Source organism: Amycolatopsis echigonensis (assembly GCF_014174495.1).
GTDB classification, from domain to species: domain Bacteria; phylum Actinomycetota; class Actinomycetes; order Mycobacteriales; family Pseudonocardiaceae; genus Amycolatopsis; species Amycolatopsis echigonensis.
The window spans coordinates 1-55,691 of the sequence record NZ_JACJHR010000057.1; the positions used below are offsets into that span (position 1 = coordinate 1).

At 69.6% G+C, this 55,691-nt stretch carries 53 protein-coding genes and 1 pseudogene; 24 read left to right on the top strand and 30 right to left on the bottom strand.

The features are described from left to right. Positions 1-144 precede the first annotated feature (144 nt). Positions 145-438: a PQQ-binding-like beta-propeller repeat protein gene (locus H5411_RS31275; RefSeq protein ID WP_143271339.1), complete on the top strand. Its 294-nt coding sequence runs from the start codon at positions 145-147 to the stop codon at positions 436-438. Between the two features lie 23 nt (positions 439-461). On the opposite strand, the gene H5411_RS31280 is transcribed toward H5411_RS31275, so the two are convergent. From H5411_RS31280 to H5411_RS31300, 5 genes are all read right to left on the bottom strand, one after another. Then, complete coding sequence (locus H5411_RS31280; protein ID WP_183125897.1) at positions 462-1,262, bottom strand: nitrilase-related carbon-nitrogen hydrolase; 801 nt, start codon at positions 1,260-1,262, stop codon at positions 462-464. Next, a complete protein-coding gene (locus H5411_RS31285; protein WP_158242436.1) occupies positions 1,259-2,710 on the bottom strand; it encodes an APC family permease in 1,452 nt (483 codons plus the stop codon). The genes H5411_RS31280 and H5411_RS31285 overlap by 4 nt, the downstream gene beginning before the upstream one ends. A 73-nt stretch (positions 2,711-2,783) precedes the next feature. Continuing rightward, on the bottom strand, positions 2,784-4,139 hold the full coding sequence (hisD, locus tag H5411_RS31290; protein ID WP_101434051.1) for a histidinol dehydrogenase: 1,356 nt from the start codon (positions 4,137-4,139) through the stop codon (positions 2,784-2,786). A gap of 123 nt (positions 4,140-4,262) precedes the next feature. Beyond that, positions 4,263-5,222, bottom strand: a complete 960-nt coding sequence (locus H5411_RS31295) for a LysR family transcriptional regulator (protein WP_101434052.1) — start codon at positions 5,220-5,222, stop codon at positions 4,263-4,265. Positions 5,223-5,270: 48 nt separating this feature from the next. After that, a complete protein-coding gene (locus H5411_RS31300) occupies positions 5,271-6,263 on the bottom strand; it encodes a nuclear transport factor 2 family protein (RefSeq protein ID WP_101434053.1) in 993 nt (330 codons plus the stop codon). Positions 6,264-6,500: 237 nt separating this feature from the next. On the opposite strand from H5411_RS31300, the gene H5411_RS31305 reads away from it, so the two are divergent. Then, complete coding sequence (locus H5411_RS31305; RefSeq protein WP_101434054.1) at positions 6,501-7,838, top strand: MFS transporter; 1,338 nt, start codon at positions 6,501-6,503, stop codon at positions 7,836-7,838. 33 nt (positions 7,839-7,871) lie between these two features. Here the strand turns inward: H5411_RS31305 and H5411_RS31310 are convergent, their stop codons facing one another. After that, a complete protein-coding gene (locus H5411_RS31310; protein ID WP_183125898.1) occupies positions 7,872-8,864 on the bottom strand; it encodes a LacI family DNA-binding transcriptional regulator in 993 nt (330 codons plus the stop codon). A gap of 163 nt (positions 8,865-9,027) precedes the next feature. On the opposite strand from H5411_RS31310, the gene H5411_RS31315 reads away from it, so the two are divergent. Genes H5411_RS31315 through H5411_RS31335 form a run of 5 tightly spaced genes read left to right on the top strand, consistent with a single transcriptional unit; the run spans position 9,028 to position 13,674 of the window. Beyond that, positions 9,028-10,170 (top strand): cupin domain-containing protein, encoded by a 1,143-nt coding sequence (locus H5411_RS31315; protein WP_183125899.1) that lies wholly within the window; start codon positions 9,028-9,030, stop codon positions 10,168-10,170. Beyond that, complete coding sequence (locus tag H5411_RS31320) at positions 10,167-10,874, top strand: alpha/beta fold hydrolase (protein WP_312878656.1); 708 nt, start codon at positions 10,167-10,169, stop codon at positions 10,872-10,874. Before H5411_RS31315 ends, H5411_RS31320 begins: the two co-directional genes overlap by 4 nt. Next, entirely contained in the window at positions 10,875-12,176 is a 1,302-nt protein-coding gene (hisD, locus tag H5411_RS31325; protein ID WP_183125900.1) for a histidinol dehydrogenase, read from the top strand. Further along, entirely contained in the window at positions 12,173-12,937 is a 765-nt protein-coding gene (locus tag H5411_RS31330; RefSeq protein ID WP_312878657.1) for an SDR family NAD(P)-dependent oxidoreductase, read from the top strand. The genes hisD (H5411_RS31325) and H5411_RS31330 overlap by 4 nt, the downstream gene beginning before the upstream one ends. Next, positions 12,934-13,674: an HpcH/HpaI aldolase family protein gene (locus tag H5411_RS31335; protein WP_208637242.1), complete on the top strand. Its 741-nt coding sequence runs from the start codon at positions 12,934-12,936 to the stop codon at positions 13,672-13,674. Before H5411_RS31330 ends, H5411_RS31335 begins: the two co-directional genes overlap by 4 nt. 185 nt (positions 13,675-13,859) lie before the next feature. Here the strand turns inward: H5411_RS31335 and H5411_RS31340 are convergent, their stop codons facing one another. Next, positions 13,860-15,305, bottom strand: coding sequence for an amidohydrolase family protein (locus H5411_RS31340; protein ID WP_101434061.1), 1,446 nt, complete (start codon positions 15,303-15,305; stop codon positions 13,860-13,862). A gap of 55 nt (positions 15,306-15,360) precedes the next feature. Beyond that, a complete protein-coding gene (locus tag H5411_RS31345; protein WP_101434062.1) occupies positions 15,361-15,762 on the bottom strand; it encodes a hypothetical protein in 402 nt (133 codons plus the stop codon). Positions 15,763-16,102: 340 nt separating this feature from the next. Between H5411_RS31345 and H5411_RS31350 the strand changes: the two genes are divergently transcribed. Together H5411_RS31350 and H5411_RS31355 are read left to right on the top strand one after the other, a co-directional pair. Beyond that, positions 16,103-17,413, top strand: coding sequence for an NAD(P)/FAD-dependent oxidoreductase (locus tag H5411_RS31350; protein WP_244194477.1), 1,311 nt, complete (start codon positions 16,103-16,105; stop codon positions 17,411-17,413). Between the two features lie 67 nt (positions 17,414-17,480). Beyond that, positions 17,481-18,692: a PucR family transcriptional regulator gene (locus H5411_RS31355; protein ID WP_101434064.1), complete on the top strand. Its 1,212-nt coding sequence runs from the start codon at positions 17,481-17,483 to the stop codon at positions 18,690-18,692. A gap of 4 nt (positions 18,693-18,696) precedes the next feature. Here H5411_RS31355 and H5411_RS31360 read toward each other — a convergent pair whose 3' ends face one another. Further along, the gene (locus H5411_RS31360) at positions 18,697-19,371 is read right to left on the bottom strand and encodes a TetR/AcrR family transcriptional regulator (protein ID WP_143271340.1); all 675 of its coding nucleotides are present in this window, start codon (positions 19,369-19,371) and stop codon (positions 18,697-18,699) included. A 66-nt stretch (positions 19,372-19,437) separates the two neighbouring features. Here H5411_RS31360 and H5411_RS31365 point away from each other — a divergent pair, with 66 nt between their 5' ends. From H5411_RS31365 to H5411_RS31375, 3 genes are all read left to right on the top strand, one after another. Continuing rightward, positions 19,438-21,489, top strand: a complete 2,052-nt coding sequence (locus H5411_RS31365) for a prolyl oligopeptidase family serine peptidase (protein WP_158242437.1) — start codon at positions 19,438-19,440, stop codon at positions 21,487-21,489. A gap of 86 nt (positions 21,490-21,575) precedes the next feature. Continuing rightward, positions 21,576-23,246, top strand: coding sequence for a DUF885 domain-containing protein (locus H5411_RS31370; protein ID WP_183125903.1), 1,671 nt, complete (start codon positions 21,576-21,578; stop codon positions 23,244-23,246). 89 nt (positions 23,247-23,335) lie between these two features. Next, positions 23,336-24,742: an MFS transporter gene (locus H5411_RS31375; protein ID WP_220817752.1), complete on the top strand. Its 1,407-nt coding sequence runs from the start codon at positions 23,336-23,338 to the stop codon at positions 24,740-24,742. Positions 24,743-25,108: 366 nt separating this feature from the next. Here the strand turns inward: H5411_RS31375 and H5411_RS31380 are convergent, their stop codons facing one another. The 11 genes and pseudogenes from H5411_RS31380 to H5411_RS49400 form a co-directional block, all read right to left on the bottom strand. Beyond that, a complete protein-coding gene (locus H5411_RS31380; protein WP_101434067.1) occupies positions 25,109-26,539 on the bottom strand; it encodes an aldehyde dehydrogenase family protein in 1,431 nt (476 codons plus the stop codon). Positions 26,540-26,558: 19 nt separating this feature from the next. Continuing rightward, positions 26,559-27,332 (bottom strand): SDR family oxidoreductase, encoded by a 774-nt coding sequence (locus tag H5411_RS31385; RefSeq protein ID WP_101434068.1) that lies wholly within the window; start codon positions 27,330-27,332, stop codon positions 26,559-26,561. Beyond that, positions 27,332-28,222: a dihydrodipicolinate synthase family protein gene (locus H5411_RS31390; protein WP_220817753.1), complete on the bottom strand. Its 891-nt coding sequence runs from the start codon at positions 28,220-28,222 to the stop codon at positions 27,332-27,334. Before H5411_RS31390 ends, H5411_RS31385 begins: the two co-directional genes overlap by 1 nt. Before the next feature lie 5 nt (positions 28,223-28,227). Next, positions 28,228-29,013, bottom strand: a complete 786-nt coding sequence (locus H5411_RS31395) for an enoyl-CoA hydratase-related protein (RefSeq protein WP_101434070.1) — start codon at positions 29,011-29,013, stop codon at positions 28,228-28,230. Then, the gene (locus H5411_RS31400; protein ID WP_101434071.1) at positions 29,010-30,197 is read right to left on the bottom strand and encodes a CaiB/BaiF CoA transferase family protein; all 1,188 of its coding nucleotides are present in this window, start codon (positions 30,195-30,197) and stop codon (positions 29,010-29,012) included. Before H5411_RS31400 ends, H5411_RS31395 begins: the two co-directional genes overlap by 4 nt. Then, positions 30,194-31,540 (bottom strand): FAD-dependent oxidoreductase, encoded by a 1,347-nt coding sequence (locus H5411_RS31405; protein ID WP_101434072.1) that lies wholly within the window; start codon positions 31,538-31,540, stop codon positions 30,194-30,196. Before H5411_RS31405 ends, H5411_RS31400 begins: the two co-directional genes overlap by 4 nt. Before the next feature lie 9 nt (positions 31,541-31,549). Beyond that, positions 31,550-32,848: an MFS transporter gene (locus tag H5411_RS31410; protein WP_101434073.1), complete on the bottom strand. Its 1,299-nt coding sequence runs from the start codon at positions 32,846-32,848 to the stop codon at positions 31,550-31,552. 133 nt (positions 32,849-32,981) lie between these two features. Then, complete coding sequence (locus tag H5411_RS31415) at positions 32,982-33,581, bottom strand: helix-turn-helix domain-containing protein (RefSeq protein WP_101434074.1); 600 nt, start codon at positions 33,579-33,581, stop codon at positions 32,982-32,984. After that, entirely contained in the window at positions 33,578-34,534 is a 957-nt protein-coding gene (locus H5411_RS47900) for an IclR family transcriptional regulator (protein ID WP_312878658.1), read from the bottom strand. Before H5411_RS47900 ends, H5411_RS31415 begins: the two co-directional genes overlap by 4 nt. Before the next feature lie 383 nt (positions 34,535-34,917). Then, entirely contained in the window at positions 34,918-35,214 is a 297-nt protein-coding gene (locus H5411_RS49060) for a Rossmann-fold NAD(P)-binding domain-containing protein (RefSeq protein WP_312878659.1), read from the bottom strand. Between the two features lie 80 nt (positions 35,215-35,294). Next, positions 35,295-35,813, bottom strand: a pseudogene (locus tag H5411_RS49400) (NAD-dependent epimerase/dehydratase family protein); the annotation flags it as partial. A gap of 80 nt (positions 35,814-35,893) precedes the next feature. Between H5411_RS49400 and H5411_RS31430 the strand changes: the two are divergent. From H5411_RS31430 to H5411_RS31440, 3 genes are all read left to right on the top strand, one after another. Then, positions 35,894-36,472 (top strand): TetR/AcrR family transcriptional regulator, encoded by a 579-nt coding sequence (locus tag H5411_RS31430; RefSeq protein ID WP_158242439.1) that lies wholly within the window; start codon positions 35,894-35,896, stop codon positions 36,470-36,472. 261 nt (positions 36,473-36,733) lie between these two features. Beyond that, positions 36,734-36,961, top strand: a complete 228-nt coding sequence (locus H5411_RS31435) for a hypothetical protein (RefSeq protein ID WP_183125904.1) — start codon at positions 36,734-36,736, stop codon at positions 36,959-36,961. A 4-nt stretch (positions 36,962-36,965) separates the two neighbouring features. Then, positions 36,966-37,346 carry a hypothetical protein gene (locus H5411_RS31440; protein ID WP_143271342.1) on the top strand — a complete coding sequence of 127 codons (381 nt, stop codon included), beginning with the start codon at positions 36,966-36,968 and terminating at the stop codon, positions 37,344-37,346. A gap of 385 nt (positions 37,347-37,731) precedes the next feature. Here the strand turns inward: H5411_RS31440 and H5411_RS31445 are convergent, their stop codons facing one another. Then, complete coding sequence (locus H5411_RS31445; RefSeq protein WP_183125905.1) at positions 37,732-38,433, bottom strand: FadR/GntR family transcriptional regulator; 702 nt, start codon at positions 38,431-38,433, stop codon at positions 37,732-37,734. 87 nt (positions 38,434-38,520) lie between these two features. On the opposite strand from H5411_RS31445, the gene H5411_RS31450 reads away from it, so the two are divergent. The 3 genes from H5411_RS31450 to H5411_RS31460 all read left to right on the top strand — a co-directional run bounded on the left by H5411_RS31450 (position 38,521) and on the right by H5411_RS31460 (position 41,915). Then, complete coding sequence (locus H5411_RS31450) at positions 38,521-39,840, top strand: MFS transporter (protein ID WP_183125906.1); 1,320 nt, start codon at positions 38,521-38,523, stop codon at positions 39,838-39,840. Between the two features lie 93 nt (positions 39,841-39,933). Then, on the top strand, positions 39,934-41,142 hold the full coding sequence (locus H5411_RS31455) for a CaiB/BaiF CoA transferase family protein (RefSeq protein WP_183125907.1): 1,209 nt from the start codon (positions 39,934-39,936) through the stop codon (positions 41,140-41,142). Beyond that, positions 41,139-41,915 (top strand): enoyl-CoA hydratase/isomerase family protein, encoded by a 777-nt coding sequence (locus H5411_RS31460; protein WP_183125908.1) that lies wholly within the window; start codon positions 41,139-41,141, stop codon positions 41,913-41,915. Before H5411_RS31455 ends, H5411_RS31460 begins: the two co-directional genes overlap by 4 nt. Before the next feature lie 369 nt (positions 41,916-42,284). On the opposite strand, the gene H5411_RS31465 is transcribed toward H5411_RS31460, so the two are convergent. Further along, positions 42,285-42,578, bottom strand: coding sequence for a hypothetical protein (locus H5411_RS31465; protein WP_208637244.1), 294 nt, complete (start codon positions 42,576-42,578; stop codon positions 42,285-42,287). Here H5411_RS31465 and H5411_RS31470 point away from each other — a divergent pair. Continuing rightward, positions 42,571-42,867 (top strand): hypothetical protein, encoded by a 297-nt coding sequence (locus tag H5411_RS31470; protein WP_167441801.1) that lies wholly within the window; start codon positions 42,571-42,573, stop codon positions 42,865-42,867. The two genes, H5411_RS31465 and H5411_RS31470, sit on opposite strands and share 8 nt — an antisense overlap. Here the strand turns inward: H5411_RS31470 and H5411_RS31475 are convergent, their stop codons facing one another. Then, a complete protein-coding gene (locus H5411_RS31475; RefSeq protein ID WP_101434082.1) occupies positions 42,868-43,617 on the bottom strand; it encodes an LLM class flavin-dependent oxidoreductase in 750 nt (249 codons plus the stop codon). A gap of 23 nt (positions 43,618-43,640) precedes the next feature. Further along, entirely contained in the window at positions 43,641-45,590 is a 1,950-nt protein-coding gene (locus H5411_RS31480; RefSeq protein ID WP_101434083.1) for an acetoacetate--CoA ligase, read from the bottom strand. A gap of 131 nt (positions 45,591-45,721) precedes the next feature. On the opposite strand from H5411_RS31480, the gene H5411_RS31485 reads away from it, so the two are divergent. The 5 genes from H5411_RS31485 (at position 45,722) to H5411_RS31505 (ending at position 52,396) form a co-directional block, all read left to right on the top strand. Further along, the gene (locus tag H5411_RS31485) at positions 45,722-46,708 is read left to right on the top strand and encodes an LLM class flavin-dependent oxidoreductase (RefSeq protein WP_101434084.1); all 987 of its coding nucleotides are present in this window, start codon (positions 45,722-45,724) and stop codon (positions 46,706-46,708) included. Between the two features lie 134 nt (positions 46,709-46,842). Then, entirely contained in the window at positions 46,843-47,529 is a 687-nt protein-coding gene (locus H5411_RS31490; protein ID WP_101434085.1) for a response regulator, read from the top strand. Beyond that, a complete protein-coding gene (locus tag H5411_RS31495; RefSeq protein ID WP_183125909.1) occupies positions 47,526-49,097 on the top strand; it encodes a sensor histidine kinase in 1,572 nt (523 codons plus the stop codon). Before H5411_RS31490 ends, H5411_RS31495 begins: the two co-directional genes overlap by 4 nt. Positions 49,098-50,284: 1,187 nt before the next feature. Further along, positions 50,285-51,013 carry an MATE family efflux transporter gene (locus H5411_RS31500; RefSeq protein ID WP_220817761.1) on the top strand — a complete coding sequence of 243 codons (729 nt, stop codon included), beginning with the start codon at positions 50,285-50,287 and terminating at the stop codon, positions 51,011-51,013. Between the two features lie 492 nt (positions 51,014-51,505). After that, positions 51,506-52,396, top strand: coding sequence for a DivIVA domain-containing protein (locus H5411_RS31505; protein ID WP_246369485.1), 891 nt, complete (start codon positions 51,506-51,508; stop codon positions 52,394-52,396). 95 nt (positions 52,397-52,491) lie between these two features. On the opposite strand, the gene H5411_RS31510 is transcribed toward H5411_RS31505, so the two are convergent. The 6 genes from H5411_RS31510 to H5411_RS31535 all read right to left on the bottom strand — a co-directional run bounded on the left by H5411_RS31510 (position 52,492) and on the right by H5411_RS31535 (position 55,366). After that, entirely contained in the window at positions 52,492-53,220 is a 729-nt protein-coding gene (locus H5411_RS31510) for a GAF and ANTAR domain-containing protein (RefSeq protein ID WP_183125911.1), read from the bottom strand. Positions 53,221-53,429: 209 nt separating this feature from the next. After that, positions 53,430-53,759, bottom strand: a complete 330-nt coding sequence (locus H5411_RS31515; protein WP_220817754.1) for a J domain-containing protein — start codon at positions 53,757-53,759, stop codon at positions 53,430-53,432. 14 nt (positions 53,760-53,773) lie between these two features. Continuing rightward, positions 53,774-54,196 carry a hypothetical protein gene (locus H5411_RS31520; RefSeq protein WP_220817755.1) on the bottom strand — a complete coding sequence of 141 codons (423 nt, stop codon included), beginning with the start codon at positions 54,194-54,196 and terminating at the stop codon, positions 53,774-53,776. 19 nt (positions 54,197-54,215) lie between these two features. After that, on the bottom strand, positions 54,216-54,410 hold the full coding sequence (locus H5411_RS31525) for a hypothetical protein (RefSeq protein WP_183125914.1): 195 nt from the start codon (positions 54,408-54,410) through the stop codon (positions 54,216-54,218). Further along, on the bottom strand, positions 54,407-54,838 hold the full coding sequence (locus tag H5411_RS31530; RefSeq protein ID WP_183125915.1) for a hypothetical protein: 432 nt from the start codon (positions 54,836-54,838) through the stop codon (positions 54,407-54,409). Before H5411_RS31530 ends, H5411_RS31525 begins: the two co-directional genes overlap by 4 nt. A gap of 96 nt (positions 54,839-54,934) precedes the next feature. Continuing rightward, a complete protein-coding gene (locus H5411_RS31535; RefSeq protein ID WP_183125916.1) occupies positions 54,935-55,366 on the bottom strand; it encodes an Hsp20/alpha crystallin family protein in 432 nt (143 codons plus the stop codon). Positions 55,367-55,691 lie beyond the last annotated feature (325 nt).

A 55,691-nucleotide genomic window follows, 5' to 3' on the forward strand; every position in this document is an offset into this window, starting at 1 on the left:
CCGACCCCCGAGCCAGGCCCCGTCGCGGAGAACACTCACCGCCGTAGCCGATGTTGGGCCCCCTCCGATCCGCGGCTCGGAGGGGGCGTTGCCGGTTAGCCTGGACGGCCCGCGCCGCTCGGCGCTGTCGCGCGGGATACTGCGGTGCCAGTGGAGTCATCGGCCACCGGCGACGCGGTCGATCTCGCACCGCTGGGCACGCTCGGGACGGCCTGGCAGACCACTTTGGACGGTGCGATGTACGGGCAGCCGCTGGTGGTTGGCGGGCAGATCCTGGCCGCCACGGAGAACGTCCTGTACGCCCTGGCACCCGCCGACGGCTCGGTGCGGGGCCAGCTGAATCTAGGCACCGTCCCGCATTTCACCTCTCCCACCCTGTCCGGGGACCACGCCTATGTCGGCACCATGACCGGCGTGGTCGCTGTTTCCGGTGCCTGACACGACGAAATCCCCGTCAGGCTTCAGCGAGACAGCCCGTACAGATCGGTTCTCCGATCGCCAAAGAGGTGGTTGCGGGTACTGATGTTCTTGTCCCGGGCCGAAACGAGGTCTGCGTCCCACTCTGCGCGGCCGTCCGGTCCCGCGGTGGCCGCGATCCAGCCGTCGTCGCTGACGATCGTCGTTCCCTCCGTCCACCGTTGGCCGCGTTCGGTTCCGGAGCGGTCGCAGCAGGCGATGGCGACCCGGTTGACGCGGGCGGCGGCTTGGGCGATGAGGACTTCCGGCGGCCGTTCTCCCTCGGGCCGGGCGACTTCGGGCCAGTTGGTCGGGACGGCGATCAGGTCGGCGCCGTCGAGGGCGACGCGCCGGGTGTATTCCGGGAATTCCAGGTCGTAGCAGACCATGACCGCGATCCGGCCGAACCGGGTGGCGACGACCGGCGGAGGCTGGCTTCCCGGGGCGAAGAACAGCTTCTCCCGGTCCCACAGGTGGGTTTTCCGGTAGCTGGCCAGGACTCCAGTGGAATCAAGCAGAACCGCGCTGTTGTACAGAACGCCCCCGGGTCCGCGTTCGGCGTATCCGCAGACGACCACCGAGTCGCCGTTGATCGCTGCTGCCCACTCGCCGATCTTCGGGTCGTCCGGCGGAATCGCGCACTCCGCGGCCTCGGCCGCCGACTCGAAGACGTATCCGCTCGTGGCCAGTTCCGGCAGGACGAGAATGTCGGCCCTCGTTTCGGCGATCGTGCTGACGATCTGGCGGTGGTTCGCGTCCAGCTCGCCGACGCGCGGAGCGAGCTGGACGCAGACGATCCGGGTCATTCGCTGTCTCCCTGATCGGCGATCCGCGTCCGGACCCGGTCGGCGAGGCCGGGCACCGCGGCCACGACGACGGTGGCTACGAGGAGAACCGCGAGAATGATGTACGGGAAGAACCGGTACGGGCCGGACACGCCCACCACGTTCTTGAAGATCGTGTACGCGATGAAGGCGAGTGCGAGCACCGGGACGACTGCCTGCCAGCGCGGCGCGTTCGGCCGGCCGCTGAGGAAAAGGAACCGGAACGCGCCGACGGTGGCCATGGCGTAGGCGACGAGCAGGGAGATGGTTCCGATGGTGAGCCAGTAGAAAGTGGCGTCCAGGACTCCGGTCCCGGCCAGTCGTTGCCCGACGGCGAAGCAGAGGATCAGGAGACTGGTCACGACGATCGTGCCGACCGGCGCTCCGCGTTTGGTCAGCCGCACGACCGGACCGGGGACCCCGGCGTCGCGAATCAGCGCGTAGCCGACCCGGGCCGCGCCGTTGACGGTGCCGAGGGTGATCGCGAACAGGCTCACGCTGGCGACCAGGTTCAGCAGGACGCCCATCGCGCTGCCGAGGTACTGCCCGGCCAGGTCGCCGTACGGATCTTCGGCCGCGGAGAAGGCTTTCACCCCGGCCGGTCCGGTGCCGTAGCCGAGGGCCTGCCCGACGATGGCGAGCAGGAAGAACGCGCCGACCACCACGATGGTGATCTTCAGGGCGCGGGGGATCTCCCGCTTGGGGTTCATCGTCTCCTCGCCGAGCGACGCGGCGCCTTCGAACCCGGCGAACGCGAGGAACCCGAACACCGCGGCGCCGGCGATCGTGCCGACTCCGGTGCCGGCGGGCAGATGCAGGAAATTCCAGCTGAAGGTCTGCCCGTGCGGACCGTGGCCGGCCGCGACCCGCACGATGATCACGATGCTGAGCAAGCCGACCAGCGCGGCCCCGGCCAGTTCGCAGATCAGCAGAATCCGCGTGATGACGCGGATTTCGCTCAGCGACAGCGCGACCACCAGCACCAGCGCGACCAAGGCGGTCCAGATCCATTCGGACGCCCCGGCCCCGGCCAGGCCTAGCTGCCCGAGGACTTTGTTGAAGAACAACGCGATTTCAATGGTCGAGCCGGTGCCGATGGTCGCGTACGCGGTGAACAGCGCGGCCCCGGCGACGAATCCGGCGCGCGGGCCGAGGGTGCGGCCGACCAGCGCGTAGACGGATCCGGTGTGCGAGATGTGCTGCGAGAGCTTGACGAAGCCGTAGCCGACCAGCGAGACGCCGAGGATGGCGAAAACGAAGGCCCAGGTGGCGCCTTCGCCGAGCAGGCCGGCCGCGCCCACGCCGAGCAGCGCCATGGCGCCGACCGGGCCGATGAGACCGACGGAGAACGCGGCCGCGTCCGTGACTTTGAGTTCTCGTCGCAGTCTTTCCGGTGCGGCGGCTTGGTTTCCGTTGGCGGGTGCGGACATGTCCATCAGCCTCTGTCTGGTTTCGGTGCCGGGGCGCGGCACATGGCGGCGGGGACGGGCCGGGTGATCGTGGTCAGTTCCGGTCGACGGCGGGAGTGCCGTCGAACGCGCCGGAGTGGCGGCCGATGTGTTCGATGCGGACGGTGGCGGTGGCCTCGTGCGCGGCCAGGCCCTCGAACGCGGAAATCCGTTCGACCGCTGGCGCCAGCGCGGCGGTGCCTTCCTTGGCGGCGCGCTGGTACGTGAGCGGCTTGAGGAAGCGCGAGACCGACAGACCGGCGTTGTAGCGGGAGGTCTTGCCGGTCGGCAGGACGTGGTTGGTGCCCGCGATCCCCTTGTCGGAGTAGGCGACGGTGCTCCACCGGCCCAGGAACAGCGAGCCGTAGTTGGCGAGGTTCTTGAGGTAGTAGTCGTCGTCCGCGGTCTGGATTTCGAGGTGCTCGGGGCCCCAGACGTCGCTGACCGCGGCGGCCTGGGCCGCGTCGCGGGCGACGACGACCGAGCCGAAGTCGCGCCACGCCGGACCGGCCACCTCGCTGGTGGCGAGCGTCGCCAGGCGGCGGTCGATGGCGGCGATGACCTGGCGGCCGAACTCCTCGGACGTGGTCACCAGCGCGGCCGGCGAGTTGGGTCCGTGCTCGGCCTGTCCGAGCAGATCGGCCGCGACCCAGTCGGGGTCGGCGGTCTCGTCGGCGATCACGGCCACTTCGGACGGTCCGGCGAGCAGGTCGATGCCGACCTGGCCGAACAGCTGCCGCTTCGCTTCGGTGACGTAGGCGTTGCCCGCGCCGACGAGCATGTCCACCGGGGCCTCGTCCAGGAGCCCGAACGCCATCGCGCCGAGCGCCTGGACGCCGCCGAGGGCGAACACGCGATCCGCGCCGGAAAGGTAGGCGCCGTAAAGCACCGCCGGATGCGCGCCGTGCTCGCCGGACGGGGGAGTGCACGCGAGAACGGACGGCACGCCCGCGGCCTTGGCGACGCCGACCGTCATGAACGCGCTGGCCAGCAACGGGAATCGGCCGGCGGGCAGGTAGGCGCCGACCCGGCGGACCGGTACGTAGCGCTGCCCGCAGACGACCGAATCGGCCAGTTCGATCTCGAAGTCGGTCAGGTGTTCGCGCTGGGCGGCGGCGAACCGGCTGGTGCGCTCGTAGCCGAGTTCGAGGGCCGCGCGCAGGTCGGCGGGCAGCTGGTCGCCGGAACGGCGCAGCTCGTCCTGGCCGAGTTCGAGCGAGCCGGTCCAGCCGTCGAGGTCTTCGGAGTACTGGCGGACCGCGGCGAGGCCGCGGCGCTCGATGTCGCGCAGCATTTCGCTGACGCGTTCGACGACGCGCGGGTCGCGCTGGGCCGGAGGCCCGTCCACAGCGGGCTTCTTGAGCCAGGTCAACGGGCCGAGCTGGGCTGCCTCGGAGGGGGTGATCTGCATGGCACGAGACGGTAAGCGCGATTCAGCCAACGGACCAGAGGGTGCGATCCTGACCGAGCCATCGGATTGCCCGATGCCTCCGGGTGCGGTGCCCGGACGCGAAACTGTCCAAACCGGACACTGCTAGCCGCGGGTGCGCTTGGGGCGGGCGGCCGGGCCGCGGGCGTCGCTGACCGCGTCCTCAGCCAGCCGGGCCAATTCCCGCGTGGCGCGCGACAACGGGCGGCCGCGCTTGCGCGCGATGGCGATGGTGTCGAAAAGCGGCTCTTCGAACGGCGCCGTGTGCAGTCCTGGGGGGAACGCGGCGCTGCGGACCACGGCGGTGCTGGCGATGGTGTCGCCGGCCCCGTCCGCGACCAGCTTCAGCGCGGCTTCCACGTGCTCGATCTCGAAGATCGGCTCGATCCGCACGCCGGCGAGCTGAGCCCGGTCGGCGAGCTGCCGGCGGGTGGGGTCCCGCCAGCCGTAGCGGGCGTCGTAGAGGACCAGCCGCGCGGCCGCGAATTGCCGGATGCTGACCGGTTTCGCGGCCGCGGCCGGGTCGGCGCTCACGTAGCGGACCTCGTCCCGCATCAGCGGCGTGATGTCCAGGCCCTCGTCGTCGACCGGAAGCACGATGAGCCCGGCCTCGATGTCGCCGGCCCGGATGGCGTCCGCGGTCTCCGCGGAATTCTGCCCGACCAGCCGGACCTTGACCGACGGATACCGGCGGTGGAAGGTCTGCGCGAGATTGCCGAGCAGGTAGTAGTCCGCGTTGCGGAGGACCCCGAAGGTCGCGGTCCCGCCGCCCAGCGAACCAAGCGACTGCACCGCGCGGACGCCCTCGTCGGTCGCGTGGACCGCGCGGCGGGCGAACGGCAGCAGTTCCTCGCCGGCCGCGGTGAGCGTCAGCCGGCGCGCGCCGCGATGGAAGAGGACCGCGTTGAGCTCTTCCTCGAGCCGGCGGATCAATTCCGACATCGAGGCCTGGGAAATCTCCAGCTGGACGGCGCCCCGGGTGAACGAGCCCCGGCTTTCCGCCGCGACGAACGCCCGCAGCTGGTTCAAGGTCACCCGGTCGCCGTCCCGGGACTCCTGCTCCATCGGCCGATCCTAAGCGGGCGCCGCCCGGCGGGGTCAGTAGATGCGGGGTCAGTAGATGTTGGTTTCGGCGAACGAGCTCTCGTGGCCGTTGATCTGCGCCCGGAGCGAGATCTGGTCGAACACCCGGACCTCGCGCACGATCCGCCCGTTCTGCACGAGGAATTGCGATACGCCGAGCAGTTCGACCGGCTTGCCGGTCAGCGGCCCGAAATCGGCGACCCCGCGATAGCTGCCCCGCATCACCCAGAGCACGGCGATGCGCAGCCCGGCGTAGCGCGCGGCGTTGTTGGCCTGGATGTCGCGGATCTCGAACCGGGCGTCCGGGAACGGCGCGATCTGGGTGAGCAGATCCTTCTGGTACCCGTCGGGCCGGAGCACCGTCCGGTCGCCGACGGTGTGCAGGAACAGGTCTCGCTGCATGTATTCGCCGACCTTGTGCAGCCGGCGTGCGTTCCAGACCTCTTCGACGAACTCCAGCACCATTTCGCATTCGGGCCGGTAGTCGTCCGCGCGCGGCCCGCTGTCGCCCGCGGCGAGGACGTCGGCGGGCGCGGGTTTCGTCATCGAGCCTTCGTAGCCGCGGAAGCGCAGCCCGCGCGCCACTTCGGCCGGGTCGAGCCCGAGCTGCAGGCAGTCCGCGAGGTCGTCCCGGACGACCCATTCCTCGACCATCCGTCCGCGCCGGTACAGGCAGTTGGCGATGGTGCGCTTGCGGACCGGCACCGGCCGGCCGTCCACGAGGTGGGTGTCGCTGGAGAAAACGAGGTGCGAGCTGAGGAAGGCGTCGTCGCCCCGGGCCTCCCAGACGACGTCCTCGGCCTGGCCCACGTGCTGCGGCACCTGCGCGATCCGCATCAGGCTGCCTTCGATGACGCCTTCCCGGCCGGTCACGGTGCCGAGGCCGCCGTGCACAATCGAGTCGGGTTCGTAGTTGTCGACGATGTAGGAGATGTCGCGCTGCACCCAGATCCGGTCGGTGACCTCGCGGATGAAGTCGTCCGGGTCCTCGTAGGGCTGGTAGGCGACCGGATCGAGCGGCATGGTGGTTCCTTTCTCGGCGGGGAGCTGACGGCGGGCACTCTGGCGATGGGCACTGTATCCGTATGCATTCCCGGCGGCAAGGGAAGCGACCGAGAGCGCCGTCCGAATGATCACGCGGGCACCACCTTGGGAAAATTCGTGGTCGCGGTGGCCTTGACCCGGTGACCCGGGCCACTTAAGTTGCCATCCATACGTATGCAAACGGCTGAGCCGTTGTGAGACGCCACTGGAGGTGTCATGTCCACCGTCGCGCCCACCGCAGCCGCGTCCGCCGAGGCGACCGGACGTCGAAAGGTGATCCGCCGGGTGATCCTCGCCGGCAGTATCGGCAACTTCGTCGAACAGTTCGATTACGGGCTCTACGGCTACATGGCGCCGGTCCTCGCGGCGTCCTTCTTCCCGGCGAGCGACCACACCGCGAGCGTGCTGAGCGCGTACGCGGTGATCGCGATCGCCTGCCTGGTCCGTCCGCTGGGCGGGACTCTGCTCGGCCGGTGGGGCGATCGGCTGGGGCGCAAGAAGGTGCTGCTGTGGACGGTGCTGTTCATGGGCGTGTCCACGGCGGCGATCGGCGTGCTGCCCACCTACGGCCAGATCGGGCTGGCGGCTCCGCTGATCCTGCTGGTGCTGCGCGTGCTGCAAGGCATGGTCGCGGGCGGCGAGTATGTCGGCGCGGTCGCGTTCGTGGTCGAGTGGGCCGAGCCGCGCCGGCGTGGGTTCTACACGTCGTTCGCGTCGAACAGCTGCTTCTTCGGCATCCTCGCCGGAGCCGGCACGGCCGCGCTGATGAGTGCCTTGTTCAGCGACGCGGCGCTGCACAGCTGGGGCTGGCGGATCCCGTTCCTGGCGGTGCTGCCGTTGTGCGCGATCGGGGTGTGGCTGCGCAGCCGGCTCGACGAGACGCCGGAATTCGTCGCCGCCACCGAGCACGGGACGAATGTCGTCGAAGCGCCCCTCCGCGAAGCGCTGCGTTCGCAGTGGCGGCCGATCCTGGTGTTCTGCGGCGCGTCGATCATGCTCGCGATCCTGTCCTACGCCTGGGTCACCTTCTATCCCGAATACCTGTCGGAAACGCTGCACCTGTCGAAGTCCGCGGCCTGGCTGTCGAACGCGATCTCGGTCGCGGTGCTGATCCCGCTGCTGCCGCTGGCGGGCGCGATCTCCGACCGCATCGGGCGCAAGCCGATGCTCGTCACCGGGGCGGTGTGCTGCATCGTGCTGGTGCCGCTGGCGTTCCGGGTCGGCCAGGCAGGCACCTTCGGGGCCGCGGTGGCGAGCCAGCTGATCTATCTCGTCCCGGAGTTCTTCCTGACCGGCATCGTCACGGTGTGCGCGGCGGAGATGTTCGCGACCCGGACCCGGTTCAGCGCGAGCTCGATCGCCTACAACTGTTCGTTCTCGATCTTCATGGGCATCACGCCGTTCGTCGCGACCCTGCTCGTGGCGGAGTTCGGCACGATCTACGCGGTGTGGGCGTACCTCGCGGCCGCGGCCGTGCTGGCGCTGGTAGTGATCACGGTCTTCATGAAGGAGACCTACCGCAGCGACCTCTCCGCGGACAAATACGCGCGATGAGCCGTCGGACTCCCGCTGCCGCGGCAGCGGGAGTCATCGCGGCGCGTGCGTTCCCCGGGACACGAGAGAGGGCGCGAACACCGTGCGCCGCGGGGGTTCGGCGTTTCCGGAGAGGCGTTCGACCAGGAGTTCCGCCGCGGCCTTGGCCATCCCGTCGAGGTCGTGGCGGACCGTCGTCAGGTCGAACGTCTCCCAGGCGGCCATCGGCAGGTCGTCGAAGCCGATGACGGTGAGGTCGCCCGGGATGTCCAGGCCGAGCCGGCGGGCGGCGTTGATCGCGCCGATCGCGATGACGTCGTTGCCGCAGAAGACCGCGGTGGGACGCGGGCCGTCGGACATCAAGTCAAGCAGGCCCTCGTACCCGGTGCCGTAGTCGAACGGGCCCTGGCGGACCCAGCGGCGCGGCAGGCCGACGCCCGCCTCGGAAAGGCTGATCCGGAAGCCGTGCTCCCGATCGCGTCCGGTGGTCGTGTCGCCCGGGCCGCCGATCAGGGCGATGTCCGAATGGCCCAGCCGCAGCAGCTCCTCGGCGACCAGCCGCCCGCCCGCCTCGTTGTCGACGACCGCCGCGTCGGCGTCGCCGGCGCCGGTTTCCCGGTTGAGGAAGACGAACGGGAGGCCGCGGCGGGCGAGTTCGGCGGGCAGGGCCGAGCCGATCACCGCGGTGGTGAGCACGACCCCGTCGATCGACCGGTCCAGCAGCCGCTCGGTCTCCAGCGCGGCCTCGCTGCGTTCGGCGAAGAGCATTATCCGGTAGCCGTGCTGTTCGAGCGTGTCGTGCAGCGGGCCGATCAGGTGCGGGTAGAACGGGTTGGCCAGATCCGTGACGACCACTCCGACGCAGTGCGTCGACCGGGTGGCCAGGCTCCGTCCGGCTTCGCTCGGCACGTAGCCCAGCGCGTCCGCGGCCTCGCGCACGCGGACGCGGGTGGCCTCCGAAACCCGGTGGTCCCCGCGCAGCGCCCGGGACACGGTCGGCTGCGACACCCCGGCGAGCCGGGCCACGTCGTGGCTCGTGATCGGCATCGGCTCCTCTTCCGCGCAACGGCTTGTGCATACGGATCCTAGCGGAAATTCCGGACCGGCCTCGCGCGGCTCGCCAGAAAGCCGGACGCTGGAGTGCCTTGACAGACCGCCGCGCCGATGGTCGTATGCATACGTATAAACAATCAGCTTTCGGAGGGGTGCCATGCGTACCGACGACGGGCCGGTGCCGGCCGGCGAACTGGCCCGCCGGACGATCCGGCGGGCAGATTTCGTGTCCTGCGACCAGGCGTTCATCGACTGCCGGACGCCGGGGTCGGACCGCAAGGAGAACTACTCGATGATCGGCCCGGGGGTGACCCAGAACGCGGACCAGGTGGTGAACCTGCGCGAGCCGCACGGGTTCAACATCGGCGCCGCCGCGATGCCGCACGGGATCACGAACAACCTGCACCTGCACTTCACCGCGGAAGTGTTCCTGTGCTTCCGCGGCGAGTTCCTGCTCCGCTGGGGCGCGGACGGCGACGAAGGCGAGCTGGTGCTGCGCGAGGGCGACATCGCGTCGATCCCGACGTGGATTTTCCGCGGGTTCACCAACATCGGCCCGGACGACGGCTGGCTGTTCACCGTCCTCGGCCACGACGACACCGGCGGCATCATCTGGGGTCCCTCGGTGCTGCGCGAGGCCGCGGGCCACGGCTTGTATCTGACCGCGGACAACCAGCTGGTCGACACTCTCGCGGGGGACGAGGTTCCCGACCCGGCGGAGCTGATCCAGCCGATGGCCCCGGCGGACATCGCGGCCCTGCCGTCCTACGACGCCGCGAAGCTGCGCCGCCGGGTCGCCACGAGCGACGATTTGCAGTGGTCGAGCCGAGCTCTGCTGGGCACCGCGGTTTCCGGCGGGCGCGTGGAATTGGCCCCGGTGATCGGCTTCGGCATGACCGAGGATCGAGACCAGGAGCCGCGGGTCTACCACCCGCACGGGCACAACGTCGCGTGGCTGCGCGCCGAGCCGGGAGAGGGCATTCCGCTGCACCGGCACGACGAAACGCAGGTGCTGCTGGTCAAGGACGGCGAATGGGAGGTGACGCTCAACCGGCACGACGAGGTGAGCGTGCGCCTCGGCCCCTGGGACATGGTCTCCGTGCCGCGTGGTGCGTGGCGCAGCATCCGCAACGTCTCCGGCGAACAGGCGACGCTGCTGGTCGTCAACAGCGGAGACGGCCGCGTTCGGCTCGACTGGGACGACGAGGTCGTCAAGGCGGCGGCCGACGCCGGGGTGGGACGGGACCACAACGGTTACCTCGCGCCCTGGCATTTGCTGCCTCGCGCGGCCGGCCGGTGACCGCTCTGCCCGTGGTGCTGGTCCCGGGAATGCTGTGCGACGCCGACGTCTGGGCGGACGTGCGGCCACAGCTGCCGGGGCCGGTCGTCGACGCGGAGATCACCGCGCCGGACATCGGCGGGATGGCCGAGCAGATCCTGGCCGCGGTCGAGGGCCCGTTCGTGCTCGGGGGGCTCAGTCTCGGTGCGATCGCCGGCTTCGAGGTCGCCCGCCGGGCACCGGAACGGCTCGCCGGATTCTGCGCCGTCTCGACCAACGCCGCCGCGCCGACCGCTGAGCAGCTCGCTGCCTGGGCCGGGTTCGACCGCCGCACGCGCGACGGCGAGTTCGATTCGGTGGTCGCGGAGGAGATCCTGCCGACGATGTTCTCCGGCCCGGATCCCGTTCTGCACCGGCGTTTCCTCGCCATGGCGAAGCGGGTCGGCCCCAGCACGTTCCGCGCCCAGCTCGCCGCCCAGGCGACCCGGCAGGACGCGCACGCGGCCGTCGCGGGCCTGTCCTGTCCGATGCTCGTGGTTTCCGGAGCCCGGGACCGATTGTGCCCGCCCGAATTCCACCGCTCGATCGCCGCGCGAGCGCGAAACGCCTCGTTGCGGGTGCTTCCGGAAGCCGGGCACCTGCTGACGTTCGAGGCACCCGGTGCCGCGGCGGCGGTGCTGGCCGACTGGCTGTGCAGTCTTTCCCCCCTCTCGAAGGAGTCCTGAATGCCCAAGACCTTGAAATCCGCCGTCCCGGCCGAGCAGGTCGCGGCCGAGCGCACCGACGTCAGCGACCGGGTCCGCGCCCTCATCGCCGACATTCGCGAACGCGGGGACGCCGCGGTCCGCGACTGCTCGGCGAAGTTCGACGCGTGGTCGCCCGAGTCGTTCCGGCTTTCCGCCGAGGAGATCGAGAAGATCGTCGCCCGCGTTCCCGGCCAGGTGCTCGACGACATCCGGTTCGTCCAGGACCAGGTGCGCACCTTCGCGCAGTGGCAGCGGGATTCGTTGCAGGAGTTCGAGATCGAGACTCTCCCCGGTGTCCACTTGGGACAGAAGCATGTTCCGGTCGCCGCCGCGGGCGCCTACGTGCCCGGCGGCCGCTATCCGCTGACCGCTTCGGCGCACATGACGATCGTGACCGCGAAGGTGGCCGGGGTGCCGCGGGTTGCCGCCTGTACGCCGCCGATCCGCGGGGAAGTGCCGGAGGCGACCGTCGCCGCCATGCATCTGGCCGGAGCGGACGAGATCTACCTCCTCGGCGGAGTGCAGGCGGTGGCCGCGATGGCGGTCGGGACCGAGACCGTCGGGCGCGTCGACCTCATCGCCGGGCCGGGCAACGCTTATGTCGCGGAAGCGAAGCGCCAGTTGTTCGGCGAGGTGGGGATCGACCTGTTCGCCGGTCCGACCGAGGTGCTGATCGTCGCCGACCACACCGCCGATCCGTTCGTCGTCGCGGTGGACCTGTTGTCCCAGGCCGAACACGGCCCGGACTCCCCGGCAGTGCTGATCACCACGTCCGAGGACGTCGCTCGCGAGGTGCTGGAGCACGTCGAGGCGCTGCTGCCCGGGATGCCGACTCGCGATTTCGCCGGTCCGGCCTGGCGCGACCACGGGGAGATCCACGTCGTGGACGACCTCGACGAAGCCTTCGCGCTGGCGGACACCTACGCGTTCGAACACGTCCAGGTGCTGACCGAGGAACCGCGGCAGGCGTTGGAGAAGATGCGGGACTACGGCGCGCTTTTCCTCGGCCCGGGCACCTGCGTGTCCTACGGCGACAAGGTGATCGGCACCAACCACGTCCTGCCCACGCGCGGCGCCGCTCGGTACACCGGCGGGCTTTGGGTGGGGAAGTACCTCAAGACCGTGACCTATCAGGAAGTCACGAGCAGCGAGTCGAGCGTGCTGCTGGGCGAGGTTTGCGGGCGCGCGGCGCGCGTGGAGCTTTTCGAGGGGCACGCCCGTTCCGGCGACGTGCGCGCGGTCGAGTTCCGGCGGCGGGAGCTTTCGTGGAACCCGGCGTGACGGGCCAGCTCGCCGGGCGCACGGCGCTGGTCACCGGCGGCGGAAACGGTTTGGGCCGGGCGATCGCCTGTGCGCTGTCGGACGCCGGTGCGCGAGTGGTCGTGGCCGGACGGCGAAAGGACAATCTCGAGGAAACGGTGGCGGCGCTGCCCGGACCGGGCCGGGCAGCCGTGTGCGATGTGGCGGATCCGGATTCGGTGCGCGCTCTCGCCGACGAACTCGCCGACGAGGAGATCTCGGTGCTGGTGAACAACGCCGGGGTCGCCGGGCCGGTCAAGCCGCTCGTCGACGTCGAACCGGAGGAGTGGGACGAGGTCTTCGGGGTCAACGTGCGCGGGGTTTACCTGGTGTGCCGGGCGTTCCTGCCGCCCATGGCGGCGCGGGGCACGGGCGACGTCGTCAACATCGCCTCGGTGAGCGGAAAACGTCCGCTGCTGCGCCGCACTCCGTACTGCGCGTCCAAAATGGCCGTACTCGGCCTGACGGCCACGCTCGCCGGCGAGGTCGGGCCGCAAGGGGTGACGGTGAACTCGCTGTCGCCCGGGCCCGTCGAAGGTCCGCGGATGGAACGCAATTTCCGGCTGGAGGCCGAGCGCACCGGCGTCAGCTACGACGAGGCCGAGCGAGCGTTCACGAGCCGTGCGGCGTTGGGCCGGATGGTCACCGAGGAAGAGGTGGCTTCCGCGGTGCTCGCGATGTTGGCGATGCCGGGCCTGTGCGCGGCCGACATCGACCTTTCGGCGGGGATGGTGGCGCGGTGAGCACGCTGAAACAACGGCTCCGGTCCGGGGAACGACTGCTCGGCGGCCTGCTGCGGCTGCCCGCGGAGACGCTGGTCGAGATGGCCGGAGTGGCCGGGCTCGACTTCGTCGTGCTCGACTGCGAGCACGGGCCCGCGGACCTGGTGCCGCTGCAGCAGCACGTCGTGGCCGCCCAAGCGCACGGGCTCGGCGTCCTGGTCCGGGTCGGAGCGGCCGAACCCGCGCTCGTGCTGCGGGTGCTCGACCTCGGCGCGGACGGGGTGATCGTGCCGCACGTCGACACCGCAGAACAGGCCCGCGCCGCGGTCGCGGCCGCGCACTATCCACCGCTCGGGAAGCGGGGTTTCGCGACCTACAGCCGGGCCGGCCGGTTCGGTGCCCGCGGCATCGCCGAGCACCTGGAACAGGCGGCGGAAACGACCGTCGTGGTGCCCATGCTGGAGACACCGGAAGCCTGCGCGGCCGCCCCCGAGATCCTCGCGATCCCAGGCGTCGACTCGGTTCTGGTGGGGCCAGCGGACTTGGCGGTGGCGCTCGGCGGTGCCGCCGAACCCGCGGTCGCGCAGGCGCTCGACGCTGTCTCGGCAGCGGCGGAGTCCGCCGGCAAGCCGATGACGAGCATCGTCGGCACTCGGGAACAGGCTCGGCAAGCACCGCATGGGCTGGTGATCTACAACATCACGCACGTGCTGCTCCACACTCTGGCGGAGCTCGCCGAGAGGTCGCCGTTCGGCTGATCGGCGTCCGCGCGATGGTCGGACGGCGCCCTGGTGCGGACGGGTGAATCGCCAACGACGGTGCGCTGCACCCAGCCGAGGCGGTGCACCAGGCGAAACACCCGTCGCGCAACCGACTTCTCCGGCTCGGCCGCCGATGACCGGGGCGGCCGAGACCTTGAATTCACCAGATTCGTGAAGGCGGGTCAGTGCGCTCCGTCCAAACAGGACGGGCAACCCGGCAGGCGTGCACCATGATGGAGGAACCTTTCGTAGCGGGCTTCTTCCTCGAGCGGTGCGGGAAGGTCTGCGGTCAACAGCGGCCGCTCCGGGAGCGCGTCGAGATCTACCAGCGCGCCGTCCTTGATGACCGCGTGGATGCTCTCGTAGTTCTTGGCCCCCTGCAACGGATCCGCGTCGAGCACCACCATGTCGGCGATCTTGCCCGCTTCGAGTGTACCGAGATCGTGGTCGACCTTGTAGGCTTCGGCGACGTTGCGGGTCGCCGCGTGCAGCAAGTCCATCGGCGACATGCCCTTTTCCTCCATGGCCCGCAGCCAGAGGAAGTGACCTGTCGCCAGTCTCCCGAGAGCTTCGTCCTCGGGCAAGCCGTTCCAGGTGCCCTTGATGAGCGGCTCCCGCATGACCTCCGGCGCGAAAACGCCTCCGTCGTTGGCGAGCAGGATCTTCGCGCCGGAGCTCACGAGATTGCGGGTATTGGCATCCGCGGCCTTCCACATCGTCCATTCGGGGTCCGAAATGGACTGCTTGAGGATGGAAAGGCCGTTGTCCGTCAAGGGAAAAATGACGGCACAGCAGTTTCGCCGCGTGAACAGGTCGAGAGTCTCCTCCGGGATCTCAGTGGGCCCGGTCATGTTGCAATGCTGGATGAGGTCGCAACCGGCCTCGATCGACATTCGCAGGCCCTCGACCGTGGAAGTGTGCGATTGCGCGGTCAACCCGGCGCGATGGGCTTCTTCGACGATGACGCGCTGCGTGCGCTCCGAGAACTGGATGAAGGCGCCGGCAGCCGTCGCGCCGTGTTCGTTCGACGCGTATTTGACGAAATCGACACCGCGTTCGAGGTACTTGCGAACCTCTTCGCCCACCGCCTCGGGGGTCAGCCACATCAGATGCCGGCCGGTGTTTTCCACCCACGTCGCGTTCACCCGGTCGACGAGGTGAGAGGTCCCGATCCCCGGGACCCTGCCGTCGAAATCGCCGGAGAACGGGCCGTCGAGCCCGATGATGTTGCCGGCGCAGCGAATCCGGCTGCCCGCGACCTCGCCCCGGTCGATCTTGTCGCGAACCGCGATGAGCGCGCGCCGGGGCCCCCAGGAGTCGAACACCGTCGTCATTCCGCTTTTCAGGGCGACCTGGGCGGCCTCGGTGATCAAATCCTCGTAACGTCCTTCGTAACGGACGAGTATTTCCAGGAAGATGCTGATGAGGAGGTGCACGTTGGCGTTCATCAGCCCGGGGATGACGAACTTTCCGCTGAAATCCACGGTTTCGGCGTCTGCCGGGACCGGGAGCTCGGCAGGCCTGCCGATAGCCGCGATGCGATTGTTCTCGATCAGGATCGCCTGGCCGTCGAGGGCCTTGTCGGAAACACCGTCGATGACGGTCGCACCGGTCAGCAGGAGTGCCATCGTCTTCCTTTCCTGACTTCGTTGTCTGGCAATGTCATGACCCGGCAGGCACCGTTCAGACTTCCGGAAATACGGTCGGAAGCGTCGCGGTGCTCTGCGCGACCGAGTATGCCTCGGCGACGCGCTCGGTCACCGACGGATCGCCGCGCGTCTCGAGCACCGGTTCGGCGGCCTGAGCACCTTCGCGAGCCGCGCGACTGAAGCGAATCGCTTCGGCCCAATCCGACAGATAGGTCACGTCGGCGTGGACTGGCGGCTCCAGCGAGAACGACGCGCCCGCCTCCCGGTCGAAGCGCAACGTCCAGTACACGGTGCCACCCGGTCCGTCGCTCAGCTCGTAGGCGATCGCGTAGTCGCGGTCCAGCCGTGCGCACGCGGCAGCGACCTCGGCCGAGTCGCCGAGCAACTCGTTCATCCGGTCGATGTGTTCCTGGGACATGAAGATCAGGTCGGCCAACGTTGCTCCCAATCATCGGCGATGAGAGCCGTAGCGTATGACTGCGAGTCCCGCGCGGCTCTGTACAAAAGTCGCGAGAACACGGCGGTGCCCTCGACATTTGTCGATACGACGCGCTGTCGTCGCGACGGGTGCGCCGTCCGCATGCACGCGTAGTCGCCCTTCCTGGTCGGGAGTCGCTGCTGTCGTGCCGATGACCACCGTCATTCGTTGTCGGCGGACCGGTTCGGCCGCGACAGTTGTCTATCGCGGAAGGAGGTGTTCGCCGAGCACGATCGGCAGGACCGCGAATGCGAGGAAACGGCCCCGTGAGGCAGCGGGCACCGTCAGGGAGGACATGATGAGCGCGGAAATCGGCGCGGATGCCGTGGTGGTGGGCGCGGGGGTGATCGGCTCGGCCGTCGCGCTGGAGCTGGCCAGGGCGGGACGCCGGGTGGTCGTGGCCGACCGGGCGAGCGGGGCGGGCCAGGGCTCGACCAGTGCGTCGAGCGCGGTGATCCGGTACAACTTCTCCACCCTGGCCGGGGTGTCGGCGGCCTGGGAGGCGCAGTTCTGCTGGTCGGACTGGGCCGATCATCTCGGTCACGACGTCGGGGACCTGGCCCGGTTCGAGCGCAGCGGCCTGGTCGTGCTCGACGTGGACGTGGTGCCGCGGTCGGGGTGGGTCCCGCTGCTCGACGAGGTCGGCGTTCCGTACGAGGAGTGGGACGGCGCGACGCTGGCGCGGCGGGTGCCGGGCATCGACACCGGGCGCTACTGGCCGCCCAAGCGCATCGACGACGAGGAGTTCTGGTCCGACGCCACCGAAACGCTGGGCGGCGTGTACACCCCGGATGCCGGTTACGTCACCGATCCGCAGCTGGCCGCGCGGAACCTGGCGGCCGCCGCGGCGAAGGAGGGCGCGGAGTTCCGGTTCCGGGCCGCGGTGACCGGGATCGAGTCGGCGGACGGCCGGGTGCGCGCGGTCGTGCTGGCCGACGGGACGCGGATCGCGGCGCCGGTGGTGGTGAACGCGGCCGGGCCGTGGTCGGGGAAGCTCAACGAGCTGGCCGGGGTGGGGGAGGACTTCACCGTCGGCGTGCGGCCGATGCGGCAGGAGGTGGCGCACGTGCTCGCGCCCGAGGGCTACCACCCGGCCGGCGGCGTGGGGCCGGCGGTGGCCGACATGGATCTGGGCACCTACTTCCGCGGCGAGGTCGGCGGCGGGCTGCTGGTCGGCGGAACCGAACCGGAATGCGATCCGTTGCAGTGGCTCGACGATCCGGACGAGGCGAACCCGAATCCGACCATGGCCGTGTTCGAGGCGCAGGTGACGCGCGCGGCCCGGCGGCTGCCGGGAATGCGCGTGCCGAACCGCGCGCGCGGCGTGGTCGGGGTCTACGACGTGGCCGACGACTGGACGCCGATCTACGACCGGACGGGCCTGCCGGGGTTCTACGTGGCGATGGGCACCAGCGGCAACCAGTTCAAGAACGCGCCGGTGGTGGGCCGCATGATGAGCACCCTGATCGAGCAGGTAGAGGCGGGAGCCGACCACGACGCGAACCCGGTGCAGTACAAGGGCGTGCACACCGGGCTGCGGGTCGACCTCGGCGCGTTCTCGCGCAAGCGGGAGCGCAACGCGGGCAGCTCCGGAACCGTGATGGGCTGACCTCCGTCCATCGTGGACGGTGGTAGCGTCGGTGTCCGGCGCGCGGCCCGGGAAGCGATGGGTGCTTATGTTCGACGGTGATCTTCAGTCCATTGTGGACGATCTGGCCGAGCGCCTGCACCGCTCGGTGGCCATCGACGACCCCTCGATCCGGCTCCTCGCGGCCAGCCGCCACTTCGGCGACGAGGACCCGGTGCGGGTCAGTTCGGTGCTCAACCGGGCCGTGGAGTCCCCGATGGTCGACCGCCTCCTCGCGCTGGGCATCGCCCGCTGGACCGCGCCCGGCGTCGTCCACGTCGAGGGCACCCGGCCGAGACTGTGCGCGCCGGTGCGATGCAGCGGGATGCTGCTGGGTTACCTGTGGCTCATCGACGAGCACGGAGTGTTCAGCGAGGCCGAGCTGACGGCGGCTGCCGAGGCCGCGGCCGCCGCGGGCACCGTGCTCTACCGCGGGCTGCTGCTGCGCGAACGGACCAAGGCCCGGCACGAAGGCATCCTGCGGGAACTCGTCTCGCCCGACACCGCCGTGCGCGCGCAGGCGATCGAGGACCTGCGCGCCGAGCAGCTGTTCGACGAGGACCGTGCCCACTTCACCGTCCTCGCCGTGCAGTGCCGCACGGCCGCGCCGCCGCAACAGGTCGCCTTCGAGGCGGCCATCGAGGACGGCGTACGCGCGGTCACCGACGACGTGGCGCTGATGGTGGCCAACCCGTCCCGCGGCTGGATCCTGCTCGTCCAACGGCAACCCCCGGCCCGCACGCTGGTCGAGTCGGTGGCCGAGCGGATCACCAGCCGGTTTCAGCGGCTCACCGACCGCGACTCGCGTCCGGTCTTCGGTCTCGGCGGCACGGTCACGAGGCTCGACGCCGTGCTCACTTCGCATCAGCAGGCGTTCCTGGCCGCGCGGGCCGCGCTGCTCCTGCCCGGCATCGGTGCCGTGGCCCGCTGGGGCGAGCTGGGACCCTACGAGCTGTTGCTGAAGCTGCCGATGGACGACCTGCTCAGTACGGCTCAAGTGCCGGCGCTGGCGGCGATCGAGCGAGAGGACGGCCATCACGTCCTGCTCGACACCCTGACCGAGTTTTTCGATCGCGGCGGCAACATCCGGCGCACCGCCGACTCCCTGCACATCCACCGGGCCACGCTGTACCAGCGGCTCAAACGGGTCGAGCAGATCACCGGATACAGCCTCGACAACGGCGACGACCGGCTCGCGCTGCACCTGGGCCTCAAGCTGCGCGCCATCGCCGCCGCGTACCGCCGCCAGCTCGGCGACTGACGCGTCAGCGCGCGGCGCGACCCGGTGCGAGGCGGGTCTTGAGCCCCTCGATCACCGTGGTGACACATCGGCGGAAGGCCTCGTCGAGGTCATCCTCGGCTACGTCCGCGGCGAGCGCCCGCAGCGGGGAGTCGTGGGGCACCCGCAGGTCGTCCGCGACCGCGGTGAGATCTGCCTTGCCGAGGCGCCCTCGTCTCGCGGATATCGCGCCGCCGATGGCACAGGAACCAATGAGCTGCCCGGCGTCGGCTGCCTGGTTGATGGTGAACCCCGCATCCAGCAGAACCGCCAGCAACGCCTCGCTGAGGGGCGCGAACATCAACGACGCCCCGATCGAGAGCACGTCGAGCGTGTTCGCGTAGTCGATGAAGTGCCCCCGCAGGACGAACGCGGCCTCGACGACCCATTCCTCCCAGGAACAGGCGTCGCGCGGCGGGACGTCGAGCCGGCGCGACGCACGGCCGACGAGCTCCGACACCAGCTCGGCGCGGGACGAGAAGTAATGGTAGATCCCCGCGTGCGTGACGCCGAGCGACGACGCCAGCGCCGGTATCGAGAGATCTTCCGGAGCGAACTTCTCCGCGGTGGCAAGGATCTGTTCCCTGCTGATCGTCGGTTTGCGGCCGCCGCGGCGCCGACGAACAGACGGGGGGCCGTTCTCGATGTCTTGACTCGCCATAGCACCCAAGGGTACATAACCTTCATCTGTAAGTTACAGATGAAGGTTGAAGCGGGAGGGCTGGAAATGGCTCAGGACTACCCTTTGACGCGTCAGGTCGACGAGGTCGCCGGTGTGCCGGGCGCGCAGGTGGACGATCCCTACCAGTGGCTGGAGGAAGACTCGCCCGAGGTCGCGGCCTGGCAGGAGGAGCAGAACGCCGTCAGCCGAGCGCATCTCCACGCGTGGCCGCATTTCTCCGAGGTCCGCCGCGCGGCGCTCGAATACTCCGGACCCGACTTTCAGTCGATCGAGAACGGTGCGCCGATTTACGCGGGCGGTTTGTGGTTCAGCATGGGCACGTCCGACGGCGGGGCACACGCGGTTGTCGTCGTGGCGGAAGCACCCGGTGAACCGGTCCGGTGTGTCCTGGATCCGCGATCGGTCACCGGTGACGACACCGCGCTGCTGGCCGGATTCAGTCCCTCTCCGGACGGCAGACTGCTGGCGTTCTGGGTCTCGAGCCGCGGGAGCGAGCACGTCACGCTGCACGTCGTGGAGGTCGAGACCGGCCGCGAGCTCTCCCTGGGGCCGAGCCTGGTGTACGACGGGAGCGTCGCCTCGGCGGCCTGGCTGCCGGACAGCTCTGGGTTCTTCTGCAATCCGCTGACGGACGATCCCGGCCAGTTCGTGTTCCGGGTGGTGCTGCAGCGGATGGACGGCACCAGGCAGGTGGAGATTCCTTCGGTCGACGGGACATTCGTCAATCTCGCGGTCTCGGCCGACGGTTCGCGCGTGATCGTCAACGACCCGGTGGCCCGTAAACCACTCTTCGTCCGGGACATGGAGTCCGGTGCCTGGACGCCTCTGCTGCGGGGGATCGAGGGAGTCTTCAGCGGAGTCGTCGTCGGCGAGCACTTCTACGCGGTGACGAGTGTCGGCGCGCCGCGCGGCAGGCTCGTGAAAATCCCGCTGGCGTCCGCTGATGACACGAGCACCTGGGCGGAGCTGATCGCGCCGTCGGACGCGGTCCTCATCACCTGCCTGTACCGGGGCGACGCGCTCATCGTGCACGAGCTGGTCGACACCTACGCCCGAGTGCGGCTGCTCGCGCTCGACGGGACCGACCGCGGCGAGATCGGCCTGCCCGCGCCCGGATCGGCGGGATCGATTTTGCAGCTCGCGATGGGCGATCGGCGGCCCACGGGTTCGACCTACGTGTTCCCGTTCGAAACCTTCGATTCCTCACGCGCCTGGTACGCCTACGACGTAGCGGCCCGGGAGTTGCGGCAGCTGACCGTGCCGCAGCGGCGGATAGCCGGTACCACGACACGGATTGAGCGGTGCCTCGCCGCCGACGGCACGCCGCTGACCTACCATCTCGTCCACCGTTCGGATCTCGACACCTCGCTTCCGCATCCGGTCCTCGCGCACGGTTACGGCGACGGGCGGGCACCCTGGCTGCCGACGTTCGCCGGCATTTTCCAGCCCTTCATCGACGCGGGCGGCATCTACGTGCACCTGAATCTGCGTGGTGGCGGCGAGTACGGCGAGGACTTCTTCCGCGCCGGCACCATCCCGAACAAGGCCAACACCTTCCGCGACGCGCACGCGATCGCCGAAGACATGATCGCGAAGGGGATCAGCGAACCGCGGCGGATCGGCGTTGTCGGGGAAAGTTCCGGCGGTCTGCTCGCCGGGGCCGTGGCGACCCAGCGCCCTGACTTGTACGGCGTCTGCGTCCCGCGGGTGCCGATGGCCGATCTCCTTCGCCTGGCTGAGGAACCCTACGGCCTCGCGGCCGTGCGGACGCTGTGGGGCGACCCGACGACGGTCGACGGAGTGCGAGCCTTGCTGGAAATCTCGCCGTACCACCTCGTCCGGGAAGGCGTGGCCTATCCGGCCATGCTGGTGGAAGCGGGGGATGCCGACCATCGGTGCCCGCCGTGGCACGCGCGCAAGCTCGCCGCCCGGTTGCAGAACTCGACTTCGGCGGAGCAGCCGGTGCTGTTGCGAGTGTGGAGCGACACCGGCCACGCTTCGGGCATCGACCCCGCGGTGCGCGCCGAGCAGGTCGCGGAGTTCATCTCGTTCGCGATGATGACGTTCGATCTCGAGCCGGGCGGCGGTCGCCGATGACCCGCGACGATCGTGCGGCGTCCAGCGGAAAGGACGCGACCGTTGTCGATTCCCGGGCGGTCACCTCGGCGTTTACGTTTGCCCGCATGACGCGACACAGTGATCCGGCTCACCCTCTGGCTGACGAGTTGTGGGCGCACCTGCGGCGTACCCGGCCGCAGTTCGCGCTGCAGGCGGGCGAGCCGGTCATCCAGCTGCCGCGCGGCACCCATGAGGAGGCGAGCGAGGCCGCCGCGCTGGGCCGCCGGCTGCTGGCCGGGCTCGGCTCGCGGTCCGATGCGGACACCTCGACCGCCGCCGTGGTGCGCGAGGTGGCCGCCACCCTGGCCAGCGGCGACGAGGACTACTGGTGGAGCTTCCCGGTCGCGCCCTATCAGACCTACGAGTGGACGTTGTTCGGCCAGCAGGTGTTCCGTCCGTTCACCTTCGCCACCGGCGACGACGTGCGGCGCTACTTGTCCCTCGCTAGTGACTTCACCCGCGCCGTGAAAGCCGCCCGTGCCAAGCTCGCCGGTCAGGCCGAACGGGGCATCCAGCTGCCACGTCCGGCCCTGCCCGGCTTCCGGACCGCCGTCCGCGCGCATCGTGCCGCCGCCTCGGAGTTCCTGCGGCCAGCGGAGTCCCGGGTGGCCGGGCTCGATGCCGCCGCGCGCGGGGGCCTGGTGGACGGCGTGGACCGGCTCATCGCCGACGAGCTGCTGCCCGCGTTCGACGCGGTGCTGGCCTATCTCGACGGACCGGGCGCGGACAGTGCGGTCGAGGGCATTGGACTCGGCCAGTACCGGGGCGGCGCCGAGGCGTACGGCAGGCTGGTGCGCCAGTACGCCACCTATCCCATCGAGCCCGCCGACGTGCACGAGCTCGGCCTGGCCGCGGTCGAGCAGCTGACCGGGCAACTGGCCGAGATCCGCCGTGAGGCCGGTTTCGAGGGCGACGAGACCGCCTACCGGGCCCGTCTCGCAGCCGACCCGCGTTTCCACGCCCGCGGCCCCGAGGACGTCGCGGCGACCTATCGCAGGCACATCGCCGCCATCGAACCCCTGCTCGGGCAATGGTTCCGGGTACAGCCGCGGGCGGAGTACGGCGTGCAGCGGCTCGACCCGGAACTGGAAGCGGGCATGACCTTCGGCTATTACGAGCCGCCCATCGCGACCAATCCGGTCGGCCGTTACCGCTTCAACGGTTCCGGCCTCGCCGATCGCGCGCAGATCTCGGCCACCGCGCTGATCTTCCACGAACTCGTGCCAGGGCACCACTTCCACCTGGCGCGACAGGCCGAGGACGACACCCTGCACCCGTTGCAGGCGCAGGGCGCGGCGGATGCGTTCGGTGCCTACACCGAGGGCTGGGCCGAGTACGCGGCCTCGCTCGGCTTCGAAATGGGTCTCTTCGACGATCCGTGGGACCGCTATGGCGCCTGTCTGCACCAGCGGTTCGTGGCGCAGCGGCTGGTCGTGGACACGGGAATCAACCTGCTGGGCTGGTCCGAGGACAAGGCCCGCGCATACATGTCGTCGGTGACGATGGAATCACCGGCGCAGGTGGCTTCGGAGATCCTGCGCTATGGCACCGATCTTCCTGCCCAGTCGCTGTCCTACCGGCTGGGTTTCGAGAAGTTCTGGCAGCTGCGCCGTACGGCCGAACGGGAAATGCGCGGCCGGTTCGACGTACGCGAGTTTCACGAAACCGTGCTCGGCCACGGCAGCCTTCCGCTCACGGCCGTCGAGCGCAACGTGCACACCTGCCTGAGCCGCTGACCGCGACCGGAACCCGGTGCCGGGAACCCGGCCTGATGCGCGAACCCCCGTATGCCCGCCAAGTTCGTTCTCCTCCGAGGAGGCTTTCAATGTCGAAATCCCCGCTCACCATGGAAAAAGCACCGCGAACCGGGTCTTTCGCCGCGGGTGTCCTAGGTGCCGTCATCCTCGTCTACAGCCTGCTGGAGTCGATGCTCGCTCCGGCGCTGCCGATGATCCAGCAGGGCGTTGGCGCGTCCACCGCCGGGGTCAGCTGGGTTTTCACCGGGCTGTTGCTCTCCGGCGCGGTGTGCACGCCGCTCATCGGACGGCTCGGCGACATCCGCGACAAAAAGGTGGTCTTCCTCGTCGTGCTCGGCGTGGTCGTGGCCGGAGTGTTCCTCAGCGCCGTCGCCACGTCGATCGTGGTGCTCGCGGTCGGCCAGGTGCTCCAGGGCGCCGGGCTCGGCTTGGTTCCGGTGGGGATCGGCATTCTCCGGGATACGCAGTCCGACGGGACGGCGCGGACCGGCACCGGGCTGGTCATGGGAATGTCCGCATTGGGCTCGGCCGCCGGTGTGCTGGTCTCCGGCCCGATCCTGACGGCGCTGCCCTACACCTGGCTCTACTGGCTCCCGCTGATCGCACTGGTGCTCCTCGGCCTCGTGGCGGTGCCCGTCCTGCCGGCCACCCGGCCCAGCGGCGACGGCAAGGTCGACTGGGCAGGCGCGGCCCTGCTCAGCGCCGGGTTGTTCGCGGTGCTCATCGGCCTCACCCAGGCTCCCTCGTGGGGCTGGTCGTCGGCGAAGTTTCTCGTGCTCATCGCGGTGGGGGTCGTCCTGCTGGCCGTGTTCACCGCGGTCGAGCTTCGGATCGACCGGCCGTTGGTCGATCTTCGCACCGGCGGGAAACCGGTCGCCGTCGTCTGCCTGGTCGCGTTCGCGGTCGGCTGGGCGACGTACGCGGTCTACCTCGCACTCCCGACCATCGTGGCAGCGCCTCCGGCCGTCGGATACGGGCTCGGCGAGACAGCGACCACGGCCGGGCTGTTGCTCCTTCCCCTGGGAGTGGTCGGCGGTCTCTCCGCGGCCCTGACCGGGCGGCTGGAACAACTGCTGGGCAGCAAGACCTTGATGGTCCTGTCCTGCGTCCCGGTCGTGGCCTCGTCCGCGATCCTGTTCCTGGCCCGCCACGACGCCGTTGTACTCGCCCTCGCAGCGGGGCTGGCGGGACTGGGCGTCGGCATCGGGCTGACCCAGGCGATCAACATCGTGTCGTCGTCCGTGCCCGCGGAGCGGCTGGCCAGCGCCATCGGTTTCGTCCTGATCGTGCGCACTATCGCGGGGACACTGGGCGCGCAGGTGTCCGGCAGCGTTCTGGCGAGCGACGTCGTCCCGGGCACGCCCTTGCCGACATGGTCCGCCTTCAGCTCAGCCTTCGTCATCGCGACTGTGGTTGGTTTGCTCGCGGTCGCTGCCGGTCTGGCTCTTCCCAGGCGTATCGCCGCCGCTGTATGAGCAGAAACGCTTGTCTGTCCGGCAAGAGACGACCGGATCGTCCGCCACGAGCACCGGGGCGGACGATCCGGCCGCAGTGAGCGGGAACCGTTTTGCTTGGCGGCTTCGCCTGAGGCACTGGCCGCTGTGGACGGACGGTGTGCCGGATCGCGGGCCGATGGTCGTCGCCCGTCACGCCTGACGCCCCTCGCTCTACGGGTGCGGTGATGGCGTAGGTGGAGCAGGCGTGGCGGGTGCGTTATCGCGAGCGGGCGGCAGTGTCGGATTTCGGGTCGCTGCGGGGCTGCGACCGGGTATGCCGGGAAGAAGCAGACCGATTGACTGGTTCGGAAGGCGTCCGAGCGACGGGACCGGGCAAGGCCGATTTCACTGATCGTGTCCCACATAGATGGTCTTGGACCAGGTGTAGAAGTCGGTTGCCGTCGGCCCCTGTTCCCGGAAGGTGTTGGAGGACGAGCACTTCACCCCGCCGAAGGGCACGTTGAGGTCGAGCCCGGTGGTCGGCCGGTTGATCTTCACGACACCGGCTTCGGCGTGTGCGGCGAAGTGGTGGGCGAGCGTGAGGTCGCGTGTGCACAGGCCTGCGGTAAGGCCGTAGGGGGAGTCGTTCACCAAGGCAAGGCCCTCGTCGTAGTCGTCGACCTGGATCACCGCCACAACCGGGCCGAAGACCTCGTTGCGCGCGACGTCGTGGTCGTGTGCGACGTCGGTCAGCACAGTGGCCGACAGGAAAAGCCCGTCTGCCTTTCCGCCCGTCGCGACGGACGCGCCCTGTTCGCATGCCCGCTCGATGGCGGAGAGATCGGTGTCCAGCTGTGCCGCGCTCACTACCGGTCCGATGGTGGTGCCTTCGGCCAGACCGTCGCCGGGGGAGAAGCGCTCGGCTTCCTTCACGAGTGCCTCGGTGAAGGCCGCTCGCACGCCCGGCGTGCAGTAGACGCGCGAGGTCGCTGTGCATGCCTGGCCGGTGAGCCCGAACGCGCCCGCGGCGACCGTCCGGGCCGCGACTGCCGGATCGGCATCGTCGAGTACCAGGTACGCGTTCTTTCCGCCCATTTCGAGCTGGACGCGCGCTCGCCGGGCGGACAGCGTCTGGTGCAGCCGCAGTCCGACCTCGGTCGACCCGGTGAAGGACAGCGCGCGTACCCGCTGGTCGGCGGCGAGCGCGGCACCGACCACGGACCCCTTGCCGTGCACGATGTTCAGCACTCCGGCCGGTAGGCCGGACTCCACCAGCGCGGCCGCGAGGTGGGTGGCGGACACGGGAGTCAGCTCGGCTGGCTTGAGCACGACCGAGTTGCCGCTGACCAGTGCCGGGGCGAGCTTCCACGCGGGGATGGCGATCGGGAAGTTCCAGGGCGTGATCAGCCCGACCACGCCGAGTGGTTCGGGCCGGGTGAACACGCTGGTGTCGGGTGTGCTGCTGGGGAACACGTCGCCGGTCCGCTGCCAGCCGTGCGCACCGAAGTATCGCAGGACGTCGATGGCCCGGCGCACCTCGCCGCGGGCCTCGGCCAGGGTCTTTCCCTCCTCTCGCACCAGATCGGCGGCGACCGTCTCGTGCCGCGAGCGCAGCAGCTCGGCTGCGTCGAGGAGGATCGCGCCGCGAGCCGGAGCCGGAGTGGCCGCCCAGGCGCGCCGCGCGTCCTCCGCCGCGGAGATCGCGGCGTCCACAGTGGACTCGTCGCCGGCGGGCGCGCGGACGGCGACTTCGCCGGGGCGCGCCGGGTTGTGCCGGTCCCGAACCGGGTCGCCGGTCCACTCGCCGCCGATGAGGTGTTGCACCGTGGTGGTCATGAGGCTCCTTTTCCGGACGTCACAGAGTCGGCACCAGGCCGCCGTCGCAGCGGATCGCGGTGCCGGTGAGGTAGGAAGCGGGCGCGCCGCACAGGAACGCGGCGGCCGCGCCGAACTCCGCCGGGTCGCCGTAGCGGCCCGCCGGGATGGTCGCGAGCGCGGCTTGACGGACGCTCTCGGCGCTCCGGCCGCTGCGTTCGCCGTTGGCCTGGTCGAGCGCCGCGACACGATCGGTCGCGATCCGGCCGGGCAGCAGCAGGTTGACGGTCACGCCGTCGGCGGCGACTTCGCCCGCGAGGGTCTTCAGGTACCCGGCCAGCGCGGCCCGGCCCAAATTGGACAGGGCGAGATTCGGGATCGGCGCTTCGACGCCGCTCGACCCGATCGCGAGGATCCGGCCCCAGCCGCGCTCGCGCATGCCCGGCAGCAGCGCCGACACGAGGCGCACGTGCGGGCGGACCAGTGATGCCACGGCGAGGTCCGCGTCGGCGACGGTGGTGTCCGCCGCGGTGCCCGGCTTCGGGCCCGGCCCGTTGAGCACCAGGACGTCGACCGAGCCGAATTCGGCGAGGGCCGCGTCGACGAGCTGCTGCGGCCCGTCCTCGGCGGTCAGGTCGACCTCGACCCCGATCGCGCCGGGCAGCTCCGCCGCGATGGCGCGGGCCCGTTCCCCGCGCCGCCCGCTGACCGCGACCCGAGCGCCCTCCGCCGCGAGGGCGCGAGCTACCGCCTCGCCCAGTCCGCCGGTCGAAGCGCAGACCACCGCGGTACGGCCGGTCAGTCCCAGATCCATTACGCAACCTCCGTCATCGTCGAGACCGCGGTGACGTGCCGGTGCAGCTGCTCGCGCAGTGCCTCCGGCAGCGCCGCCGCGGGCGGGCGCACGCCCGCGTCCATGATGAGGCCGCGTCGGCGCAGGCACTCTTTGCGGATCGCCAGTGCCACGGTTGCTTGCTGCTCGAAGTTCACCAGCGGCAGGTACGGCAGGAACGCTTCCCTGGCCGCGGAATACCCGCCGGTCCGCCACGCTTCGACGCACGCGAGCAGGCCCTCGGGAAACGAGAACCCGGTCATCGCGCCTGCCGCGCCCGCGGCGAGCTCATCCAGCAGCCCGAGCCCGCCCAGCCCGCCGAACACCGGGAGGTCGAGACTTTCGGTGAGCGTCGCGATCGCGGTGGTCGTCGGCGGGGCTTCGGCTTTCACCGCGACCACGCCAGGCGTCGCGGACAGCGCCGCGGCGAGCGCGGCCGGCCCGACCCGGACTCCGGAGACGAGCGGATAGTCCTGCACGACGAGCCCGGCCCCGGTCGCTTCGTGCACCGCGGCGAGGTGTCGCGACAGCACCTGCGGATCGCCGGAATTGACCTGCACCATCGCCCCTGCCAGCCGCGGCCCGGCGAGTTCCGCGGCGAGCGCGACGTCCTCGATGACCGGCGCGGTCGAGAGCCCGGTCGCGCCGACGACCACGGGGAGATCGACGCTGTCGAGCACGGTCTCCAGAACCGCGCGCCGTTCGGCCGTGTCGAGCCGCGCCGCTTCGCCGAACACGCCGAGCACGGTGAGGCCGGCGACCCCCAACGCGGCGTAGTGCTCGACGAGCCGCGCCAAGCTCGGTTCGTCGACGTCCAAAGCCGAACCGGTGAACGGGGTCGCGACGACGCCCCACACGCCGGGTGCCAGCATCGCCGTCACCGCCCCGGCCACACGGGCGGACGCTTCTCCTGGAACGCCCGCACACCCTCGACGCTGTCCTCGCTGTCGAGCGCGGACATCAGCGCGGGAAGCCGCGCCGCCCAGGCTTCCCGGGCGCTCAGCTGCGTGGTCCGCTGGACGATCTGCTTGATCGCGCGCAGCGACGTCGGCGCGCACGCCAGTACGTCCGCGACCCACCGGTCCACGACCGAGTCGAGTTCGCCGGCTGCGGCGACTTCGTTGACCAGGCCCATGCCGTGCAGTTCGGCCGCGCCGGCCCGGCGGCCGGTCAGCAGCAGCCCCATCGCCTGAGTGTGCGGGAGCCGGCGCACGAGCTGCGCGACCCCGCCGCCGAGCGGAAGCCGGCCGACGCGGGGCTCGGTCAGTCCGAACTGCGCGTGCTCGGCCGCGATCACGATGTCGCAGCCCAGCACCATTTCCATGCCGCCGCCGAGTGCGTAGCCGTTGACCCGGGCGATCACCGGCACGTCGAGCGTCGTGCGCAGGCACAGGCCGCCGAACCCGGTTTCCGGTTCGTCCGCCCAGAACCGCAGCCCGGTCTTCTCGATCGCGTTCGCCGACATGTCCGCGCCGACGCAGAACGCGCGCTCTCCCGCTCCGGTCAGCACGACCACGCGCACCTCTGGGTCCTTTTCGATCGCGTCCCAGATGTCGCACAACCGCCGCTGCGTTTCCGGTGCGACGGCGTTGAGCACCTGGGGCCGGTCGATCGTCACCCGGGCGACGTGCTTGTCGACCTCGAACCGCACCTCGTCGGTCACCGGAGCACCCCCGCGGCCTTGAGCGCGGCGATGCGCTCGGCATCGTAACCGTGCTCTGCCAGCACTTCCTCGTTGTGCTCGCCCAGCCGCGGCGGCACCCGGCGGACTTGCGCGGGCGTCTCGGACAGCCGGATCGGCGCGGCCAGCGCCCGCACCCGGCCCGCGGTCGGATGCTCCATTTCCAGCACCATCCGGTTCACCGCGGTCTGTTCGTCCTCGAGTGCCTCGGCGAGGCTGCGCACCGGGGCGCACAGGATGTCCTGTTCCTCCAGCCGTTTCACCCAGTATTCGGTGGTCTTCCCGGCGAACCGCTCGCGGAAGATCGTCTGCAGCTCCGGTTTGTGCTCGAACTGCAGCTCCAGCGTCGAGTACTCCGGTCGCGCGGACAGGTCCTCGGGGAGTTCGAGTGCGGTGCTGATGTCGCGCAACGGATTCTCCTTGAACGCGCCGACCATGCACACCGCTCCGTCGGCGGTCGGGAACACACCCGACAGCGGCATCGCGGCCCAGTTCACCTCGCGTCCGCGGTTGAGCTGCATGCAGGCTTCCTGCATCTGCATGTGGAGCATCGAGTCGTACATCGTCACCTCGACCTTCTGCCCCTCGCCGGTGCGCGCCCGGTTCACCAGCGCGAGCAGCACGCCCTGCATCAGGTGCATCCCGGTGGTGTAGTCGCACAACGTGGTCGGGTACACCGACAACGGCACGTCCTCGGACGCGCGCCGCCACATGACACCGGAGTACGCCTGCGCGATCACGTCCTGCCCGCCTTTGTGCCGGTACGGGCCCTCTTCGCCGAACCCGGTGCCGGACGCCCAGATCAGCCGCGGGTTGCGGCGGCGGCATTCGTCGTAACCGAACCCGATCCGCTCCATCACTCCGGAGCGGAAGTTGCTCACCACCACGTCCGCCTCGGCGATCAGGTCGCCGACGATCCGCTTGCCCTCCTCGGTGCGGGTGTCGATCGAGACGCTGCGCTTGTTCCGGTTGATGGACAGGAAGATCGGGTTGTCCGGCCCGTCCGGGTCCGGAATGGACGACCGCGACAGGTCGCCCGCACCGGGACGCTCGATCTTGACGACGTCGGCGCCGTAGTCGCCGAGCAGCTGCGTGCAGCTCGGCCCCAGGTAAACCTGGGTGAAATCGACGACGGTGATCCCGTCGAGCGGCAGCGGGGCGTTCATGCGACCTCCAATTCCACAGTGGCGTTCGGGGCGGGCACATCGCCCGGATCCGCGTCCTGGGCGCGCATCCCGGCCTGGATCAGTGCGGGATCGATCTCGCGCACGGTCTGCCCGCGGTCCGCGGCGATCCCGGCGGCGATGCCCGCGGCCTGGCCCATCGCCATGCACGGCGGGATCTCCCGCGAGATCCGCTGTGCTTCCGGTGTGGCCGAGTAGTGCCGTCCGGCGACGAGCAGCTGGTCGACGTCGCGGGGGAGCAAGGCCCGGTAGGGGGTGTAGTAGTCGCGGCCGCGGGCGACTGAATCGGCGAAGTGCCGCCGCTGCGTGATGTCGTCCTTAGTCACCACGTATTCGCCGCGCAGCAGCCGTGTCTGCCGCACACCGATCTGTTCGGCGACGTCGAGGAGGTAGCAGTGCCCGAACCCGGGCAGCTCGGCGCGGACGTAGTCGATCGCCGCGGAAATCCGTTCCCGGGCGTCGAATTCGGCCTCGGTGAGCGATTCCGGGTCGGCCCCGTCGTACCCGGTCAGGTGCGGGCAGTTGCACCACACGACGCCGGGCACCGGGGTCTTGAGCCACCACAGTTCCCAAGCACCGCCGAGCATTCGCTTCACCTTGCGGTTGATCGCCCGTGCCGCGCGGGGGTTCTCCTGCTCGAACTGCTGCGCCGCTTCGGTGTCCACTCCGCCGAGGCGGAAGACGAGTGTGACCAGATAGCTGTCGTGGGCGTAGGCGGCACCGGCCCGGGACGCGACGTCGATGTCGCCGGTCGTGTCGATCACGATGTCGCCGAGCACCGCCTGCGGGCCGGACTTCGTTTCGCACACGACGCCGCGCATCCGGCCGTCCTCGACCACCGGACGGGAGAACCAGCTGTGCAGCCGCAGATGCACGCCGGACTCGCGGACCAGGTCGTTCGACACGCGCTTCCAGCCGTCCGGATCGAACGCGACGGCATAGCAGATCGGCTTCGGGCTGGCGTGCGAGTGGAAGTCGAACGCGCCCCAGCGTCCCCATCGCCGCCACATCGCCGGCGACGAGATCCGGTCCGGCTCGGGCGGGTACACCGCGAGCCCGATCCGCTGCAACCGGTCGACGTACTCGGCGACGATGCCGCGGACCGACACCTCGCTGCCATTGCACATGTCGTCCAGCACCAGCACCATGCCGCCGGACGCGAGCCCGCCGAGAGCCGCGTAGCGCTCCAGCAGGGTCACCGAGGCTCCGGTGCGGGCCGCCGACACCGCGGCGCTGACGCCGGCCGGTCCGCCGCCGACCACCACCACGTCGCTGCGCCGCACTACGGGTGCGTCGAGATTCGATAGGGACATTGCGAGGTTCATCAGCACTCCTCACTCGCCTGCGTAGATGCCGGTGCGGCGCCGGGCCGCGAGATAAAGGGCCACACTGATCAAGCACAGCGCGGCGGTATAGGCGGGGAACATCCAGGGCGAGCCGTACTTGCCCAGCCACACCAGCAGGTACGACGCTGTCCCGCCGAAGAGCGCGACCCCGATGCCGTACCCGAGTCCGACGCCGGTCGCGCGGCACGGCGCGGGCAGCAGCGACGTGCTGACGACGTTGTAGAGCGTCATGTTCAGCACCAGTACGAGACCGCCGCCGAGCAGCACGGCGCTGAACCCGCCCAGTCCAGGCCCGGCGTACAGCAGCATCAGGAACACCGCGGGGACGGCGAGCAGCCGGGTCACGACGAACGTGCGGGACAGTTTCTTGCGGTCGGCCAACGCTCCGGTGAGGAGCGAGCCGATTACCAGGACCACGCCGAGCAGAGTGGTGATCGCGAATACGGACGTCGCGTTTTCCTTGTAGGTGCTACGGGCGAGCGTCGGCAGGCCGACGTTCCACGCGTAGTTGTACGCCTGCACCGCGCCGACGACGAAGATCATCGCGAGCAGCGCCAGCCAGTGCTTGCCGATCCCGCGCCATACCTCGCGGTTGCTGTTCGCGGGACGGTGCTCGGCGGCGGACGTGTGCAGGCTTTCCGGCAGTTGGCGTCGCATGTAGACGATCACGATGCCCAGCACCGCACCGAAAGCCATCGGCACCCGCCAGCCCCACGACTGCATCGCGGCGCCGCCGATTGCGGCGCTGGTGATGAAACTGATCAGAGAGGCGCCGAGGATGCCGAGGTTCACGAAGAGACTCATGATCCCGGCGGCGCGTCCTTCCCGGCCTTTCGCGGTGAGTTCGACGGCGTAGGCGGTCGCGAGCGGGCCTTCGACGCCGGTGGAGACTCCCTGTACGACACGGCAGATCAGGAGGATTACTCCGGACCACACGCCGAGGCTGGCGTAGCCGGGGACGACGGCGATGACGAGCGTCGCGAGTGCCATCGCGGCGACCGAGCCGAGCATCACCCTGCGGCGGCCGAACCGGTCGGCGACGAGGCCGAGCACGACGCCGCCGAGCGGACGGAACACGAAGCCGACGGCGAACACCGCGAGCGCGCTGAGCGTCGCCGCTACCGGATCGTGGTTGGGGAAGAACTGTGGTCCGACGAATGCCGACAGCAGACCGAAGATCTGCCAGTCGTACCACTCAAGGGTCCCGCCGAGCCCGAGCGCCACGAGCGGGCGGCGGGCGGCGAGGGAACGGGTTTGCCGGTGGGGTTCGGTGGAGGTGGAGGCCATGGTTTCCGCCTTAAGGGAAAGCGGTCTGCACAGAGGATCTGCCAGAAGGCAGGGCAAGGGAAGCCGTCGGACAGAATCGCCGGACGACCGCGCTGCGGGCAGGACGGCCCGTCGCGTGCTCAGTGTGCGGTGGTCACCAGGTAGGCGGGGTGATCACCCAGACGGCGACGCAAGTTTCGTCGCCGGAGTTCACGTACCAGTGCGGGATGGTGGAGGCGTACCGGATCGAATCGCCGGCTTCCAGGTGGTGCCGGACGCCGTCGAGGTACACGTCTTTGGCGCCGGAGAGGATGAGGCCGAATTCCTCGCCGTTGTGCCGGTAAGGGGTTTCGCTGCTGTCGTAGCCGGGCGGGGTTTCCACCCAGGTGGCCTCGAGCGCGCCGTTGAGGTCCGGCGTGAGCAGTTCGTAGACGCCGCCGTCGTTTTCGGCGATGCCGTGCCCGTCGATCCGGCGGCGCTCCTGGCGGCGCACGACCGGGGCGCGGTGCCCGTCCTCCTCGATCAGCTGGGCGATGGAGATGCCCAGCCCGTGTGCGATCTGCACCAGCGTGGAGAAGGACGGATTCGCCTTGCCGCGTTCGACCTGGCTCACGATTCCGGTCGAAACACCTGATAGCTCGCCGAGGCGCTCGACCGTGAGCCCGCGATCCTTGCGCAGGGCGCGGATCTTCCCGCCGATGACGTGCAGCATCGAAGCGCCCGGTACTCCGTTCGCTTCGTCCGCCGCCGTCATGACTGCCCGTCTCCCTTCACAGGATCGCTGGTGGATTTCAGCATAGTGACGGTCTTCAGGAAGTCAATGGCTATCTTCAGGATCCTGAAATTCCGCGCCGGGTCTGCTTGGCTGTCGAGCGGTCCGGGTTGGCGGCGGAGGAGCCGCGTCGAATTCCGCGAGAGTCCGCCTGGTGCCTCCGCAGGCGGACCACTTCCCGGACGCCCAGGTCTCTGTCGCCCGGTATGAGCACCCCGGTGAGATTCCTGTTTGTCAGGACGAGCATCAATTGCCGAGAAGTTCAAGTTTTCCGGTGATGGCCGCCGCCGTGTCTCGGACCGCACTCTCCACTTCGGACAGTCGCGAGCGGGGAGCCCGGCCGCCAGTGCGGCGACGCTGATCGCCGCGCAGACCTTGCCCGAGCTGTCGCGGATCGGGGCGGCGACGCCGAGGATGTGCTCGTCCAGTTCGCCGCGCGAGATCGCCACTCCGCGTTTGCGGATGCCGGCGAGCCGGGCGCGCAGGTCGTCCGGGTCGGTGACGGTGCGAGCGGAGAACCGCTCCAGCGGGGCTTGTCCGAGGACCGAGGCGACTGTGCGGGAATCCGCCCACGCCAGCAGCACCTCGGCGGACGCGCCGGCGTTGATGGGCAGGACATGGCCGCGCTCGTAGGACAGCCTGACCGCCTGGGGCGTTTCGACCAGGTCCAGGCGCACCACCGACCGCCCGGACCTGCGGGTGAGCAGTACCCTCTCGCCCACCGCGGCCGCCAGGTCCCGCATGACGGGCAGCGAAACCTCTGACAGGCCGAGACCGATCCTCGCCGAGCGGGCCAGCTGGAAGATCCGCGGGCCGAGCCGCAGTCCGCTGGCGTTCTCTTCGAGGAACCCGATGCGGACCAGGCTCTGGACGTAGCGGTAGCCGGTGGAGCGTGCGACGCTGAGTTCCGCCGCGATTTCCGTACCGCTCCACACCGGCTTGTCGGGCGATGCAGCAACAGGCTGTCGAGCGCGCGGTCGGCGGTCGAATTGCGCTCGCGATAGGTGCTGGTGCTGCGGCTGCGCGGAGACATGCACCACTCCTGATCGCCTCGTCTCCGGTCGCCCAGAAGATCATCCACATGAGGGCCGGTGCCGGGTGACCTCGACATTCACCGACGAAACCCCCCGCCGTCCCCGTCGAAGAGGGCACCTACTCGATTCCGCCTTCGCGTTTGATCTTTGCCGTGACTCCGCCTTTTTCAGTGAGCGCGCTCCACTTCGGCCTCCAGTCGCAGGTCTGCACCGGCGGCAGCCGCCGCTTCGTCAATGCGATCGAGGTCCGAGACCAGCACGAGGCCTGGCGGTTGATCCGTGACTCACTCCGGGTAGTTCCCGGCCTCGAGGTCGTCGAGCAGGCTGGGGTGGGAGGGCTGCCAGCCGAATTTCTTGCGGGTGAGTTCGCTGGATGCGGGCTGGTCGAGGGCGTAGACGGCACCGGCGGGGCCGAAGTGCTCGGCGGGCACGGAGCGGGTGGGCAGGCCGAGTTGGCCGCCGATGGCTTCGGCGAGGTCGCGCATGGGGTCGCCTTCGTCGGCGACTGCGTGCACGACCGTGCCCGGTTCGGCTTGTTCGAGGACCAGGCGGAACAGCCGGACGGCGTCGAGGTGGTGCACGGCGGGCCAGCGCGCTGTCCGCCGTCGCCCACGTAGGCCGAGACGCCCGTGCTGCGGGCGGCCGCGATGAGCGCGGAGGCGAATCCGTAGCGGTGGCCGCGGGAGTGGACCGACCGGGGCAGCCGCACGACCGCGGACCGGACGTCCTTGTTCGCCAGGTCGAGGGTGTACTGCGCGGTCTGTGCGCGCCTGCCCAAGGGTGAATCGGCCAGGGGGCCGGCGGCGACGGAGGGGTCGTTTTCGGTGGACAGCCGGCCGGGCACGATCGGGGTGCCGGAGGCGATGAGCAGCGCCTTGCCGGTTCTTTCGAGGGCGGTGCCGAATGTCTCGACCGCCTGGGCTTCGTCGGCGACCGATTTGACGAGGTCGGGGGAGTGGTTGAAGGCGACGTGGATGACCGCGTCGGCCTCGGCGGCGCCGACGCGCAGGGCTTCCGCGTCGGTGAGATCGCCGCGGAGCACGCTGGCGCCCGCGTCGGCGATCTTCTTAGCTGCGGCGTCGGAGCGGGCCAGGCCCAGCACTTCGTGTCCGGCGGCGGTGAGTTCGGGGACGAGCAGGGAGCCGATTCCGCCGCTGGCTCCGGTGACGAAGACCTTCATGTCGAACCTCCGTGATGGCAGTGACTGCCATCAGCGTAGCACCGCGATGGCAGTCACTGCTATCGCTTAGACTCCCGGTCATGGGTCGATGGGAGCCGAACTCGCGGGGCAGGCTGGCCAAGGCCGCGGTCGAGTTGTTTGCCGCGCAAGGCTTCGAGCAGACCACGGGTGCGCAGATCGCGGCGCGAGCCGGCATGCACGAGCGGTCGTTCTTCCGGCTGTTTCCCGACAAACGCGAGGTGTTCTTCTACGCGGTGGAGACGGCGCAGCGGGAGGCGATCGAGGCCATCGCCGACGCGCCTGAGGGCGTTGCCCCGATCGACGCGGTCGCGGCGGCGCTGGAACAGCGCTGCGAGATCATCCAGCAGCACCCTGAAGCGGCGTTGACCCGGCACAACCTCGTGTCGGCCAACGCGGAGCTGGCCGAGCGGGACTTGAGCAAGCACGCTGAGCTGGCCGACGGAATGGCTGAGGCGCTGGGCGAACGTGGCACGCCGGAGCCGGTCGCGAAGCTGATCGCGCATACCGCGGTTGTCGTGTTCCGCGTGTCCTTCGACCGCTGGATCGCGGACCCGAAGCGGCAGAACCTGTCGGCGATGTTCCGTGACGGCCTCAGCGAGCTGGCGTCGGTCCTAGGCTCCCGCGGCCGCTCAGCGTAAGGTCCGCGGCTTCTCTGCCGGGACAGGTACTAGGTCGGCGGGACCGGTGCGGCGGACATTTGTCGTCAGGTGCGTGCGGCGAACGGGTTCTCCGCAGGCCGCGGCTCAATCACACGTTCCGGTGGGTCAGTGCGGGTGTTCAGTCTCCGACGATGGTGACTTGTTTTATGTGGGCGGCGATTCCCAAGCCTGGATTTCTTAGCTTTCAACCGGCACAGCCACAATTCTTCAGGGTCATGGCCCGGCGTTCCTTGCCGCGATGTGGACAAGATCGCGGCCGACTTTTCCGTGGATGCGATCTTCATCAGCCCCACGGGGATCAAGCGAGATAAGGCCGGGGTACGACAGGGCTTCGTCGCAGATCCCGCTACCGAACGCCACGTCCCGGTGAATTGCAAGAAGGTCTTGCCGACCAGTGTTCGCCCGCGGGTTCAAGAAAGAGCAAAGAACGCGTGGTACATCGAGTTCGGTTCGCAAGTGGGAGAATAGTCCTATGGAACGCGAAGTGCTGATGGCCTTGCTGCGGTCAGGAAGCGGGGAAGCCTGGAGCCTTGCCGCCGATGCGCTCGCTCACGGGGCAGTGTGGGAAGGGTACGGCAGCAATGTCACCGCCAGCTTGAGTTCGATATTTCGCCGACGACGCAAGGTGGCGGAGAGGGCGGGACAGTATTCGGTGGGATTTGATGCTGCAGTGCATGCACTCAACGCATGGGGTGGGCACCGGTTGAAACTCGGGCAGATTGAGGACAAGTCGCGAAGCGGCATGGTTTTCCAGTTGTTTTTGAACACTGAATCGGATGCGGTAGTCGCCTGCTTCGGAATTGAACCTCCCGCTTATCGAGGGAAGTTTTCTCGGCCAGGAAAAGGGACGTAAGCATGATCGCGGGAAGCGGAAACAACACGCGCGCCGGCTCGACGGACGACCCGCGGAAGCAGCACACTCGGAGTTCTGAGCTTGTCATGAGCCCCGACCGTAGTTCCTGGCCAGCCGGGCGAAGGACTTCTGGGGCAAGTTGCTGAATGTGGTGATTAAGCGTGTTCGCCGTCGATGACGTCGTCGCAGCGGCCTGGAATGCCCGGACTGGCACCGTCGGCCTGCGCGGCACCTCGCCGCCACTGCGGGCGGCAAGGATCTGCTCTGCTGACAGGACCCCGCCCCGAGCAGCCGCTGCCTCGGCGACGCGGGTGGCACCGTTTGCGGTCGTGGCTCCGATAGCTGCCGCGCGGCCGCCTACGGCAGACTCGGAGCGGAAGACTCGTCAATCCTCGGGGTTCCAGCTGAGCAGGCGCACGCGGCTGACCGTCTCGAGGTGCTTCTTCATCGCCGCGGCGGCGGTCGCCGCGTCCTGGGCGCGAACGGCCTCGGCGATTGCGCGGTGCTGAGTCAGGGATCGGGGCGGCCGGTCGGGTTGCTGAAGGGATTCGTGGCGGCTTTCCGCGACGCCCGCGCGGATTTCTTTCATGAACTCCGCGAGGAGTGCACTGTGTGCGGCGGCCGTTATGGCGGCGTGGAAGCGGCGGTCGCCGTCTTCTCCTAGTTCGCCTGCTTCGATCTCGGCGCGCATGGCGTCGAGCGCGGCGTCTATTTCGGTGAGGTCCTCGTCCGTGCGGCGCAAGGCGGCGAGTTCGGCGAGTTTCGTCTCGATCGCTTCGCGCGCGTCGAGGACGTCCGGGAGACGGCGGCGCCGGTCGACGAGCGTGGCCACCGGTTCCGGGTCCAGCGTGTCCGTGCGCAAGTAGACGCCGCCGCCGTGCCGGCTCTCGACCAGGCCCTGGACCTCGAGCACGACGATCGCTTGCTTGATCGAGGCGCGGCTGACCTGCAGCCGTTCGGCCAGGTCACGTTCGGACGGCAGCCGGTCGCCGGCCTTCAGGCCCGCGCCCGCCACGTGCTCGCGCAGCCGGGCCATCACCTGCTCGTACAGCCTCGGCCGGGCTACCGGACGGAGCGAATCGGACACACGACCCCCTTGACAGACGATCGCCAGGCTAGCAGAGTGCCGGTTCACTGACCGAGTGGCTAAGTGGCTGAGCCAATGGAGGCCTGCATGTCGCGACCTGCCCCTGAGCGCCTGCACCGCAGGCGCGCCGTCATCGCCAGCACCGTCGGCACGACCATCGAGTGGTACGACTTCTTCCTCTACGGCACGATCGCCGCACTGGTCTTCCCGAAGCTGTTCTTCCCGGGCAGTTCGGCGGGCACGGGCGTGCTGGAGTCGTTCAGCACGCTGTTCGTCGGGTTCGCCGCCCGCCCGGTCGGCGCGGCGATTTTCGGCCACTTCGGCGACCGGATCGGCCGCAAGGCCACTCTGGTGACGACGCTGCTCATGATGGGTTTCGCCACTGTCCTGATCGGAGTGCTGCCCGGATACACGGCCATTGGCGTGGCCGCCCCGATTCTGCTGACCGTGCTGCGGGTCGTCCAGGGCATCGGCGTCGGCGGCGAATGGGGCGGCTCGGTGCTGATGTCGATGGAGTGGGGGAGCAGGAAGCGTCGCGGGCTGATGGCGAGCCTGCCCCAGCTGGGTGTCCCGCTCGGCCTGCTGCTGTCGACCGCGATGGTCAAGCTCTGCACGTCGATCAGCGACACCGGATTCGAGGCGTGGGGCTGGCGCGTGCCGTTCCTGTTCAGTGTCGTGCTGATCGGCATCGGGCTGTGGGTCCGGCTGAAGGTGGTGGAGAGCCCGGACTTCGCTGCCGTGAAGGTGAACCGCACAGTCGAACGCCGTCCCGTGTGGACGGCCATCCGCAAGCACCCGCGGGAGATCTTGACCTCGGCGTTCGTCCGGCTCTCGGAGCAGGCGCCGTTCTACCTGTTCATCACCTTCGTGCTCACCTATGGCACCAAGGAACTCGCGATGCCGCGCGGGGAACTGCTCAACGACACTCTGATCGCGGCGGCGATCGGCCTGCTCAGCGTGCCGCTGTTCGGGCACCTGTCCGACCGTTTCGGCCGCCGGCTCGTCTACGGGATCGGCATCGTCTGCACCGGCCTGTACGCCTTCCCCTACTTCGCTTTGCTGGACACGCGGTCGTCCGGCCTGGCGCTGCTGGCGATCGTCGTTTCGTTGCTGGTGCACGACGTCCAGTACGGTCCGCAGGCGGCGCTCATCGCCGAGAGCTTCGGCGCCAACGTCCGCTACAGCGGTGCCGGGCTCGGTTACCAGCTCGCGTCGGTGATCGCCGGCGGCCCGGCGCCTCTGATCGCGGCGGCCCTGCTGCAGGGCACCGGCTCCAGTGTCGGCATCAGCTGGTACATCGTCGGTTGCGCCGTGCTTTCCCTGGCTGCGCTGCTCCTGATGCCCCGGCGGGCCCCGGAGGCCGCTCCGGTCTCCGCTGTCGCGGCTCCCGAATCCTCGAAAGCCTGAAGGCCGCCTCGGCCGCCGAGTTCGCAGCTCGGCGGCGCGAGGCTCTTTCTTCATCCCAAGTGGCTCATCCACTCATCCAGTTAGGAGACAGTCGTGACAGCCTGGACGGAGCACCCCGGGGCCCTAGGCGGCCTGCGCGTGCTCGACCTCTCCCGGATCCTGTCCGGCCCGTTCTGCACGATGACGCTGGCCGACCTCGGTGCCGACGTGATCAAAGTGGAAGACGCCCGCGGCGGCGACGACACCCGCGCGTGGGGTCCGCCGTTCCAGGGCGACACCGCCGCGTATTTCCTCAGCGTCAACCGCAACAAGCGCGGCATCGCCATCGACCTGAAGGACCCCGACTGCCGGCAGCTGCTGTGGGAGCTCGCCGCGACCGCTGACGTCGTGGTCGAGAACTTCCGGCCCGGCACCGCCGCCCGCCTCGGCTTCGGTTACGACGACGTCGCCGGGATCAACCCGCGCGTCGTCTACGCCTCGATCTCCGGCTACGGCCAGACCGGCCCGATGTCCGGCGAAGCCGGGTACGACGCGATCGCCCAGGCCCTGTCCGGGGTGATGAGCGTGACCGGCGAAGCCGACGGACCCCCGGTCCGCTTCGGCGTGTCGGGCGCCGACCTGGCCGCCGGGATGTGGGCCACCGTGGGAATCCTGGCCGCGCTGCACGAGCGCGAGCGCACCGGCCGCGGGCAGTGGGTGGACGTTTCCCTGCTGGACGGCCAGATCTCGTGGCTGACCTACGTCGCCTCGGGATACTTCGCGACCGGCGTGACCCCGGGCCGGTACGGGTCGGCGCACCCGACGATCGTGCCCTACCAGGCGTTCCCCACCGCCGACGGCCATCTCATGGTCGCCGCGGGCAACGACGGCCTCTGGCGGCGGTTCGCCTCGGCGGTGGGATTGGGCGACCTCGTCGACGACCCGCGATTCGCCACCAATCCCGACCGGGTCCGCCACCGCGAAGAGCTGATTCAGCTGATCGAGGAAGCGCTCGAGGCACGGTCCGCCCAGGAATGGGCGAAAATCCTGGCAGAGGCAGGGGTTCCGGTCGGCCCGATCAACACCGTCGGAGAAGCGCTGGAACACCCGCAGGTCGTCGCGCGCGGCATGGTCACCGAAGTCGAGCACCCGAGCGCCGGGACCGTTCGCGCGGTCGGCTCGCCGGTCAAGCTCTCGGCCAGCCCGCCCCAGGTGCGCACCCCGCCGCCCGGCCACGGCCAGCACACCGACGACGTCCTCTCCGCGCTCGGCGCCGACCCCGAGCTGCTCGCCGCCCTCCGGTCCCGGGGAGCGCTGCGATGACCGCCGACCTTGCGAACGGCGTTGAGTCCACTGTGGATTCCGGGATCGCGGTGCTGGTCATCGGTTCCGGACAGCGGCGAAACGCGCTGCCCGGCCGGGGCTGGACCGCCATCGAAGAGGCGGTCACCGCGCTCGGCGCCGACCCGGATACGCGGGTGATCGTGGTACACGGGCGGGGCGGCACGTTCTGCTCCGGTTCCGACCTGACCGAATGGGCAGGCGCTACCGCTGAGTTCGTCGAAGACTCCTTCGCCCGCATGGAATCGGCGTTCCGGGCGGTGGAGCGATGCCCGGTCCCGGTCGTCGCGGCGATCACCGGAGCCGCTGCCGGGGCGGGCTGTCAGCTCGCGCTCGCCTGCGACCTTCGGCTGGCCGCGGACACGGCCCGCATCGGCATGCCGATCGCCCGGCACGGCATCCTCGCCAGCCCTGCTTTCGCCGCGCGGCTGAGCACCCTCGCCGGACCCGGCCTTGCCCGCGAACTGCTTTACACCGGCAGGCTCCTGGACGGCCGAGCCGCCGCCGCGGCGGGCCTGGTGAACCGATGCTGCCCGGACACCGCCCTCGACGCCGAGGTCGACCGGCTCGCCTCGGCGATCGCGGGACAACCGCGTCCGGCGGTCCTGGCAGCCAAACGCGCGGTGTCGGCCACACTGGCCCCCGTTCGCGCGGCCACTGGGCACTCACCGGACCCGGCGGTGTCCATGCCGGAATTCCACGCCGCGATGGCGGCGTTCGGTGCCGGGGATCGTCCAGACGAACGGTTTCGATGACGCGCTCGCACCACCGGCATCGCGATCACGATCTTCATAAGCGACGATCCGAGCAGACGCCACCGACAAAACCTTGCCGTCGCGAAGCGCGACTTAACCCGATCGAGGAGTCGTAGACCGTTCCCCGGGCTTCCTTACGGCTTCGTTGGCTCGTTCTCTGTCGGCGTTGGCTCAGCACCTCCGGGCCACTGCGCGGTAGACCAGTCGTCAGACCACCTCGTGGCCACTGGACTTCAGGAGCCGCATGGGTTGCTCGCCAGGTCCCGGCGGGGCTCACCGGCGACCACGGCGAAGGCGCGGGTGTGGCGCTGCGGAGCATGCCTCCAATGTTGACGGTGACCGCCACGGGCTGTCGTGACCCGTTGGCGGTCACCGATCCGCAGTCGAGGTCGAATTCGGGCCGTTCGGCGAATTTCGACTCCGGACTGAGTTCGAGGAATCCGTTGACGGGAGCGGTCTTGTTGCGCCGAAGGTGCGGTAGAAGCGGGAGATCGCCGCGGCGGCGGGGCGCCAGCCGTCGGGGTCGTCGGGCGAGTGGGCGTAGGTGTGGCGCAGGACCATGATCTGGGGCTGGGGGACTTCGGGGTGGTTGGCGACGGCGGTATCGAACTTCTGCTTGAGGTCGGCGACTTCCTCGTCGCCCTTCATCAGCGGCGTGACCATGACGTTGCAGTCTTGTTCGACGGCGAAGTCGACCCCTTCCGGCATGATCGACGAAGCCCACCGCAGTGCGGCGGATACCCGTTTGCTGAAGCGCCGCTTCTACGCGAGCTTTGCCGACCGTGACGCGACGCTGCTCGCGATGTTCGACGAATTCAGCATGCTCCTGATCGATGCCTTCCAATCCGGTGCCCACGGGGGGCATGGTCACCGCGCTGCTCATCGTCGCGGTCCCGCCGCGGTCGAGCCGAGTACCGGGTTCGGCGTGCGGCCGCGGGACGGCCTGGAGTGACTAGGGGAGCAAGGCTCGCACCCTCGCCGGGTCCGGTCCCTCCGGTCCGATGAGGACGACGGCGTCGTCGAATCCCGCCTCGGCGTAACGCTGTAGAACTTCGGCGGACGGCCCGAGATCGTCCGTCGCGGACATCGGGATTGCGCACACGATCGCCCGGCGGCCGCCGGCGGCCCGGTATCGCTGGTGGGCGGCGATGATCTGATCGGGGTCGCGGCGGTAGGCAGAGGCCAGCCATCCGTCGAATTCGCGCGCTGCCCGCTCGACGTTGGCGCCCCAAGAGCCGAGCAGCAGCGGCGGACAGCCGGCCTGTCCGGGCGGGGCGAGGTCGGCCTGATCGTCTCGTCCGAGCTCGAGCAGATGGCGCAGTCGCGGCAGGTTCTCGGAGAAGACCCGGAAGCGCGCCCGGTAGTCCCGGTCGAAGGCGGCGTAGTCGAGGTCGGTCGATCCAGGGCTGACCCCGAGTGCCAAGCGGTCGCCGCATACTGCCCTGAGCGACAGGATCCGGTGTGCGAGGTCGGCGGGATGGTGCAGCGGTACCTGCAGGGTGGCGGTGCCGACCTCGATGTTGTCGACCGCGGTCGCTGCGGTGGCCAGCGCGACGAACGGGTCCGGCGCCAGGAAGCCGCGTCCGATCACCTGCGCGGCCCACAAGCTCTCGAAGCCCTCTCCGGCAAGCCGTTTCGCCCATTCGCCGATGGCGATCGGCGGCCCGGGGCCGAGGCGGGCGAGGGTGGCGCCGAGCCGCATCCGCGCTCCTTTCTCGGGCCGGGTCAGCGGAATCGCTCCGCGGCGAACCGGGCGTACCAGCGCAGCGTGTCCGGGTCGTCGATCGAGGACAGGTTCGCGGCCTTCTCCAATTCCTTGCCCGCCAACAAGTTCTTGACCGGCACTTCGAGCCGCTTGCCACTCAATGTGTGTGGCACGGCGGGCGCCGCGACAATCTCGTCTGGTACGTGCCGCGGCGTCAGCCGAGTTCGCAGGGTGTCGACGATCCGCCGTTCGAGCGCTTCGTCGAGCCGGTGTTCCGGTGCGGGGACGACGAACAAGCCAAGCCAGTATCCGTTGTCCGGCAAGTCGATCCCGACAACCAGGGAGTCGGCGATCTCCGGGATTCCCTCCAGCACGTCGTAGAAATCCCCGCTGCCGAGCCGCACGCCGTCCCGGTTGAGCGTCGCGTCCGACCGGCCGTGGACCGAGACGCTCCCGTCGGCGTGGACGGTCACCCAGTCGCCGTGCCGCCACACGCCGGGCCAGGTGTCGAAATAGGACTCGGCGTACCGGACGCCGTCCGGATCGTTCCACAGCCGCACCGGCATCGACGGCATCGGCTGGGTGATCACGAGGTCGCCGACCTCGTCGACGACCGGTCGACCGGTGTCGTCCCAGGCCGCACAGTCGACGCCGGCGAGGCGGCCGCCGATCCGGCCTGCCCGCACCGGGGCGTATTCGTTGCCGCCGACGAATGAGCCGGAGATGTCGGTGCCGCCGCTGGTCGAGTCGATCCGCAGATCCGGGCTGACGTGGTCGGCCACCCAGCGGTAGCCGTCCGCGGGCAGCGCCGAGCCGCTGACCATCAGGTGCCGCAGCCGGCTCAGGTCGTGCTCCGCTCGGGGAGAGACGCCGGTCGCCGCAGTCGCCGTGACCACCGCGGCGCCCAGCAGCATGACGTTCGCGCCGGTGCGGGCGGCGACCTCCCAGATCGCGCCCGGCGGACGGGTGGGGCTTCCCTCGTAAAGCGTGATCGCCGCGCCCTGGCTCAGCGCGCCGAGCTGCATGTTCCACAACGCCCAGCCGGTCGAGGTGCAGGCGAACATCCGCTCCCCGGCGCGCAGCCCGCAGTACAGCCCCGACCACTTGAGCCCTTCGAGCGTGATTCCGCCGTGGCCGTGCACCAGGCCCTTGGGCGATCCGGTGGTGCCGGAGGTGAACAGGACCCACAGCGGATCGGAGAATTCGACCGGTTCGAACGCCAGCGGTTCGGGCCGCGAGAGCAGCTCGTCCCACGGCGTCGCACCGTCGGGATGCGGCTGGTCGAAGACATAGGGAACGTGCACGAAGCGACGCAGGCCCGGAAGGCTCTCGCGCAGGCGGGCGACGACGTCGCGGCGGTCGATCTCCTTGCCGTTCCAGTGGTATCCGTCGGCTGCGATGAGCACTGCCGGCTCCAGCTGCGCGAGGCGGCCGATGGTGCCGTCGGCGCCGAAATCCGGGGAGCAGCACGCCCACACGCCTCCGACCGCGGCGGTCGCGAGACAGGCGATCACCGCGTGTTCGGTGTTGGGCAGGTAGGCGGCGACCCGGTCGCCCGGCCGGACGCCCGCCCGGCGCAGCCAGCCGGCCGCGGCCGCCACCGCTTGGCGCAGCTCGCCGAAGGAGAACTCGCGTTCGGTCAGGTCGCCTTCTCGGACACAGATCAGCGCGGTGTCTTCGTCGGCGCCTCGGCGGAGCGCGTGGTGTGCCCAGTTCAGCCGTGCCCCGGGAAACCAGCGGGTGTCCGGCATGGGGCCAGCGGTCCGCACTCGCGTCCAGGGCGCGGTGAACTCGACGGCGTAGTAGTCGACGACGGAGGCCCAGAACCGGTCCAGGTCGGCGACTGACCAGGCCCAGAGCGCGTCGTGGTCGGGGAACGGCTGCCCTTCGCGCTCCTCCAGCCAGTTCAGATACGCGCGGAGCGGAGATTTCGCGATGCGGTCCGCCGTGGGGCGCCAGAGCACGTCCATGCCCGGAACATAGCCGGGGCGGGCCGAATTTCGCGGCGCTGTTGTTCGGGATTTGAGAATCGCGTGTGCCCGGGTTGAGACGGCCGCGCCACGATCGGCTCCGACGACGATGTCCCGAGGAGGCCGGACGCATGAAGCTCGCTCTTTACCTGCCCAACTTCCGCGACGAGGTGACGCTGAAGGAGCTCGAGGACCTCACCGCGCTCGCCGAAGACCGCGACTTCGACTCCGTCTGGACCCTTGACCGGATCTGCGTGCCCGAGTCCTCCGACCGCGGGGAGCTGCAGTACCCGTTCGGCATGATGTCCGACCTGCCGAACGCGCTGCCGGTCGTCGCGCGCGGCAAGTGGTTCCAGGGCATGACGCTGATCCCGTGGCTCGCCGCGAAGACTCAGAAGGTCCGGATCGGCATGAGCATCATCGACACGCCGTACCGGTCTCCCGGCGTGCTGGCGGCCGAGCTCGCCACCCAGGACCACCTGTCCGGCGGCCGGCTCAACGTCGGCGTCGGCTCCGGCTGGATGCCCGAGGAGTTCGCCGCGGCCAGCGTCCCGCAGCTGTTTCCGCGCCGGCACGGCCACGTCCGCGAGACGATCGAGATCATGCAGGGCATCTGGTCCAACGAGCTGTTCGAATACCACGGCGAGTTCGCGGACTTCCCGCCGTCCGGCTTCGGCCACAAACCGGTCCAGCAGCCGCCGCCGATCTACTTCTCCGGGCTCAAGGACCCGAAGCGCTCGGCCAAGCGCATCGCGAAGTACGGACTGCAGGGGTGGATCGGCATCCAGGACAGCCCGGAGGACATCAAGCGCTGGAAGGGCGAAATGGAGCGCGAACTGGGCGAGCTCGGCCGCGGCTTCCCGGACGGCTTCGACATGTGCAGCATGATCTGGTTCGTCATCACCGACGAGCCGATGGACCAGACTCCCGCGGGCAAGGCCACCAACCTGCTGGCAGGCAGCGCACAGCAGATCGAAGACATCCTCAAGCGGTACAAGGAAGCCGGAATGACCATGCCGCTGCTGTGGCCGCCGTTCCGGGACGTGCCGACCGCGAAGACCATCGACGACATCAAGCGGCTGACCGAGGAGATCATGCCGAAGGTGAACGCCGCCTAGCCGCCGCGTTCATGTGCCCGGGCGACACCGCCGTCGCCCGGGCAAGACCGCGTGCTTGGCCCGCGCTGTCCTGGTGCGGCACGATGAGGGGTGGCCGCCGCGCGGCGGCCGAGTGTCCGGCGAAGGGGCCCGCGATGACGGTCAGCGCGACGAAGCCGGGGCGGCTGGTGCTGGTCGTCGACGACGATCCGCGGGTGCGCACGGTCGTCGCGTGGCAGCTGGAGGCCGAGGGCTTCCGGGTCGCCGAAGCCGCGGACGGCCGCCGGGCTCTGGAGGCCATCGAACGGGAGCCCCTCGACCTCGTGGTCCTCGACCTCGCGTTGCCCGGGATCGGCGGTCTCGACGTGCTGCGCCGGCTGCGCGGGGGCGAACGGGATTCGGCGCTGCCGGTGATCGTCCTTTCCGGCCGCAGCGGCGAGACCGATCGGATCGTCGGCCTCGATCTCGGCGCGGACGACTACCTCGTGAAGCCCTTCTCGCCCGGCGAGCTGGTCGCACGAGTGCGTTCGGTGCTGCGCCGTTCCGCACCCGCCGAACCGGTCGCCGCGGCCGGGCTGCGGATCGACCACGCCGCCCGCGAAGTCTTCGTCGACGGACGCGAAACCGCCATGACTGCCAAGGAATTCGACCTGCTTGCCTTCCTGGCCGCACACCCGCGGCAGGTGTTCACCCGCGCCCAGCTGCTCGACCGGGTCTGGGCCAGCGCCGCCGAGTGGCAGAGCGAGGCGACCGTCACCGAGCATGTCCACCGCTTGCGCCAGAAGCTCGGCCCGCGTCCGGTCCGGACTGTGCGCGGCGTCGGTTACCGGTTCGAGCCATGACTCGCACGCGCGAGGCGACTTCTGACGCCGAAGCGTTGCTGCGGGCCCAATCAGGCGTCCTGGAACGGATCGCAGGCGGTGCCCGGCTGGCCGACGTGCTGGCCGAGGTCGCCGTCACGCTGGAACGGCTCATGCCCGGCTGCCACTGTTCGATCCTGTTGCTGGACCGGGACTCCGCGACCTTGCGCCACGGCGCGGCCCCGTCCCTGCCGGCGGCGTACTCCTCCCGCATCGACGGGCTGCCGATCGGCAGCGACGCCGGATCGTGCGGTGCCGCCGCGTATCTCGGCGTGCCGGTCGTCGCGGAGGACGTCACGACCGACCCGCGCTGGGTGCGCTATCGAGACCTCGCCAGCGCACACCGGCTCCGGTCCTGCTGGTCGACGCCGATCCGCGGCCGTGCCGGCGTGGTCGGCACCTTCGCCGTCTACCACGAATGCACCCACCAGCCGACCGCCCGCGAACACGGCTTGGTGCACCGCCTGACCCATCTGGCCTCGGTGGCCATCGACCACGACTCGTTGTTCGGCGCCCTCGCCGACAGCGAGGAGCGCTTCCGGCGCGCGTTCGACGACAACGTGATCGGCATGGCGATCACCGAGCCCGACGGTGCGGTGACCCGCACCAACGAGGCATTGCGGGAGTTGCTCGGCCGCACCGAAGACGAACTGGTCGGCATCCGCCTCGATCAGCTGCTGACCCCGACGGGACCGGACGCTTCCTTGTCGCATCCCGACGGCCGCACCCTGGACGTGGTCGTTTCTGTGTCGCCAGTGGTCGGCCCGGACGGCACGCCGGTGCGGCTGATCGCCAACGTCCTGGACGTCACGGAGCGGCGAGCGGCGGAACGGGAACGCCGTCGCCGCCACGAGGCGGAGGTCGCCCAGCGGGCAGCGGAGCACGCCAGCCGCGCCAAGACCGACTTCGTCGCGGCTCTGGGCCACGAGCTGCGCACCCCGTTGCAGGCCGTCACCGGGTTCACCGAGCTGCTTGGTTCGCTCGACCTGCCGCCGGACCGGCGCAAAGCGGCGCTGGAACACATCGCCACCGCGGCCGGCCACATCCTGGCGATGGTCGACGACGTCCTGGACGTCGCCCGGATCGAGGCCCGGTCCCTGCCGCTGCACCCGGCCGACGTCGACGTCACGGACGTGGTCACCAGCGTGCTGCAGCTGATGGAACCGTTGGCGGACGCGGAAAACGTCCAGCTGGCCAGCTCCGGCGAACCGGCCCGGTGCTGCTGCGACGAACGGCGGCTCAAGCAGATCCTGCTGAACCTGGTCTCGAACGCGGTCCGGTACAACCGGCCCGGCGGAACCGTCGAAGTCACCACTCGTACGGACGCTGGCCGGGTGGTAGTGGCCGTCGCGGACAGCGGCCGAGGCATCGCGCCCGAGCACCTGGAACGGCTGTTCACGCCCTTCGATCGGCTGGGTGTCGACAGCGATCAGGGCGTCGGGCTGGGGCTGCCGCTGGCGAAGGGCTTGGCGGAGGCGATGGGCGGAGAGCTGACAGTCCGCAGCAAGGCGGGGGAGGGAACGTCGGTCGAGGTCTCCTTGCCGCGGTGAAGTCGTATGCACGCAGGGGCCTGCCCGGCACGCTCCTGCCAACGTCCGGACGTGTTGCCGCGTAGTTAGCCGTTTTCGCGAAGGAGCCCAAGGTCACTGCGCTGGCACCGACAACGGGTGTTGGTTAGGCGGCTTCGTCGGATGGCGTGGACTGTCGGTGCAACGGTGTTGTGGGCCGGTGGGCGAGGTCGATGTCGAGGGCGAGTTGCTGTGCTGACGGGCGTCTCGGCTGGCGTGCTCGGGTCGGTTCGGTGCCGTGCGTTGGTGTTGTGGCCGAATGCGCTGCGGCGGCGGGCGGGGTTGCGGGTGGTTGCTGCCTGCTTGCTGCCGGTGAGTGCGGGTGTCGGGCGAGGTGGTGGAGTTTGCGGAGGTGCCGTTGGACAAGTCCGGCGCGGCGGGCTTCCTCGAAGAGGGCTCGGGCTGCTCCGTTCCGCGTCCGTCGGCTGGGCTCGCGGTGATGGGTCATGGTTGTCCCGGGGCAAGGGCGGGCAGGGAAAGATCACATGTGTGTCTCGGTCCGGTCAGCAGGTAGGGCTGGCGGGTCGTGAAGAACGTGCTCGTCGGGCTTCCGGCGTCGCGCGCGCCTGGCGTGGTGAATCGCTGACGGGTGCGGTCCCGCGGACCCGGGAGGCGAAATCTCTCGCTGGAGAAACGCTGTGCTGGTGTCTCGCACAGCGTTTCCCCTGGTGGTGCCCCCGGCAGGGCACACAGCAGATGGGAACAGCTCCGACCAGGGCTTTCTTGAAGGGGCGTCTGGTCGTTGAGCACCGCGTATCGCTCGATCGGACTAGCGGGTCAGTCTCGGCTCAGCTTGTCGGTGACGACGAGCCGACGCCAAGGAGCCGCGTGTGATCTGGCGGACTCCGCTGCGTCGAGCCGTGTTCACGCGGTGGACGCCCTGCAGCGCATTGCGCCGTGGGGCGTCTGAGATCGCGTTCCGTTCTAGTTCAGCTCGAACACGTCGTGCTGCGCGACGTGCCCGGCCAGACCTGCCGTTGTGAAGCGGCCCCGCCGGGTGCGTCACCACCACGGCGGGGCCTTGACCCCCACCCTGTAAGGAGGGCGAGGACCCAATGAGCGACGCTACAGAAACTGCACGTTTAGGCGAGGCTGGGCTTTCGCCCAATGTTGGAGTGGCTCAACATGCGACCGATCCGGCAACAGTTGTCCGCACTGTCACTGTGATCATGGGCGTCGTCGTCGCCCTCACCTTCATGTTTGGCTTCGGCAACGTCCTCAATCTGGCGCTCCGGCTTGGCGTGCCCGCCTGGGTTGCACCGCTCGTGGCTCCTGCGGTTGATCTCTCAATCGTTGGGCTGCTGCTCGGCACACGGCACCTGGCGCTCACCGGTGCTTCGCCGGAGGTGTTGCGGCCTGCCCGCCGGCTGCTGATCTTCGCGAGCGTGGTCACGCTCGCGCTGAATGTGGCAGAGCCTCTGGTCGCGGGCGAGTTTGGCAAGGCGGCGTTCGACGCGGTAGGACCGCTCCTGTTGATCGGTTGGTCGGAGGTCGGCCCCGGCCTCTTGCAGGCGATTGGCGCCACGAGTCGTGTGCCGGTCGCACGCGAAGTCGATCGGCCTGAGCCAGTTGTCGATGCGGATTCGGGTGATGGTGCGCCGGAGACGGGGCTCGAACTCGACGAGGACGTCCTGCCGAAGGGTGAGGAGCGAGCAGTCGTTGGGCGCACGCCGGAGGCTCTCTTGGCTCAGGCCCGGCGAGAAGACGCGGCTCACCGTGCGGCTCACCAGAAGCCGATCTCCGCTGACACGTTGCGCGTCCGTCTCGGGGTAGGGGCCACTCGGGCCCGTCAGCTCGTCAAGATCGTCCGGTCAGAGTTCGAGGAGCAGGTCGCCGTCGAGCGAGCCACGGGTGATGTGGTGAACGAAATGGAGGAGGCAACCACCATGGCTGCATGAACCGATCGTGTAGTGGCTCGGAACAGCCGTACCCGTGTGCCGGGCAAGCGGCGGACCGCGGCAGACCTGTCGCGGGTGGTGTCAGGAGCCGGAGATGGTGATACGTCGCGGCTTGGCCGCATCACTCTTGGGCACCCGCACGGTCGGCCAGGCTGGCGTCGATCTTGTCGACCTCCCCACGTCCCGCGGCAGCGACACGCGGTAGTCGCGGAATCCGTCGCTCGATCCACGGATCAGAACCGGTTACGCGGGTGACGGATATCACGCAAACGTTGGGCTCAGCATGATCACGTTGTGGAACACGCCTCGGCACGTGTTCGTCGTACAGAGGACGGGACTGTGCGGCGCCCTTTTCACCGTGCCGTACCGCGGGTGGCTTTCGATGCCCTCGTGGTGCTGCGGCAACCCATTCGGCGGCCCGATAGGACCACAGAGCCGCACGGTCCTTCACCGGATCTTCCGTGGACGGTCGGGGAAAGGATGGTGGAGAAGATGACCGTCTCGGACACCACGAATGAGCTGGTGCCGTTGCGAACCGATTTCGATCGAGTGTGGCATGGGTACGACCGCGACCAGGTGCAGTTCTACGTGAACGCGGTGGAAGCCGATATGCGGCTGCTCGCGACGGATCGAGATGCCGCCGCGGCGCGGGCGGAGGACCTGGCCCGGCAGTTGGAGGCAGCCCGGTCCCAGATTCGCGCGCTGAACGAGCGGGTGGATCGGATTAGCCGGTCGCCGATCGAGGCCGACGCGCTGACCGAGCGGCTGCGGCGCATGGTCGAACTCGCGCACGCGGAGGCTGACGAGATCACCGCACGGGCCCGCGCTGCTGCCGAGCAGAGTTGGGATACCGCGCGGCAGGCCGCGGAGCGGTTGCGGTGCCACCATGAACGGCTGGTTGCCGAGGTCGATGCGCGGCGGGCGCAGATGGAGGCCGAGCATCGCGAGCTGATGAGCCGCGCCCACCAGCAGGTCGAGGCCATGACCCGGCACGCCGAACAACGGCGCCGCGACCTCGACGAGCAGGCCGCGCAACTGCGGAACCAGGTCGAGGCGGACTTCCAGATCGCGATGCGAGCGCGCCGTGAGGAAGCGCGACGTGAACTCGCGGATCAGCGCGCCGCGGCGCACCGCGAGGCACAACGACTGATCGACGAGGCCACCGCGCACGCGGCCCAGATCGTGGCCGACGCCCAGCGCCGCGTCGACGACCTGGAAAACCGGCGCACCCAGCTGGCTGCCGCGCTGCGCACCACCCAGCAACTGCTCGCCGACGCGGAGCCGCTGCTGGCCCCGTTACCGGAGGAAACCGATCCCTCAAGCGACGAGCAGGCCGACCGGACACCTGATGTGTCCGCTCGCCGTGGAAGTGTTGCCGCCTGAGCGCCACGCGTGCCGCTCCTAGCCTGTCCCGGTTGCCCGCTCGGCCGACGGGCAACCGACGCTCTGGCTGACGATGATCACCGCCGCGGCGAGAATCATGCGCTGGTGACGTGCGCGACGAACCGGGTGGCGAGGTCGCGCAGCTTGATGTTGTCGCGTTGGGATTGCTCGACCAACAGGGTGAATGCCTGGTCGGCGTCGATCCGGCTGACCGCCATGAGGATGCCTTTGGCCTGGTCGATCACCGCCCGGCTCTCCAGCGCGGTCCGCAAGTGCTCGGCGGTGTGGCGGGCGTGTTGGTAGCGGTGGTAGACGCGCAGTGCCGCGGTGACGGCGCTGGTGTAGAGGTCGAGCAGTTTCTCGTCCAGTTCGGCGAAGCCGTGGGCGTGAGTGCTGTAGCAGTTCACCTCGCCGGCGTGCCCGTCGTCGATGACGATCGGGGCGGACAGGAAGCTTGCGTATCCTGCCTCGGTGGCGTCGCGAGCGAAGTCCGGCCAGCGGTCACGGGCCTGGGCGATCGACACGCGCACCAGCGTGCCCGATGCCGCGGCTTCGAGGCAGGGTCCGTGTCCGAGGGCGTATTGGTCTCGGTCGAGGCTCACGACGACGTCGCTGGTGGTGGCCGCGGTCCGGGCGTTGCCCTCGTCGAGCAGAGTTACGGTCGCTTCGTCCACGCCCGGTACGGCCTTGGTGACCTGGGCGCACACCTGCTGGAGCAAGACGGTGAAGTCGTCCACGCTGCCCAACGCCGCGGTCAGGCTTTCCAGTGCGCCGGTGACCTCGTCCAGCACCTGTGGCCACATCTCGTCCCGTGCGCGGTCCATGATTGCCTCTCGTCGGCTGCCGGGCGTCGCAACGCCTGACTACCTCGGGTATCCCCGTCAGGCCGCCTGTTACCCATGAACCCTGGGGTGCATCCGGTGCGCCAGCGCAGTCGATGCACCTTGACCTGCGGGAACCGGCGGTGACACGCCTGCCGGGCATCGAGTCGCGGATCCGGTGAATGCGGGTGCGGAGGCGGTCGGTCGTGCGGTCAGTGGAGGTGGCGGCGGACGGGGCCGACCCGGAGGTCGGGTTGGCTGCGTGCACTGCGGCGGTGGACCCGTACAGGAATGGAGATGGGCTCTCGACCTGGTGGCGGGGCGGGGTGGTCGCGGTCGTCGGTCGCGCGTCGGCGTGGATCGCGCAGCTCGGCGTAGGCGGCGAGCACCTCGGTCAGGCGTGCCGGATCGTTGGGTGCGTGCGCGGCGTCGGGGTGCAGGTGGCGCACCAGGGCCCGGTAGGCCGCGGCGATCTCGCTCGGCGTCGCCTCCCGCGAGACGCCGAGTACCTCGTACGGATCGGGTACCGGTGACGGTGACATGGTCATCCGCTGCGTCAGGGATGGTCGGTCCTGCTCGCCGTTCCCGTGGTGTCCTCGGGCACGGCGTGCAGATGGCTGACGGCGGTGTAAGCCTCGCGGGCGGCACCTTCCGCCTCGCCCAACGCGTGGCGCAGCGCGGCCAGTTCCCGACAGGTGCGGGCGACGTGCTCGGCCGGGTCGACATCGTCGTCGGCATGCAGCCGATACCGCTCGGGATAGTGCCCGACCTGCGGTGCCAGCGCTGCGGCCAGGTCACCCAGCGCGCCAAGCAGGTGGATCAGCTGCCAGGTCTCCTCGCGCAGGCTGGCAGGGTCGGGCCCGTGGCCGGCTGTCACGCGGTGACCTACCGCGTGCTGCACGGCCTCGGTGACCCTCGTCAGCGCGGCGGCCAGCGACGCGCCGGGCGGTGATCCTGAACGAGTGCGGGAACGGGGCATCGCACGTTGCTCCCATCGATCACGGCCAGGACTGATCGTCGGCGGGCTCGTCGGGCAGCGGCACGACGCGCCGCTGATCGGCCACGTCGGCCGGGTCGGCCTCGACCACGTCAATCGGTTCGGTGACCGGGTCCGCGCCAGGCTCGTCCTCCAGGTCGGGTCGGGCGGGGCGCAGCTGGTCGGCCACGTCGTTCCAGGGCTTGTCCAGGCTCATCGTGATTCCTCCCGTCGCGGAGTCGTCCCGTCGCGGTTGGTACCGGTACCGGCCAGGTCGTCGAGGGCGGGGGCGAGCAGCAGCGCGCCGGTGGTCAAGCAGCCGTGCAGGGCCCGCAGGTCGGCGTGGATCTCGTTGCTGACCTGCGGGCCGTGCTGCTTGGCCAGGGTCGCGGTGTGGTCCATCAGGGTCTGCACCAGGTCGGCCAGGGTGGTGGCGATCTCGTGCGTGCCGGTGATCACCGCGGACACCTCGGCCGCGCCAGGGGAACCAGTGCGCAGGGCGGTAGCGGCATCGGCGAGCCGCCGCCGGGCATCGGCCAGCGCCCCGCCGATCCGCGATCCGTCGATCCGCGTCCCGTCGGTGCGTGCCACCTCGGTCCGCGCTGCGTCGGTCGGCGCCGCGCCGTCATGCCTGGTGTCGGTCATCGGTTCCCTCCCTTCCGCACCTCGTCGGCTTCCCCGCCGCGGCCCCGGAAACACCCCGCCGACCGGGCGCGTCGGCGGGCCGGCGAGGGCGTGCGCTCAGGCGTTGATCTGCTTGCTGTCGCTGCCGGCGCTGATGGCGATCTTGCGGGGCTTGGCCTTCTCGGCGACCGGGATCCGCAGCGTCAGCACGCCGGCCTCGTAGCCGGCCTGGATGGTCTCGGTGTCCAGAGCCTCGCCCAGGAACAGCTGCCGGCTGAACACGCCGCGGGGCCGCTCGGCGACCTGGTACTCCACGTGCTCCTCGGTCTGGCCGCCGCGTTCGGCCTTGACGGTCAGCACGTTCTTCTCGACGTTCACCTCGATCGAGTCCGCGCTGACGCCGGGCAGGTCGAACGCGACCACGTACTCGTCCCCGGTGCGGTAGGCGTCCATCGGCATCGCCGCGGGACGGGCCGCGGTCCCGTTGGCGCCGAAGAACTGCTGGGTCAGCCGGTCGAGCTCGCGGAACGGGTCGGTACGCATCAACATGTCACAGTCTCCTTCCACACCAATCAGGTTTTCGATCAGGTCAGTTCCGATCGGGCGGGGTCGCAGCCCCGCCGTTCATTCTTGCTAACGGCCCGCTCAGCTTTTCTGTTCCCCGTGACCACAACTTTGGCTACAAGGCGAGGGAACCTGGGTGCCCGGACACGCCGAAGCCCGCCCTGGCGATGCAGTGGCGGGCCTCGTGGACTCACATGATCAAGGAAGGCTGGACGTTGTCCCCAACGACGACCGTGACCGGTGCTGGCCGTGGCGGGTCGGTCGGTGCGTCACGAGACGCAGTGCTGGCATTCCTCTCCGGTGTGCCAGC

Excerpts from the sequence above, each read along its gene's own strand:
- H5411_RS31280 (WP_183125897.1), bottom strand. The coding sequence starts at position 1,262 with ATGACCCGGATCGTCTGCGTCCAGCTCGCTCCGCGCGTCGGCGAGCTG.
- H5411_RS31285 (WP_158242436.1), bottom strand. The coding sequence starts at position 2,710 with ATGTCCGCACCCGCCAACGGAAACCAAGCCGCCGCACCGGAAAGACTG.
- hisD (WP_101434051.1), bottom strand. The coding sequence starts at position 4,139 with ATGCAGATCACCCCCTCCGAGGCAGCCCAGCTCGGCCCGTTGACCTGG.
- H5411_RS31295 (WP_101434052.1), bottom strand. The coding sequence starts at position 5,222 with ATGGAGCAGGAGTCCCGGGACGGCGACCGGGTGACCTTGAACCAGCTG.
- H5411_RS31300 (WP_101434053.1), bottom strand. The coding sequence starts at position 6,263 with ATGCCGCTCGATCCGGTCGCCTACCAGCCCTACGAGGACCCGGACGAC.
- H5411_RS31305 (WP_101434054.1), top strand. The coding sequence starts at position 6,501 with ATGTCCACCGTCGCGCCCACCGCAGCCGCGTCCGCCGAGGCGACCGGA.
- H5411_RS31310 (WP_183125898.1), bottom strand. The coding sequence starts at position 8,864 with ATGCCGATCACGAGCCACGACGTGGCCCGGCTCGCCGGGGTGTCGCAG.
- H5411_RS31315 (WP_183125899.1), top strand. The coding sequence starts at position 9,028 with ATGCGTACCGACGACGGGCCGGTGCCGGCCGGCGAACTGGCCCGCCGG.
- hisD (WP_183125900.1), top strand. The coding sequence starts at position 10,875 with ATGCCCAAGACCTTGAAATCCGCCGTCCCGGCCGAGCAGGTCGCGGCC.
- H5411_RS31340 (WP_101434061.1), bottom strand. The coding sequence starts at position 15,305 with ATGGCACTCCTGCTGACCGGTGCGACCGTCATCGACGGTGTTTCCGAC.
- H5411_RS31350 (WP_244194477.1), top strand. The coding sequence starts at position 16,103 with ATGAGCGCGGAAATCGGCGCGGATGCCGTGGTGGTGGGCGCGGGGGTG.
- H5411_RS31355 (WP_101434064.1), top strand. The coding sequence starts at position 17,481 with ATGTTCGACGGTGATCTTCAGTCCATTGTGGACGATCTGGCCGAGCGC.
- H5411_RS31360 (WP_143271340.1), bottom strand. The coding sequence starts at position 19,371 with ATGGCGAGTCAAGACATCGAGAACGGCCCCCCGTCTGTTCGTCGGCGC.
- H5411_RS31365 (WP_158242437.1), top strand. The coding sequence starts at position 19,438 with ATGGCTCAGGACTACCCTTTGACGCGTCAGGTCGACGAGGTCGCCGGT.
- H5411_RS31370 (WP_183125903.1), top strand. The coding sequence starts at position 21,576 with ATGACGCGACACAGTGATCCGGCTCACCCTCTGGCTGACGAGTTGTGG.
- H5411_RS31375 (WP_220817752.1), top strand. The coding sequence starts at position 23,336 with ATGTCGAAATCCCCGCTCACCATGGAAAAAGCACCGCGAACCGGGTCT.
- H5411_RS31380 (WP_101434067.1), bottom strand. The coding sequence starts at position 26,539 with ATGACCACCACGGTGCAACACCTCATCGGCGGCGAGTGGACCGGCGAC.
- H5411_RS31385 (WP_101434068.1), bottom strand. The coding sequence starts at position 27,332 with ATGGATCTGGGACTGACCGGCCGTACCGCGGTGGTCTGCGCTTCGACC.
- H5411_RS31390 (WP_220817753.1), bottom strand. The coding sequence starts at position 28,222 with ATGCTGGCACCCGGCGTGTGGGGCGTCGTCGCGACCCCGTTCACCGGT.
- H5411_RS31400 (WP_101434071.1), bottom strand. The coding sequence starts at position 30,197 with ATGAACGCCCCGCTGCCGCTCGACGGGATCACCGTCGTCGATTTCACC.
- H5411_RS31405 (WP_101434072.1), bottom strand. The coding sequence starts at position 31,540 with ATGAACCTCGCAATGTCCCTATCGAATCTCGACGCACCCGTAGTGCGG.
- H5411_RS31410 (WP_101434073.1), bottom strand. The coding sequence starts at position 32,848 with ATGGCCTCCACCTCCACCGAACCCCACCGGCAAACCCGTTCCCTCGCC.
- H5411_RS31415 (WP_101434074.1), bottom strand. The coding sequence starts at position 33,581 with ATGACGGCGGCGGACGAAGCGAACGGAGTACCGGGCGCTTCGATGCTG.
- H5411_RS31430 (WP_158242439.1), top strand. The coding sequence starts at position 35,894 with ATGGGTCGATGGGAGCCGAACTCGCGGGGCAGGCTGGCCAAGGCCGCG.
- H5411_RS31440 (WP_143271342.1), top strand. The coding sequence starts at position 36,966 with ATGGAACGCGAAGTGCTGATGGCCTTGCTGCGGTCAGGAAGCGGGGAA.
- H5411_RS31450 (WP_183125906.1), top strand. The coding sequence starts at position 38,521 with ATGTCGCGACCTGCCCCTGAGCGCCTGCACCGCAGGCGCGCCGTCATC.
- H5411_RS31460 (WP_183125908.1), top strand. The coding sequence starts at position 41,139 with ATGACCGCCGACCTTGCGAACGGCGTTGAGTCCACTGTGGATTCCGGG.
- H5411_RS31465 (WP_208637244.1), bottom strand. The coding sequence starts at position 42,578 with ATGGTCACGCCGCTGATGAAGGGCGACGAGGAAGTCGCCGACCTCAAG.
- H5411_RS31475 (WP_101434082.1), bottom strand. The coding sequence starts at position 43,617 with ATGCGGCTCGGCGCCACCCTCGCCCGCCTCGGCCCCGGGCCGCCGATC.
- H5411_RS31480 (WP_101434083.1), bottom strand. The coding sequence starts at position 45,590 with ATGGACGTGCTCTGGCGCCCCACGGCGGACCGCATCGCGAAATCTCCG.
- H5411_RS31485 (WP_101434084.1), top strand. The coding sequence starts at position 45,722 with ATGAAGCTCGCTCTTTACCTGCCCAACTTCCGCGACGAGGTGACGCTG.
- H5411_RS31490 (WP_101434085.1), top strand. The coding sequence starts at position 46,843 with ATGACGGTCAGCGCGACGAAGCCGGGGCGGCTGGTGCTGGTCGTCGAC.
- H5411_RS31495 (WP_183125909.1), top strand. The coding sequence starts at position 47,526 with ATGACTCGCACGCGCGAGGCGACTTCTGACGCCGAAGCGTTGCTGCGG.
- H5411_RS31500 (WP_220817761.1), top strand. The coding sequence starts at position 50,285 with ATGGGCGTCGTCGTCGCCCTCACCTTCATGTTTGGCTTCGGCAACGTC.
- H5411_RS31505 (WP_246369485.1), top strand. The coding sequence starts at position 51,506 with ATGACCGTCTCGGACACCACGAATGAGCTGGTGCCGTTGCGAACCGAT.
- H5411_RS31510 (WP_183125911.1), bottom strand. The coding sequence starts at position 53,220 with ATGGACCGCGCACGGGACGAGATGTGGCCACAGGTGCTGGACGAGGTC.
- H5411_RS31515 (WP_220817754.1), bottom strand. The coding sequence starts at position 53,759 with ATGTCACCGTCACCGGTACCCGATCCGTACGAGGTACTCGGCGTCTCG.
- H5411_RS31520 (WP_220817755.1), bottom strand. The coding sequence starts at position 54,196 with ATGCCCCGTTCCCGCACTCGTTCAGGATCACCGCCCGGCGCGTCGCTG.
- H5411_RS31525 (WP_183125914.1), bottom strand. The coding sequence starts at position 54,410 with ATGAGCCTGGACAAGCCCTGGAACGACGTGGCCGACCAGCTGCGCCCC.
- H5411_RS31530 (WP_183125915.1), bottom strand. The coding sequence starts at position 54,838 with ATGACCGACACCAGGCATGACGGCGCGGCGCCGACCGACGCAGCGCGG.
- H5411_RS31535 (WP_183125916.1), bottom strand. The coding sequence starts at position 55,366 with ATGTTGATGCGTACCGACCCGTTCCGCGAGCTCGACCGGCTGACCCAG.